This is a genomic window from Nitrospirae bacterium YQR-1 (genome assembly GCA_039908095.1).
Classification (GTDB): domain Bacteria; phylum Nitrospirota; class Thermodesulfovibrionia; order Thermodesulfovibrionales; family Magnetobacteriaceae; genus Magnetomonas.
This window is the reverse complement of record JAMOBJ010000027.1, coordinates 1-50,279: the sequence shown is the minus strand read 5'-3', so window position 1 is coordinate 50,279 and position 50,279 is coordinate 1. Positions and strand designations below refer to the sequence as shown.

General features: G+C 41.9%; 42 protein-coding genes, 1 tRNA gene and 1 pseudogene. 25 read left to right on the top strand and 19 right to left on the bottom strand.

The window, feature by feature from the left end; genetic code table 11:
- Nucleotides 1-253 precede the first annotated feature (253 nt).
- Nucleotides 254-3,097, top strand: coding sequence for a PAS domain S-box protein (locus H7844_12190; GenBank protein ID MEO5358041.1), 2,844 nt, complete (start codon nt 254-256; stop codon nt 3,095-3,097).
- Nucleotides 3,098-3,260: 163 nt separating this feature from the next.
- Here H7844_12190 and H7844_12185 read toward each other — a convergent pair whose 3' ends face one another.
- Nucleotides 3,261-3,440 (bottom strand): zinc ribbon-containing protein, encoded by a 180-nt coding sequence (locus H7844_12185; protein MEO5358040.1) that lies wholly within the window; start codon nt 3,438-3,440, stop codon nt 3,261-3,263.
- A gap of 162 nt (nt 3,441-3,602) precedes the next feature.
- Nucleotides 3,603-4,202 carry a zinc-ribbon domain-containing protein gene (locus H7844_12180; protein ID MEO5358039.1) on the bottom strand — a complete coding sequence of 200 codons (600 nt, stop codon included), beginning with the start codon at nt 4,200-4,202 and terminating at the stop codon, nt 3,603-3,605.
- A gap of 222 nt (nt 4,203-4,424) precedes the next feature.
- On the opposite strand from H7844_12180, the gene rpmH reads away from it, so the two are divergent.
- The 6 genes and pseudogenes from rpmH (at nt 4,425) to H7844_12150 (ending at nt 10,199) form a co-directional block, all read left to right on the top strand.
- Nucleotides 4,425-4,568: a 50S ribosomal protein L34 gene (rpmH, locus tag H7844_12175; GenBank protein ID MEO5358038.1), complete on the top strand. Its 144-nt coding sequence runs from the start codon at nt 4,425-4,427 to the stop codon at nt 4,566-4,568.
- A 41-nt stretch (nt 4,569-4,609) separates the two neighbouring features.
- Nucleotides 4,610-4,882 (top strand): annotated as a pseudogene (gene rnpA / locus H7844_12170) (ribonuclease P protein component).
- Nucleotides 4,879-5,088: a membrane protein insertion efficiency factor YidD gene (gene yidD / locus H7844_12165; GenBank protein ID MEO5358037.1), complete on the top strand. Its 210-nt coding sequence runs from the start codon at nt 4,879-4,881 to the stop codon at nt 5,086-5,088. Before rnpA ends, yidD begins: the two are co-directional and overlap by 4 nt.
- Nucleotides 5,089-5,122: 34 nt before the next feature.
- Entirely contained in the window at nt 5,123-6,718 is a 1,596-nt protein-coding gene (gene yidC, locus H7844_12160; protein ID MEO5358036.1) for a membrane protein insertase YidC, read from the top strand.
- 7 nt (nt 6,719-6,725) lie between these two features.
- Nucleotides 6,726-9,353 carry a CBS domain-containing protein gene (locus H7844_12155; protein ID MEO5358035.1) on the top strand — a complete coding sequence of 876 codons (2,628 nt, stop codon included), beginning with the start codon at nt 6,726-6,728 and terminating at the stop codon, nt 9,351-9,353.
- A gap of 369 nt (nt 9,354-9,722) precedes the next feature.
- Nucleotides 9,723-10,199, top strand: coding sequence for a nucleoside 2-deoxyribosyltransferase (locus tag H7844_12150; protein ID MEO5358034.1), 477 nt, complete (start codon nt 9,723-9,725; stop codon nt 10,197-10,199).
- Nucleotides 10,200-10,238: 39 nt separating this feature from the next.
- On the opposite strand, the gene H7844_12145 is transcribed toward H7844_12150, so the two are convergent.
- The gene (locus H7844_12145) at nt 10,239-11,489 is read right to left on the bottom strand and encodes a hypothetical protein (GenBank protein ID MEO5358033.1); all 1,251 of its coding nucleotides are present in this window, start codon (nt 11,487-11,489) and stop codon (nt 10,239-10,241) included.
- A gap of 77 nt (nt 11,490-11,566) precedes the next feature.
- Nucleotides 11,567-13,948 (bottom strand): endonuclease MutS2, encoded by a 2,382-nt coding sequence (locus H7844_12140; GenBank protein ID MEO5358032.1) that lies wholly within the window; start codon nt 13,946-13,948, stop codon nt 11,567-11,569.
- A gap of 134 nt (nt 13,949-14,082) precedes the next feature.
- Between H7844_12140 and H7844_12135 the strand changes: the two genes are divergently transcribed.
- The 12 genes from H7844_12135 (at nt 14,083) to H7844_12080 (ending at nt 24,138) form a co-directional block, all read left to right on the top strand.
- Complete coding sequence (locus H7844_12135) at nt 14,083-14,841, top strand: glycosyltransferase family 2 protein (protein ID MEO5358031.1); 759 nt, start codon at nt 14,083-14,085, stop codon at nt 14,839-14,841.
- Between the two features lie 88 nt (nt 14,842-14,929).
- A complete protein-coding gene (locus tag H7844_12130) occupies nt 14,930-15,373 on the top strand; it encodes a hypothetical protein (GenBank protein ID MEO5358030.1) in 444 nt (147 codons plus the stop codon).
- Between the two features lie 4 nt (nt 15,374-15,377).
- Nucleotides 15,378-16,793 carry a VWA domain-containing protein gene (locus H7844_12125; GenBank protein MEO5358029.1) on the top strand — a complete coding sequence of 472 codons (1,416 nt, stop codon included), beginning with the start codon at nt 15,378-15,380 and terminating at the stop codon, nt 16,791-16,793.
- On the top strand, nt 16,786-17,637 hold the full coding sequence (locus H7844_12120; GenBank protein MEO5358028.1) for a hypothetical protein: 852 nt from the start codon (nt 16,786-16,788) through the stop codon (nt 17,635-17,637). Before H7844_12125 ends, H7844_12120 begins: the two co-directional genes overlap by 8 nt.
- Nucleotides 17,638-17,713: 76 nt before the next feature.
- Nucleotides 17,714-18,721: a peptidylprolyl isomerase gene (locus H7844_12115; GenBank protein MEO5358027.1), complete on the top strand. Its 1,008-nt coding sequence runs from the start codon at nt 17,714-17,716 to the stop codon at nt 18,719-18,721.
- A 57-nt stretch (nt 18,722-18,778) separates the two neighbouring features.
- Entirely contained in the window at nt 18,779-19,051 is a 273-nt protein-coding gene (locus H7844_12110) for an integration host factor subunit alpha (protein MEO5358026.1), read from the top strand.
- A gap of 1 nt (nt 19,052) precedes the next feature.
- Nucleotides 19,053-19,472 carry a MerR family transcriptional regulator gene (locus H7844_12105; protein ID MEO5358025.1) on the top strand — a complete coding sequence of 140 codons (420 nt, stop codon included), beginning with the start codon at nt 19,053-19,055 and terminating at the stop codon, nt 19,470-19,472.
- Nucleotides 19,463-19,540: transfer RNA gene (locus H7844_12100), tRNA-Pro, on the top strand. Before H7844_12105 ends, H7844_12100 begins: the two co-directional genes overlap by 10 nt.
- A gap of 294 nt (nt 19,541-19,834) precedes the next feature.
- Nucleotides 19,835-20,209 carry a hypothetical protein gene (locus H7844_12095; GenBank protein MEO5358024.1) on the top strand — a complete coding sequence of 125 codons (375 nt, stop codon included), beginning with the start codon at nt 19,835-19,837 and terminating at the stop codon, nt 20,207-20,209.
- A 449-nt stretch (nt 20,210-20,658) separates the two neighbouring features.
- Nucleotides 20,659-21,537 (top strand): sulfite exporter TauE/SafE family protein, encoded by an 879-nt coding sequence (locus tag H7844_12090; GenBank protein ID MEO5358023.1) that lies wholly within the window; start codon nt 20,659-20,661, stop codon nt 21,535-21,537.
- 454 nt (nt 21,538-21,991) lie between these two features.
- Nucleotides 21,992-23,632 carry a methyl-accepting chemotaxis protein gene (locus H7844_12085; GenBank protein ID MEO5358022.1) on the top strand — a complete coding sequence of 547 codons (1,641 nt, stop codon included), beginning with the start codon at nt 21,992-21,994 and terminating at the stop codon, nt 23,630-23,632.
- A gap of 194 nt (nt 23,633-23,826) precedes the next feature.
- On the top strand, nt 23,827-24,138 hold the full coding sequence (locus H7844_12080; protein ID MEO5358021.1) for a hypothetical protein: 312 nt from the start codon (nt 23,827-23,829) through the stop codon (nt 24,136-24,138).
- A 65-nt stretch (nt 24,139-24,203) separates the two neighbouring features.
- On the opposite strand, the gene H7844_12075 is transcribed toward H7844_12080, so the two are convergent.
- The 8 genes from H7844_12075 to H7844_12040 form a co-directional block, all read right to left on the bottom strand.
- The gene (locus tag H7844_12075) at nt 24,204-24,599 is read right to left on the bottom strand and encodes an Hsp20/alpha crystallin family protein (protein MEO5358020.1); all 396 of its coding nucleotides are present in this window, start codon (nt 24,597-24,599) and stop codon (nt 24,204-24,206) included.
- Between the two features lie 23 nt (nt 24,600-24,622).
- The gene (locus H7844_12070; GenBank protein MEO5358019.1) at nt 24,623-25,123 is read right to left on the bottom strand and encodes an Hsp20/alpha crystallin family protein; all 501 of its coding nucleotides are present in this window, start codon (nt 25,121-25,123) and stop codon (nt 24,623-24,625) included.
- A 404-nt stretch (nt 25,124-25,527) separates the two neighbouring features.
- A complete protein-coding gene (locus tag H7844_12065; protein MEO5358018.1) occupies nt 25,528-26,934 on the bottom strand; it encodes a sigma-54 dependent transcriptional regulator in 1,407 nt (468 codons plus the stop codon).
- Nucleotides 26,935-27,008: 74 nt separating this feature from the next.
- Entirely contained in the window at nt 27,009-27,773 is a 765-nt protein-coding gene (locus tag H7844_12060; GenBank protein ID MEO5358017.1) for a slipin family protein, read from the bottom strand.
- 20 nt (nt 27,774-27,793) lie between these two features.
- Nucleotides 27,794-29,092 carry a nodulation protein NfeD gene (locus H7844_12055; GenBank protein MEO5358016.1) on the bottom strand — a complete coding sequence of 433 codons (1,299 nt, stop codon included), beginning with the start codon at nt 29,090-29,092 and terminating at the stop codon, nt 27,794-27,796.
- 163 nt (nt 29,093-29,255) lie between these two features.
- Nucleotides 29,256-32,969 (bottom strand): protein kinase, encoded by a 3,714-nt coding sequence (locus H7844_12050; GenBank protein MEO5358015.1) that lies wholly within the window; start codon nt 32,967-32,969, stop codon nt 29,256-29,258.
- A 96-nt stretch (nt 32,970-33,065) separates the two neighbouring features.
- A complete protein-coding gene (locus H7844_12045) occupies nt 33,066-34,820 on the bottom strand; it encodes a Stp1/IreP family PP2C-type Ser/Thr phosphatase (GenBank protein MEO5358014.1) in 1,755 nt (584 codons plus the stop codon).
- A complete protein-coding gene (locus H7844_12040) occupies nt 34,817-36,334 on the bottom strand; it encodes a serine/threonine-protein kinase (protein MEO5358013.1) in 1,518 nt (505 codons plus the stop codon). Before H7844_12040 ends, H7844_12045 begins: the two co-directional genes overlap by 4 nt.
- Nucleotides 36,335-36,643: 309 nt before the next feature.
- On the opposite strand from H7844_12040, the gene fbp reads away from it, so the two are divergent.
- Nucleotides 36,644-37,609, top strand: a complete 966-nt coding sequence (gene fbp, locus H7844_12035; protein MEO5358012.1) for a class 1 fructose-bisphosphatase — start codon at nt 36,644-36,646, stop codon at nt 37,607-37,609.
- A gap of 180 nt (nt 37,610-37,789) precedes the next feature.
- On the top strand, nt 37,790-38,629 hold the full coding sequence (locus H7844_12030) for an MBL fold metallo-hydrolase (protein MEO5358011.1): 840 nt from the start codon (nt 37,790-37,792) through the stop codon (nt 38,627-38,629).
- A 31-nt stretch (nt 38,630-38,660) separates the two neighbouring features.
- Here the strand turns inward: H7844_12030 and H7844_12025 are convergent, their stop codons facing one another.
- From H7844_12025 to H7844_11995, 7 genes are all read right to left on the bottom strand, one after another.
- On the bottom strand, nt 38,661-40,505 hold the full coding sequence (locus H7844_12025) for a M14/M99 family metallopeptidase (GenBank protein ID MEO5358010.1): 1,845 nt from the start codon (nt 40,503-40,505) through the stop codon (nt 38,661-38,663).
- A 20-nt stretch (nt 40,506-40,525) separates the two neighbouring features.
- Nucleotides 40,526-41,233, bottom strand: a complete 708-nt coding sequence (locus H7844_12020; protein ID MEO5358009.1) for a hypothetical protein — start codon at nt 41,231-41,233, stop codon at nt 40,526-40,528.
- A 39-nt stretch (nt 41,234-41,272) separates the two neighbouring features.
- Nucleotides 41,273-41,650 (bottom strand): polymer-forming cytoskeletal protein, encoded by a 378-nt coding sequence (locus tag H7844_12015; protein ID MEO5358008.1) that lies wholly within the window; start codon nt 41,648-41,650, stop codon nt 41,273-41,275.
- Nucleotides 41,647-42,033: a polymer-forming cytoskeletal protein gene (locus tag H7844_12010; GenBank protein ID MEO5358007.1), complete on the bottom strand. Its 387-nt coding sequence runs from the start codon at nt 42,031-42,033 to the stop codon at nt 41,647-41,649. Before H7844_12010 ends, H7844_12015 begins: the two co-directional genes overlap by 4 nt.
- A 19-nt stretch (nt 42,034-42,052) precedes the next feature.
- On the bottom strand, nt 42,053-42,895 hold the full coding sequence (locus H7844_12005; GenBank protein ID MEO5358006.1) for a M23 family metallopeptidase: 843 nt from the start codon (nt 42,893-42,895) through the stop codon (nt 42,053-42,055).
- Between the two features lie 163 nt (nt 42,896-43,058).
- Nucleotides 43,059-43,454 carry a cyclic nucleotide-binding domain-containing protein gene (locus H7844_12000; protein ID MEO5358005.1) on the bottom strand — a complete coding sequence of 132 codons (396 nt, stop codon included), beginning with the start codon at nt 43,452-43,454 and terminating at the stop codon, nt 43,059-43,061.
- 60 nt (nt 43,455-43,514) lie between these two features.
- Nucleotides 43,515-45,434, bottom strand: a complete 1,920-nt coding sequence (locus H7844_11995) for a cytochrome c3 family protein (GenBank protein ID MEO5358004.1) — start codon at nt 45,432-45,434, stop codon at nt 43,515-43,517.
- Between the two features lie 287 nt (nt 45,435-45,721).
- Here H7844_11995 and H7844_11990 point away from each other — a divergent pair, with 287 nt between their 5' ends.
- From H7844_11990 to H7844_11975, 4 genes are all read left to right on the top strand, one after another.
- On the top strand, nt 45,722-47,167 hold the full coding sequence (locus H7844_11990; protein MEO5358003.1) for an ASKHA domain-containing protein: 1,446 nt from the start codon (nt 45,722-45,724) through the stop codon (nt 47,165-47,167).
- A 116-nt stretch (nt 47,168-47,283) separates the two neighbouring features.
- Nucleotides 47,284-48,261 carry a 4-hydroxythreonine-4-phosphate dehydrogenase PdxA gene (pdxA, locus tag H7844_11985; protein MEO5358002.1) on the top strand — a complete coding sequence of 326 codons (978 nt, stop codon included), beginning with the start codon at nt 47,284-47,286 and terminating at the stop codon, nt 48,259-48,261.
- A gap of 7 nt (nt 48,262-48,268) precedes the next feature.
- A complete protein-coding gene (locus tag H7844_11980) occupies nt 48,269-48,718 on the top strand; it encodes a GtrA family protein (protein ID MEO5358001.1) in 450 nt (149 codons plus the stop codon).
- 205 nt (nt 48,719-48,923) lie between these two features.
- Nucleotides 48,924-50,048 (top strand): GGDEF domain-containing protein, encoded by a 1,125-nt coding sequence (locus H7844_11975; GenBank protein MEO5358000.1) that lies wholly within the window; start codon nt 48,924-48,926, stop codon nt 50,046-50,048.
- Nucleotides 50,049-50,279: the final 231 nt, after the last annotated feature.

Genomic DNA, 50,279 nt, shown 5'->3' with positions numbered 1-50,279 from the left:
GGCGTACTATGCTCGTACGTCAAGGAGCTTTCGACGAAGCCAACAAAGTTAATCGAATGAATGCAACTTGGTATAAGCGCTCTCTGCTGCCTCAACAGAGCTGACATTTACAAGAGGTTTGGCAGGGAGATGCTCATACTTGGTAAATTTATAAATTGCAGAAAACAAAAGAATATGCTATAATCATCTAAAGTTGTACAGATAGTTAGGGGGGACAGCTATAGCAGCAATAAAATAGCGAATTGGGGGGCTTGTGGAAGCAGTAGAGCAATTTTTCAGAGACAATATGCACTATGTGTTTTTTGTCTATGGATTAGCTTTTGTTTTCATGGGCATCTCGTTATCCTTACAGCCAAAAATTAACGAACATTTTAAGCCGGTAAAAGTTATCTGGTTATTATCTTTATTTGCCCTGCTTCATGGTGTTAATGAATGGCTTGACATGTTGTTATTTCTACATCCATCGAATGATATACTAAAAACAATAAGCTTCATTTTTCTGGTTTCGTCATTTTGTTTTCTACTTGAGTTTGGCAGACAAACACTGAGAATATGTGAAAGTATCACGGTAAGATATCTTTCCCAATATTTGAAATGGTGGTTAGTGCCTGTGCTTTTAACAGTTATTGTAATTGTCTCTTATAATTCACAGGCAACACTTCAGAGCGGACAAATATTATCAAGATATTTTTTAGCATTTCCGGGTGCTGTTTTTTCTGCCATTGGCTTGAGATTGCACTGTAAGGCGACATATATATCACAGAAGATGAAACTTGAAAAATACTTTCTGATAACAACAATATTTTTTATAGTATACGGGATATTAGCAGGGTTGGTTGTTCCGGAAGGTGATTTCTTCCCCTCTAATATTCTTAATACAAATAACTTCTTAGCTTTTGTTAAAATTCCCGTACAAGTATTCAGAGCTGCAGCGGCAGTAATTATCGCTTTCTCTATGGTTGGGGTTATTAGACTGTTTAATTACGAGGCAAAGAATATGTTACAGGAAACAATAGATGAATTATACCGGAAAAGAGAAAATATTGTTCAGAATGCAAAACTTCAGGAAGTTGTAAATTCAATACTCAAGGTCTCTCTACTGTCTGTTTCTCTGAAAAGGCAACTGGAGAAAATCCTGGAGATTTTAATATCGATACCGTGGTTAGCCTCACATAAAAAAGGATGCATATTTCTTTTAGATGAAAGGTACAACCGGCTCAGAATTGCAGCATCTCATAATTTTAGTTATAATCAGTTGTCAACATGTTCATCGCTAATCCTGGGGCAATGTCTCTGCGGCTTGGCAGCCTCCTCGGGGGACATAGTATTCTCATCTGATTCTACAGATGAGCGGCACACTATAATGTACAACAATATAGAACTTCACGGGCATTATTGTGTCCCTGTTATTTTAGAAGACAGACTTCTGGGGGTACTGACTGTGGATTTAAATGCAGGGCATACCAGAAACAGCAATGAAGAGGTTTTCTTAAAAACAGTTGCAAACACCATAGCGGGAATAATTGTAAGGAAGGAATCTGAAGAGAGGATAGCTGATAGTGCTTTAGCACAAGGTGTTATGAATCTTATATTAAATGTATCGCTTGAGCTGATTCCATTAAAGGAAAAGCTGCAAAAAATTCTTGACATTCTCAGTAATGTACCATGGATTTCTGAGTCATCATCAATGGGATGTATTTTTTTGATTGAAGACAACCCTGATATGCTTGTAATGAAAGCCCACAGACGAGTACCTTTGAAATTATTTGAAACCTGCACCAACATCCCGCTTGGCAAATGTTTATGTGGAACTGCTGCACAAACCGGAAAGACGATATTTAAGTCCTCGGTGGATAATGAGCATGAAATTCAATATGATGCTTTATATAATCACGGACACTATTGTGTTCCCATTAAGTCAAAAAAGGTAGTGTTGGGAGTTATAAGTATTTATGTTAAAGAGGGACACACGTATGACAAGTCGGAGGAGACCTTTTTGTTGTCGGTTGCAGATGTATTGGCAGGGGTTGTTGAGCGTAAGGCTGTTGAGGACAGGATAGAACGGATGGAGATTCTTGAGCAGTCACTTCAGGAAAGTGAGAAAAAATACCGTCAGCTTGTTGAGCTTGCCCATGAGGGTATCTGGGTGACTGATAAAAACTTCAATACAACTTTTGTAAATAAGGCAATGGCTGATATGCTGGGGTTTACAATTGGGGAGATACTTTCAAGGCGGATGTTTGCTTTTATGGATATCCCTGATATTGAGACAGCTAAAAAATACATAGAAGGCAGCAGACAAGGCTTGACAAACCACCATGACTTTGCATTTATACGTAAAGACGGCACTAAAATCTATACGATGGTTTCCGCCGCCGCCGTGATGGATGAAAAAGGAAATTATGACGGAACAATTGCTTTTTTAACAGATATTACTAAACGGAAAGAAGCTGAGAAAACGCTAAAAAGCTCTGTTTTAGAAAGAGATGTTCTGCTCAGGGAGTTACATCACAGGGTAAAAAACAATCTGCAACTGGTTTCCGGGCTTATCGGCCTTCAACTTAATTATGTTAAGGATAAAACTTACAGAGATATGTTTATAGAAAGCCGCAACAGAATACAATCAATTTCTTTGATACATGAAAAACTCTATCACAAAGAGGGGTTATCGGAAATTGATTTCAAGAAATATATAACGAGTCTTTCGCAGGATATTTTTATCTTTTTAGGTGCCGGGAAAAATAAGCTCACCTTCAAAACAGACATAGAGAATGTATATATTGGTTTAGACATTGCAATTCCCTGCGGATTAATAATAAACGAGCTTTTTACAAACATTTTGAAACATGCCTTTAAAGACGACAGAGATGGTGAGATCAAGTTGGTAGTTCACACGGTAAATAACGATGAAATAGAATTGATTATAAGTGATAACGGTGTGGGGCTGCCACCGGAGACAGACTTTAGTCAACCAAAAACTTTAGGGATGCAAATAGTTTCCGTGCTGGTTAAGCAAATTGACGGAACAATTGAGCTGGACAGAACAAACGGAACAACGTTCAGCTTAAGGTTTAAAAAGCATTACAATCAGCCGTAGTTTATAGTGTTGAAATGTAGTTCATGGAATCATAAAGCAAAACTTACATTCTACTGTTTTAGCGGACCCAGTTGGTGTTCCCCTATGGCGCTAAACAGAACTGATGGCGCAATTCCAGGTCTTTTGTCAAGCCGGTGCTCTCTGCCAGGTGAGAAGTCAAGAGTCATCCAAAAAACAAAGGGGGTTGAGCAGGCATTACTTTTGACATAAGGAAAAATACAAACGGTGTTTTCTTGCAACCCGGACAGGGAATACTCTTGCTGTGGAGGCGTTCCACCATCTGGGGTGTAACCTCAAGCTCATAGCCGCAATTTTGGCATTTAACGGAATTGCCGTCGTTCACAGACATACCTCTGACATTTATGTGTCTCCTTTGAGTTTATTGTATATATCTCATGCTTGCTTATTTCCAAGTCTTCAGGCGTTCTGTGAGTCGGATATTGCCTGCTCCTGATTGCCGGTTTTAAAATAACAGCTGCCACGTTCATACAAGGCCCATGCGTTTTCAGGTTTCCGCCGCCGGTTTTTTCTCTTTATTTGGTTTCTCTTTTTTTGTAGGAGTAAGGTCTTTTTTAACAATATCCACTCTTTTGTTATTAGTATCCATAAAATATGCACTTGTAACGTCCCACTGTCCATTTTGTCTCTTCATACGGATATGTACTCTGACCGAGCCGGTTTCACTCTTAGCGGTAAGAGTGTATGTGGCACTACCGGTGTTTCCACTGGTTTTTATTTCAGCGTCAGGGAAAAAACTTATTTCCACATTGCCACCGACAGCCGATATAACTTCATCACTGGTTGTAACCAGCTCCGCCGCCATCTTGTATGAGGCTGAGTTTTTAATTAAATGAATTGCTCCCAAAAAAACGGCTGCAATAGCGATAGTAACTACAACTATTATTATAACAGCAATTCGTACATAGAATTTTTTGAGGGCTTTATTTTTCAGCTGTGAGGATGCGGGAAAGTTACCCCCCCTGTCCTCAACAAAGACGTGGTTAGCCCTGCAACGGGGACATACCGACTGTAGCAGAAAGCCCCTGAAGTCCGCCTCATTAACAGCATTTTGCGTGTTACACAAAGGACACCTAATTGTCATCATGTACCTCAGACAATATACTAAGCTAATTCTGACACATATTTACCGATTTTGTAAACTTGGTTGTGATAACTTAAGATAACATAAACGGAGTGATTATGTCATTACGAGCGAAGGCCGGAATTCAGTCTTTTATTTTTTTATTAACTTGAAGTTGACAATATTAAAAAATAGTAATATAATAAGACTTTAAGAAAATCTAAATTAAATGAGGAAGATACAGCAATGGGCGGAGCATATACAACATTTCATCCACACAAGATCAAGAGAAAAAGGAAGCATGGTTTTAGAAAGCGTATGTCAACTGCGGCAGGACGTAAAATCATAAAAAGAAGAAGGGCAAAGGGACGAAAAGAGCTGAGCGCTTAAGGAAAAGCTACGAGTTTCAAGAGGTTTTAAAAAAAGGCCGTAGATTTACCTTGAGTATGTTGAAAGTTTACGTTTTACCGACTTCCGGCACATTGGTGAGATTAGGCCTTGTTGTCAGCAAAAAAACAGGAAATGCAGTAGTCAGGAACAGGGTTAAAAGATTTTTCAGAGAAGCGGTCAGATTGATTTTAATGGACGAAAAGGCTAAGATGACACCGTCGGATGTTGTTGTAATTGCAAAACCTTTGGTATCTACTGTTGGGTTTAATAGTGTGTTTGCAGAACTTAAGACCTTGTTTGATAAGTTAAAATGAGAGCTGTTCTTATCCTGATTATCAGGTTTTATAAAGCAATACTGTCACCGCTTTTTCCGTCTTCTTGCAGGTTTTATCCAAGCTGCTCGGATTATTGCGCAGAGGCAATTGAAAGAAATGGGAGTTTTAAGGGGTTATTAATGTCGGTAAAGAGAATTTTAAGATGTAATCCGTTTAATAGCGGCGGCTATGATCCGGTTAGATGAAAACAAAAAATAAGGAGAGGATCTAAAATATACTATGGAAAAAAACGCTCTTGTTGCGATAGTGTTGTCAGTTGCCGTACTGTTTTTATTTCAGTTTTTATACGTCAAGCCGCTTGCGGAAAAACAAAAGACTACACCTCAGACAGCGCCTCAAGCTAAAGCTCCGGCAACCGGCGCCTCAGATAATGCGACCACAGTTTCACAGCAGGCTAAGGAAATGCCGGCTGTTGCCACATCCGCTCCGGCTGTTGAAAAACCGGTTACTCCGGAGGAGGTTAAACATATAACGGTTGATACCCCCCACTACAGTGCAATCGTTGGTTCTCTGGGTGGGGCTATTGAATCGTTTAAACTCAAAGAATATAAAGACGACAGCAAAAAAGACGTCAATTTAATTGACAAATCGGCCAAATATGGTGCTTTTGTAATCGGTGCAACCACTGATTTTGAGCTTTCTCAGGCTGTGTTTGCTACAGACTCTAAAAATATCACAATAAGCGGAAGTGACACAGGCAGAGTGGTTCTGGTTTATGAAGCAAACGGTAAGAAAGTCAAAAGGACATATACTTTCTACGCTGACAGTTTCAAGGTTGGCCTTAAGGATGAAACTACCGGAATGGATTCTTACTACATAACAGTCGGCAGTGGTTTTACCAGAGACGGAGGGGATGGATACGGTGCGCACTTCGGACCGGTTATCTTAAACGGTATGGACAGGGTTGAGTTCGATGAAGATAAAAAAATGGATGACGTTAAAAAATATACTGAAAGTGTAAAATGGATAGCTGAAGAGAACAAGTATTTCTGTGCAGCTTTGGCTCCACAGAGCCCAATGGCTGAAACAACGGTGTGGCAGCTTGCGGCTACCCCTGCCGGTGTAAAACAAAAGTCTATGGTGGCTTTTAAAAGCACTGCCTCAGTCAATGAATTTCTAATTTATGCGGGTCCTAAGAAATACAATGTGTTAAAAGCTCTGAATGTCTCTCTTGAGCATATCGTTGACTTCGGTTATTTTTCAATAATTGCAAGGCCGCTTTTCTGGTTTTTATTGTTTCTCAATAAATACCTTGGAAACTTCGGGCTTGCCATTATTGCCTTGACAATTATTGTGAGGGTACCGTTTATTCCACTTATAAACAAAGGGCAGAGTTCAATGAAGAAACTTCAGAAGATTCAGCCGCTTATGACTGAAATCCGTGAAAAGTACAAGAAGGACCCTCAGAGGATGCAAAAGGAAATGATGGGGCTCTACAAAGTCCATAAGGTTAACCCTATGGGAGGATGTCTTCCGATAGTGATTCAGATACCTGTATTTTTTGCCCTTTATAAAGCACTTCTGGTGTCGGTTGAGTTAAGAGGAGCACCATTTTACTTTTGGGTAACAGACCTCTCAGCAAAGGACCCCATATATGTGCTTCCTATTATTATGGGTGCTACAATGTTCATACAGCAGAAGATGACCCCTACGACTATGGACCCCACTCAGGCTAAAATAATGATGATTATGCCGGTAGTGTTTACATTCATGTTCTTAAGTTTCCCATCAGGACTGGTTCTGTATTGGCTAGTTAGTAATATCTTAAGTATAGTGCAGCAGATGTATGTAAACCGTAAAGCTGAGACAGCCTAAACCATCTGTGGATGTCATTACTTGCCACCTCAATGCCGATTTTGACTGTTTGGCTTCAATGGTGGGAGCAAAGAGGTTGTTTCCTGAGGCGAGACTTGTGTTTCCCGGATCTTTGGAAAAACCTGTCAGGGATTTTCTTAAAACCTATCCGGTTGAGTTTTCAAAGATAAAAGATATTCCTTTGGGAAGCATCAGGCGTTTAGTCATTGTGGACACTCAGAGCGCTTTAAGGATAGGGCGGTTTGCAGATATTGCCGGTAAAAGCGGTGTTATTACATTTATATATGACCACCATACTAAAAAACAAGAAGACATCCGTGCCACCGTAGAAACTATCGAGGAAACGGGGGCAACTGCAACAATAATAACTGAGCTGTTAAGGAAAGACAATATAATTATCTCAGCTTTGGAGGCAACCATACTGTGTCTTGGGATTTATGAAGAGACCGGCTCGATGAGGTTTGCCTCTACAACGGAGCGGGATTTAAGTGCAGCGGCATATCTGCTTAGGCGTGGGGCAAACCTTAACATTGTCTCGGCATTTCTAAGGCCATTATTAAGTAAAGAGGATTTTGAACTTTTAAATGAGCTGGTTTCATCTCTGACAGATGTGTTTATCTCCGGCGTAAGGATAAAAATCGGGGTAGCCGTTAGGGACAGTTATTTTGGTGATGTTGCCTATATGGCCCATTATATAATGGATATGGAGGAGACGGATGCTGTGGTTTTGGTGTTTTCAATGGAGGGAAAAACTTTGCTTGTAGGACGATGCCGGGTGCCGGAGCTTAACATAGCGGAGCTGATGGCAATGTACGGCGGCGGCGGTCACTCGATGGCAGCCTCGGCTACTATTAAAGACAGCATTCCTGAGATTATTGTAGAGGAGATAACGAGTACCCTTAGGAAGTTAATCAAACCTGTTAAGACGGCAAAAGACATAATGACAAGCCCGGTTATTACCATCAAACTGAACTCCACAATAAAAGAGGCCGCCATGCTGCTTACGAAATATGAAATAAATGTATTACCGGTTATCAAGGAAGACGCATACGTGGGTGTAATTTCCCGCGAAGTGGTAGAGAAGGCTATATTTCATGGTTTTCAAAAAAGCTCCATTGATGATTTTATAACAACAGATGCAGTGACCGCCGGTACCGGGACATCTCTGAGTGAAATTGAAGAGACGATGGTAGAAAAGAATCAGCGCTTTCTACCTGTACTTAAGGGTGAGACTATAGTTGGAGCCATAACGAGAACCGATCTGCTCAGAAACCTATATGAGGATTATGTAAGACAGAACAGAGTGGCGATTGACAATGATTTTAAGACATCAACAAGAAGAAACGTCTCATCTCTACTTAAGGAAAGGATACCTGTCTCAATTTTCAATATATTAAAAGAGGCCGGAGATGTTGCCGACACACTTGGAATGAATTCATACCTTGTTGGGGGCTCGGTACGGGATCTTCTGAGGTCGGAGCAGAATCTTGATATAGATATAGTTGTAGAGGGAGACGGTATAGCTCTTGCGTGGGAACTTTCAAAGCGTCTCGGCGGGCGGGTAAAAACCCACGAAAGGTTTCAGACAGCTAAGATATTTGGGTTAAAACCGGAAAAAAGCGGCATTAAGGATTTTGTTATAGATATTGCAACGGCACGCACTGAGTACTATGAAGAGCCTGGGGCGCTCCCTCAGGTTGTCACCTCATCTATAAAAAAAGACCTCTACAGACGGGATTTCACGATAAACACGCTTGCCGTGTGTCTGAACAAGCGGGATTTCGGTAAACTTATAGATTTCTTTGGAGCTCAAAGAGACCTCAAGGAGCGCACAATCCGTGTGCTTCACAATCTGAGTTTTATAGAGGACCCCACAAGGGCTTTCAGAGCTGTGCGTTTTTCGGAGAGGTTTGATTTTAAAATAAGCAAGCACACGGAAAAACTGATAAAAACCGCCGTGAAGTTTGATCTTTTTGGAAAGGTATCCGGCACGCGGTTATACGATGAAATGTTATCTGTGTTTAAAGAGTTAGACCCGTCCAAAGCGTTGAAGAGGCTCTCAGGCTATGGCCTCTTAAGCGCCATTCACCCGGACTTTGCATTTACTAAGGAGCTAAGCAACATCTTAAAGAGTATCCATGACGCTATATCGTGGTACAGACTGACGTTTTTTTCAAGTGAACCGGATATCGGGCGGATTTATCTGATGGGGATAATGTCAACTCTGCCGGCGTTGTCACGCCTGGATGCTCTAAAGAGGCTGACAACACCTCCAAATATAATTGACAACATAATTAATTCGCTGAGACATTCGATTGAGCTTTATAATTTGCCTGATTCCAACGACCCTGCAACACTATATCATTTCCTCAAAACTTTGAGTATAGAAACCGTACTTTTTTTGATGGCTCAAAACAAAGGCAGGCAGCAGGCCATATCAAGATATCTATCAGAGCACAGGCATATTAAACCTCTCCTGACCGGCATGGAACTTAAGGAAATGGGTCTGACTCCAGGAATAATCTACAGAGATGTGTTTAACGGCATAATCAACTCAAGAATCTCAGGCGCAATCAAAGATAAAAACGATGAGATTGCCTTTGTAATGAAAGTAGTGGGTGAAAAGGAAGGGTAGATAAAGATAAATGAGGTTACCATTTGGTATCTTCATAATAAGGTGATAATAGTTATTTCATGATAAATAGTGTTTTTTTCATTTCCACTACTACAGCGAAAACCATAATTCCGTTCATTATTTTTAGTGGTTGAGATTGCCACGTCGCTATCGCTCCTCGCAATGACGAATAAAAAAACACAGTAAGAACAGCTACATGCCGTCATTGCGAACCCCAGCAGGGGGTGTGGCAATCTCTTCTTTAATAAATTCAATAAAAACATACTTTTGCTTTTTGCTATAATCATCATTGATGGTAGAGATAAAGTTTTTTGCATGTATAGCCGATTATGAAGTTAAGACTTATAACGAAAAGAGGGACAAGAGAACTTGAAAACCATATATTTGGCCGGCCCGTTGTTTTCTAAAGCTGAAAGAAGATGGGTAAATTTAATAAAGGGATATATTAAAAGGCTTGCTGAGGATAAGGGATTGGACGTCAAAATAATTAATCCTCAGGAGTTGATATTGACTAAGGAGATAGCGGCCTTAGGTGAAAATGCCAAGTATGAAATCTTCAATCGCTGCCGCAGACATCTTGACGATGTCGATATTTTGGTAGCGATTTTGGACGGAAGCCAGGTGGATGACGGTACAGCATGGGAGGTTGGTTATTTTAGTAAAAGCAAGGGGCAAAGACAAAAAATAATAGGCATCAGGACTGACGTCAGAAACGCAGGGGAAGGCGTCTCATCTACCGTCAATGCCATGATTGAGTGCTCTTGCGATAAAATTGTTGATTCCATTGAAAAACTGTTGAAAACTCTTTATATATGGCTCTATATTGATAACAAAAACGGACAATAATTTCGGCTGACTTTGTTGGCTTCATCAACAAGATACGTTTCATTTTTTTGATCCGGCATAAAGCTTAACAGCCCTTATAGTATTGCTTAAAGATAAATGATTTCTTATTGAGTTTGGAATCGTCCGTGCAATTGCATAACTATAGTAAAAAACTAAATACCATGATAAAATCTCTTTGATGAAAGTCAGTAATACCAGATTAACAAACATTCTTATCAACCAAAGTTCGTTGTAAACATTCACTATAATGCCTGCTAATGCTAAGATTGAAAGACTCTTTAAGGCTTTGCTGCTTTTACACCATATAAGTATTTGAGGCACTGTAAATAAAATAAAACATAATCTGTAAACCCAATTATTACCTATAAGAAAGGTGCCTAGATAAAGCCCTGCTCCAAGTCTGAGCCCGTCAATGTGCTCAGTGTCCTCACCGGCTGTCCCTGCACTCAGGCCCTTTGACACGCCTGTTGAAATTATAAGTAATGTTGCCAAAAATGCAAGTATATGGAACTGGCCTGCTGTGAAAGGGACATAACTTGAGATTCCCCACCTGCCCAGATAAGGATAAATCGTATCAATGAACACAAGCGCACCATAAGAGTATTCAACGCCGCGTCCTGTACTGGTATAGATTGCAGCAAACTCATCTCTGATTAAAAATAAATAACAGGCAAAAAACAATATCATGATTACAAACATTTTCCCGTTATGTTTTATTCCTTTCTTTAAAAAAACTGAAAATGAAAATATTGGATATAATTTTATAAATGAGAAAAACAATATTATTAAATATGATATGATTGCTTTATTTTTTCTTAGAAAAAAAAGTGATGCGTATAATGCAATAAATATCAACATATCGATATTAACACGTTCAACCAGTAACATCAGGGCGGGTGAATAAAGCAGCAAGCAATAAACAACAAGGCCAAAGGAGTCAATATCTCCAATGAACCTGAAAATTATAAAGAAATACACAGCAATGAGAACAACGCTTATGACATTTGTGTGGCTTGTGTTAATTCCGGTATAAACTAATATTGTCGAAAACTTTGTATAGTTGAAGTACCCGCCGCAAAGGTCATGTACTGTTTTACTACTGAGGTCCATCCCTTTTCTGAGACATTCCATACTGCACGCTATAATATTTAAATCACCAAATACCGGTTTTGATGCATACATTCCAAAAACACTACAGGCGGTTGTAAAATCATTATAATGAATAAGCACTGCACTAAAGAGTACAAAGTACAAAACCAAAAAACACAAAAGTATTACACGTCTATTCAACGATCACTCCCTGAAGAACCCGAAATTGTGCTGCCTGACATTTTGACATTTAACGGGGCATTTTTTCTGCATTGTCTCTACAGTGTTGCAATTGTAACAGCGTCTCCACCATCCTCCGTCTCCCCTTTTTTAAAAGATTTTACAAGCGGATGTGCGCAGAGATACTGCCTGATTGCCTTTGAAAGAGTCCCTGTTCCAAGGCCGTGGACTATCTTTACAGTTTTTAAATTACACAAAACAGCGTCGTTTAGGTATCGTTCAAGCTCTGAAAGTGTTGGGTCAACACGTTTTCCAATAAAGTTGATTTCCATAGGAACTTCCCGATTTATAGCATCATCTGTGTTTCTATAGTATCTGCCGGTTTGCTCTGCTGATTTTTCATCCATTTCAGTAATTGCGGTGATTGAGATTTCTATCTCACGGCCGTTTGCCAAAACACAACAACGCCCTTTGGCCTCATTTACCGTGACCACCTCGCCATAGACTTTAAGTCCCTTTAAAAACACCTTTTTCCCGGGTATTACTGTAACTTTCGGTGCAGCAGGCTCAGTTGTGAATGATTCATTTTTATCTCTTATTTCCTTTAACTTATTTCCTAATTCTTTAACCAATTTTTTAGCTTTCTCAGCTTCCGAAGTTTTAATCTGCTCAAGGATTTCATTAGCCTGCGTTTTTGCTGCGGACAATATACTTTCCGCCTTATCCAGGGCTCTTTTAATGGCCTGTTTTTTTGAGGTCCTGACAGAGGTTATTTCCCCCATCAGTGTGCTCTTAAGTGCTCTGAGTTCCTCTCTCAGTGCGTCCACCTCTTTGGTTTTCTCTTTATAGAGTTCAAGCTCTGTGTTAAGGTTGGAAAGCAGAGTTTCCATCACAGTATCCGAACCGCTGAGAATTGCCCTTGCATCTGTGATTATCTCATCAGATATTCCGAAATTGGAGGCGATGTCAAAGGCATGGGATTGGCCGAATTGGCCTAAGGCAAGTCTGTAGGCTGGTCTGAATATCTTTTTGCCTCTTTCATCAACAAATGTTTCCACTTCCATAGAGCCCACTACAACGTTGTCGTTGGAGTATGCAAATAATTTCAGGGCTCTTAAGTGAGTGGTAACGGCCACAAGTGAGCCTTTTTTCATAAGTGCCGTTAATATAGCGGAGGCCAGGGAGCCGCCCTCATCCGGGTCGGTGCCGGTGCCAAGTTCATCTAAAAGCACAAGGGTACTGTTGTCGCTCTCCGAAAGTATTTTAGATATCCGGCTAAGGTGTCCGGAAAATGTGGAGAGGTTATCTTCTATTGACTGTTCATCTCCGATGTCAACAAAAATCCTCTTCAAAAACGGGATACTTGTACCCGATTTGGCCGCAATGTGCATTCCTGAGAGAGCCATAAGATGAATTACCCCGATGGTTTTAAGTGCTACGGTTTTCCCCCCGGCATTAGAGCCGGTTATCACAACAGCCCTTACTGAGTTACCCATTGTAATGTCAAGGGGTACGAGTTGTGCAGTTTTATTTTGCTTCAAAAGAGTATGCTCTAATATGGGGTGCCGGCCCCCTATTATATTAATATATCCGCTGCCGGTAATTTCAGGGGCGGACATAGCACCGGCCTCCGAGTAGCGGCTAAGAGCCGATACGCTGTCAATTTTTATCGCTATCAGATAGTCTTTTTCAATATCAGGCAAATGTTCCCTGACAATTGTGCAGAGGTGCTTTATGATTCTGAACTCCTCAATTTTCTCATCCCCCTTAAGGGATTCAATCTCATTGCCCAGATTCTGTGCCACATAAGGTTCGACAAAGATGGTCTCGCCGGTTTTGGATATATCGTGAATTACCCCGGGAATCTGCCCCCTGGAATCCTTTTTGACCGGAATGACAGCCCTGTTGTTACGAATAGTTATAAAGAAATCCTGAAGGTGCGGGGCATAGTCTTTTCTTTGCAAAATCCCATCGAGAAGCTTTTTAAGCCTGATATCCAGTGATTTCAGCCTGCGCCTTATTTCATAGAGCTCTGTGGAGGCGGTATCAACAATGCCGCCGTCTTTATCTATGGAGTTTTCAATGGTTTTCTTTATAAACGGATGCGTTGTAAGATTGGATACAAGCTCTGAGGTTAATGGGTATTGGTGCTGCTTTGCAAATCTCTTAAGGTTATAAGAGGAATCAAAAAGCGCAACAAATTCTCTTAGCTCAACAGGCTGAATTATAGAGTTTTCCGGTTTCAACGCATTAAAAAACGCAGATAAGTCAGAAACCGGCTCTATTCCGGTTTGGTTGTTTTCAGCAAAAAGATTTCGCCACTCCGTTATGAAATCTATTTCGTGTCTGACTTCATCAGGAGTTGAAAGCGGCCTCAGGTTTAAAATACTCTCCCTGCCTGCAAAAGTAACTGCATATGAGGCGGCAATCTCAAGTATCTTACTAAACTCTAACGCCGCTACAGTGTTGTCATCTATCATCTGGACGTATATCGTAACATATTTCAGGTATTTTACGCTTGAACTCAGACGCAGGCCTGTTTGACAAAATCACTATTATAGTGTTTTACTCTTCATAATATAGCAGTAATCTTATAGAAATTGTTGGTGTGATAATGGCTGATTTAACTGAAAAAGAATACGACCTTGCCGTGGTTATTCCTGTTTATAACGAACAGCAATGCATTAAGGAGGTTGTTGGTTCATGGAAAGATACCATTTCAAAAACCGATATAAACGGGAAATACCTGATAATAGTCTTAAATGACGGCTCTACTGATAAAACTTCAGAGGCTTTGTCTGCTTTTAACAAAGATAAAAATGTCAGGATAATTGATAAAAAAAACGAGGGCCACGGCCCCACCATTTTAACTGGGTACAGAGAGGCCGTCAAAGTCTCCGCCTGGGTGTTTCAGTGTGACGGTGACAATGAGCTGAAATCCTGTGATTTTCCCCATCTGTGGAACAACCGTTTATCTTATGATGCACTTTTTGGCAAAAGAACCGGCAGGGTTCAAAGTTTAAACCGTAAGTTTATTTCCAAAATTTCAGCCCTTGTGGTCAACAAACTCTTTGGCGGCGTTATCGCTGACGTCAATATTCCTTACAGACTCATTCGCTCCGGTATTGTTGAAAAAATCATTAAACATATACCTCAAAAAACATTTGCTCCTAATGTGCTGATCTCCGGTGTTTTATCGAAATCCAGACTAAAAATATATGAACACCCGGTTTCCTATGAGCCCCGTAAAACCGGTACTGTTTCCCTTGTTAAGTTTAAACTCTGGAAATCCGCTTTTAAAGCATTTTTTCAAACCGTAGTGTTTTTTTTTAAAAGCGGTAGCTTAATCAGGGAAATTAACTCTATCCGCTAAATAGTTATAGCTGTTGTAATTAAGCAGTATTTATTAAAGGAGTTTATTAAAGAAAAATAATAAAATGCTCGATAAATAAACATAATTTATGATGGATAGTGTATTTTACCATGTACATTTCGGCCAGTTTCTGGTTTCAAGGGGGTTTCTTACCTCAGATATGCTTGAGGGAATACTCAGACTTCAGACCGAAATTAACGTTGCCTTTGATCTGAGCGTTTTACAGCATGAAGTTTTAGGCTCAGAAAAAATTAAATTAGCCGTGGATTATCAAAAAACAAACGGAGTATCTCTGCATGAGGCCCTTATTGCCCTTAACCTGCTGGATAAAGATACCATTGCTGAGATAGAAGAAAGACTACAGGAAAATGACGTTAAATTTGGCGAGTTACTTGTAAAAAAGGGTATAATAAATGAGGGCGAAATCAAGGTGTTGCTGGAGGAGTATGAAACCGGTATTAAGCATAAGAGATTTTTAAACGAGGTGAACCTTGCCCTTTTCAGGAAAGACGTTCATAGTCAGAGGCGTTAAAACTATGAGAATGAGCCTTTTGATGGTTTTATTTACAGCTTTCGTGTTTTTAGTGCCGCCGCCGGATAAATTAGAAGCTGATGATGTGTTTGTGCTTTTTGATACCACAGGGTTTGAAAAACACATTGAAGACGCCGCTGCCGGCGCTAAAATATTTATCAGTCTGCTGTGGGCCGACGACAGGGTTGGACTTGCAGTGCTGGGTGACAATTACACTGTTTTAGCCCCTCTCAGTAAGCCTGCCGACACTATCGGTATTATGGGGGCTTTAGATAACCTTGCGCCATCAGGAAGCTGCTCAAAAAAGTTAACCGGTGCTATCAATGACACCGTCAATTATTTAAGCTCAAAAAACCTCTTAGATAACGGGTTGTCAATCGTATTGTTTGTTGGACAGTCCTGTAAAGAAAAACCTGATGAAAAAGATATTGAAACTCTGTTTGAAACTCTGCAGAATAAGCAAATAAAGATATACGGCATGGGCAAGGTTAAGAACAATCCCGTGGTTGAGGTTATTGCGGAATCAGGCGGGTTATTCATCCCTGTTTCTGAAAATGAAAGCTATGCATCAAACGGGTTAATTCTTTATGAGGCGTTTAAATCCCCTGATTTAATCCCTTTTGAACGTGGTAAGTTTTTTGTTGACGAATCAATTTATGATATAACTCTTGTTAGTGAAAAGCAGAGTAAAGACAATATGTTTTTCATAATCCCGCCTAATTCAAAAAAATATACTAAAAAAGAACATCCTGAAAATGTAACATGGTATTCCTACAACAGATACGAGATCATAAAAATAGCTAATCCACAATATGGTATGTGGAACCTCCAACTCAGCACCACAAAGGAAAACAGGGCATATGTTAACTCAAGCCTGAAAATAATGTCTTCTTTTGATAGCCGCTATGTGCCGGTAAAAAAGAACATACCTTTTAAGGCATGGCTTAAGATGGATGATTTATATATTAAAAACCCTGGTATTCTTAAAAGTATGGAATTTAAAATATTAGCAGCTAAAAAGGATGAAATGGAAACGGAGACAAATCTTCACAGAGGAAAAAACGGCTTTTTGGAAGGAGTTTTTCTTCCTTCCGGGGAGGGTCTCTACAGGATTATATTAAGCGCTGCCGGTAATTCTTTAGTAAGGGGGAAAGCCTTTATTGTGCAGGCTGAGAAGGAATTACACGGCATGTACCCAGGTGCTAAGAGAAAAAATAAAAAAGAAATGACTTTTGTTGATGCTGTAATGGTTTTTCTGTTCATTAACCTTATTTTTTTGGTTGCGGCCTGGGCATACATGAGAAAAGAGACTATTGAGGATTTCATATATCAGATTTCACACAGTGATGAAATAGTAAATATGATTGGTTTTATTCATTCACTTTTAGACAAAAGGAAACAGGTACATAAACATGGTTAGGGTAAATTATTTATTATTCTTATTTTTAATAGAGTTCTGTGTTTTGTTTTTTGGACTTAGTATCCTCTTGTTTATCAGGGGAAGAAGAGAGACGATAAAAATAAAAACAACCGGCGGTAGTTTCAGCGTAGAGGAATTCAGAGATATTCTGAATTCTGAGCTGGAAAAAATGACTGACAATACAGATGCGTTTTCAGAGACGATGGGTGAGGAAGATGTTCAAAAAATAATACAACACCATGTTAGTGAGGCAAAGAAGAACTTTGTCAACTCTGCCATTAAATCATTGGATGAGGGCAAAGGTGATTACCAAAACCTGTGGCACAATCTATATGGATTGTATGAGGAGGTGCTGGAAGCGGTATTTACAAAACTTCAGGCGGTAAGCGGAGAGGCCGGCGGTGTACATGACGAAGATGAGGTTGACCACAGTACTAAGGGGCAGCCCTCAGCCGGTCAGCTTCGGGCGGTATTAGCGGCACAGAAAAGGCTGATGATTGATATTTTAGGCTATAAAGAGGTATTTACAGAGTTAGTGGATGAGTTTGAAAAAATCAAGGCATCCAATGTTAAGATCATGGAGTCGTTTGAGGAGCAGGCGGCCAGTTCCGAAGAACTTCAGATAGTGGCAATGGACCTTGAAAAGGCAAATAAGTACATAGACAAATGCAGTAAGGCGCTGCGTAAAAATATTGAAAATATAAGTAAGAAAATAGAAGATTCAGAGCAGGAACCTTCACTGTTGAAATCACAGGGAAGGGAGCCACGTGGTGATTATACGCAAACCTCTTTAATGGATAACGAAAGTAAGGGGGTACTTGTTGAAGAAGAGATGCAGATATAAATTGCAATAATTTTTCTTTATTTTTATATGTGCTGTTTTTTTATTTTATATACATATTGATTTTACAGGCAAGTTTATGTCAAAATCTTGTACTTTACTTAAGCGACTTCATAAAAGGAGGCTGGACATTATTCTAAGAACGGGTATAATCGCAATTTTTTTAGTTTTAATACTGTCAACCGCTGTAAGTGCGGCGCCGGTAGTGCTTGACCGTGTGGTAGCGGTGATTGATAAGGATGTGATAACGTGGAGTGAGTTGTATAAAATGATGGAATTTGAAATGTCAGACAAGTTAAAGGGCTTAAAACAGAAGGAAAAGCTGGAGATTTTAAAGAGAAATGAACAGCCTGCATTGGAGAAATTTATAGAGATGAGGCTTATAGTGTCTGAGGCAAAGAGAAGGGGAATTGTGGTTTTGCCGAAGGAGCTGGATGCAGCGGTTGATGAGATAAGCAGCAAGTATAAGCTTACAAAAAATGAATTTGTTGCATTATTAAGACAAGAGGGCTTCACACTGGAAGAATACAAAAAAAGTTTGGCTGATCAGATAATGATTCAGAAGGTAACGGCAGCCGAGGTTTTTGGCAAGTTAATGGTAACAGATGAGGAGATCAAAGAACGTACAAAGGGGCTGAATGTCGGCTCTGATGCCGGAAGATACAGAATAAGGGTGATATTACGTTTATATAAAAAAGATGCACAGGAAAACATGAAAGCAGAACAGTTGATGGCGGATATTTATGCTAAATTAGTAAAAGGGGCCGATTTTGGGAACCTTGCAGCACAGTATTCAGAGGGCCCGAATGTTTTAAACGGAGGGGACCTTGGATTTGTAAACAAAGATGAAATGGAAAAAGACCTTGCAGATATAGTAGTCACCATGAAAGAAGGAGAGTTTAGCAAGGTTATACATTCGAGGGCTGACTTTAAAATTGTACAACTGGTAGAAAAACAATTGGCGGAAACACCGGAGAAATATAAGGAAAGCGTTAGAAATGAGATTTTAGATGAAAAAACGAAAAAAGCTTTTAAAGATTTAATAAAATCATTAAAAGACAAGAGAGTTATAAAGATTTTATTGTAAAGTACTCTTAATTATTTTTTATCAAGGAGGGGAGTTTTTGTAGTATTCGAAAAGCCTATGACAAAAGCAGATTTGATAAATATACTATTTGATAATATTGGGCTGCCCAAAAAGGACTCTGAGGAACTCATAGAGATTATCCTGGGGACAATGAAAGAGACTTTTGCCGGTGGAGAGTCAATAAAGATATCTGGATTTGGAACATTCAATGTCAGAAAGAAAAGGTCAAGACGGGGTAGAAACCCTAAGACCGGTGAGGATATAGAGATAACGCCGCGGGTAGTTGTATCATTTCGTCCCAGTAACTATTTAAAGAACAAAGTAGAGTAGTATGTTAAAAGTAAACCAGACAGTTAAACCCTCAGCAGCAAGCAGCACAGATACGTTGGATATACCGCAAAAGCTATTTTATAAGATTGGCGAGGTTAGTCAAATAACAGGTCTTGAACCATATGTTTTGAGGTATTGGGAAACGGAGTTTGTTTTTTTGATGCCCCGTAAAGGGAAGTCCGGACAGCGAATGTACCAGAAAAAAGATATCGAATTGTTGTTAGACATAAAACGTTTATTATATGATGAGCGGTTTACGATAGAAGGGGTGAGAAAGAAGCTTGCCGGCAGACTTGTGGATGAGGAGGCGGAGCAATCCGACACATGCACAAGAGATGTTAAGGATGCAAGAGCAACAATAGAGTTAGTCAAAAGCCGGCTGAGGGATGTACTTAAGAAGTTAAAGAAAATCGGGGCGTAGCGCAGCCTGGATAGCGCACTCGCTTGGGGTGCGAGTGGTCGCCCGTTCAAATCGGGTCGCCCCGACCATTTGCTTTAAAATGGAAATGTATGCTTTATACCAAGCTGCATTCAGAAGTAAACGCAGGCGGCAGGGAGAAAGCGACACCTCCCCTTACAGGGGATTCCCCTTTAGGAGAGACGTTAAGGAGCTTGTGACAATGCCAACAAAGTTAATCGAATGAATACAACTTGGTATTAGCCGATTGAAGGTTACTTGGTATTAGTATCTAAATTCGTGTGGATAATTCTTATTAAACAGGTTATATTTGTAGTACGAGTATTTGTTTAGTTGTCAACCCCTAAAGACAAGAGGGCGGTCATATGGAACTCAATATAAAGCCTCAGAGGAAAGACAGGCGGAAACGCAGGGACATTATTGAAAAACTGGTGTTAGTTGTTTCAGTAATGTGTTGGATTTTGTTTTTGCTTACACTTGCCTATATTAACAATGCAATGCCGGAGCAGCCTACAATCTTTGACCCAAAAGGCGTCTATCGTACTGCCCGTACATACTGGGACCCTGATATGATTTTAAATGCCTTCATTTCTCTCAACACCACACTGGTCTTTTCTTTAATTGGCCTTGCCCTGAATGCTCTGAGAATAAAAAGATCTTCAGACCGTGTTAATCCATCACTTATAATGATGGTTATTCTTTCCCTAATCGGCGTCTTAATTATATACTTCAAATTCTAAGTTTTTTTATTGCTGTTTTTATCGTAATACCAGGTTGCAGTCAAAAGAGTAACAAGGCGGTAAGGAGAAAGCGACGCCTCCCCTCATAGGGGAATCCCCTTTAGGGGAGACGTTGAGGAGCTTTTGACGAAGCCAACGAAGTTAATCGAATGAATGCAACTTGGTATAATAACACATTTCCTTTGCCTGCACTATTTGATAAGAGTTTAAAAAACTTGTAAAGGTGAAGAATTTCTTGATTATATTAAAAAAAACGTTTATAATAATACCGGGTTGTAGTCAGAAATAAACACAGGCGGCTGGGAGAAAGCGGCGCCTTGTTACTCTTTTGACTGCTACTTGGTATTAGACGATGACTGCAACTTGGTATAACTTTTTGTTGGCGTTTCTATACCGGCTTTAATATTAACCCTTAATTACAGTAGTGAGGTTTATTGGATTTCCTCTCAATAATGTTTCCTGTTGCAGGGGTTAAGGTCTCAGTTGTGATCCCTCCGCTTTTTGCCTTTGTACTGTCGTTTTTTACCTCGATGGGAGGGGTCTCAGGTGCAGTTTTGATTTTACCTTTTCAGGTGAGCATTCTGGGTTATACGTTGCCATCGGTAAATTCCACCAATCTGCTTTACAATATTATCGGCATACCGGGCGGCATGTTAAAGTATATACGGGACCGTAAAATGGTCTGGCCTCTTGCGTGGGTAATAACAATAGGAACCATCCCGGGTGTCTTTATCGGTTATTACCTCAGAGTTAAATATATGTCCGATGCCGGAACGTTTAAACTTTTTATCGGCATCGTGCTTGCCTATGTTGGTATAAGGCTTCTAACCGGTGCTCTTACCTCCGCCCATAACACCTCCGGAGGCGCTAAAGCAGGCGCATTCATTGTTACAAACTCCCGCTTCAGCCTCAAAAATGTGGAGTATGAGTTTGTGGGGGAAAAGGTGTCTTTTAGTACGCCGGGCATGTTTACACTGGCCTTTATTGTCGGCATAATAGGGGGAGCTTACGGAATAGGAGGGGGCGCTGTCATTGCCCCTTTTTGCGTTACCATGTTTAAACTTCCGGTTTATACCGTATCGGGACCTGCTCTTATGGGAACTTTTATAACCTCTGTTTTTGGAATACTTTTTTACAGTCTCGTACCGGTATCAGGAGTGACTGCTGGACCGGATTGGCTCCTAGGGTTTCTCTTTGGTATCGGTGGTTTTGCCGGCATGTATCTGGGTGCTAAAACACAAAAACATATGCCCGAAAAATGGATTAAATTTATCCTTTCAATTATTTTTATCTTTATCGCCCTCCAGTATATTTATAAGTTTTTTTAAACTACGTATTCTTTTTGCAGCTAAAGCTTTTTACATTGACATTTTCTATTTATTTTGATATTCTCTACTCATAAAAATAATACTTGTTTTATGCAGAGGTTCTCTGTTGATACAGGGAAAATTATGAATACCTGTTTGGAGGCGGTAATGAAGCAGCGGTTGTTATTTCGGGTGTTAGGTACCATGGGTGGCCGGACATTATTTTAGGAAAAAACAATTGATATGAAACAGACTCCGTATTGTCTCCATTGAAAAACAGACTCCATATTTTTTAAAGAAGACTTCAAAAGGCTGGATTTTTGATGAGAGCCGGAAATGACAGAGAAAAAAGGATTAGAAGATAAATACAAGGGGAGAGTTGCTTAGGAATGAAAGCAGCTTGGGATTAGTTCTTTTTTAGTGGAGTCAATTATAAAGGCAACATAAATTATATTTTTTAATGGAGGCTCTATCAATGAAAACACGGGTACCCCTGTCACTCAAGCTCTATGGTATTGTTGGATTATTATCTGTATCGCTAATGGTTATAGGTGTTTTAGCTTATTTTAGTATTGAGTATATAGAGGGGAGTTTCAAAAAAAGTACAGAAGAAGAGGGTGTTCAAATGGAGGCCGGAATGCAGGCTCAGGTAGAGCTTGGGAATGCTGTTCATAGTTTTAAAAACTATTTACTAAGAAAAAATACTAAATATGTGGATTCATTTCATCAAGCCTTATCTGATTTAAAGAAACAAGTAGAAGTATTTGAGAAAATCTCCAATGATGAAAAAGAAAAAGTTCTTATCAATGAGATTAAGGACCATCTTATTAAATATAATCAAACAATGGATAAACTGATTACCGCCCGTGAGACCAGTGATGATATTGCAGCCATAGATAAGCAGGTAAAAGGAGCTGACAGACAAATAGAGGAAGCTTTGAAAAAACTTGATAGTTTTGCAATGAAATCTTTTGAAGAAAACGTAAAAAAAACTAAGACACTTATCATCAAACTTAAGACACTTATTATGGGGACAACAATTTTAGCATTAATATCGGGAGCTTTATTAACAACAATATTAATACGCAAAATAATGAAAGCAATTTTGTGTTTAAAAGAAACGACCGAAATGGCATCAAATGGCAGCTTAACAACAGACGTCTCGATAGTCAGCAATGACGAAATCGGGGATCTTGCCTTTGCCTTTAATACTATGTTGGGGAGTTTAAGAGGTATCATAAGTAAGATTTTTACGGGAATCAATTTGCTTTCAGAAAGCACGGAAGAACTAACCTCAACATTGAAAATGATATTGCGGATGGTTGATGAGCAAACAAACAAAACCGGGCAAATTTCGACATCATCTGCAGAAATGTCACAAACAGTCGTAGATATAGCAAGAAACGCCTCAGAGATGGCACTGTCGGCAACAAACACGTTGAAAGTTGCCGATGATGGCTCATCAATTGTAACAAAGACAGGAAACGAGGTTCAGGAAATATCCAGGACGGTTATGTCGTTATATGATGTGATAAACTCATTAGGAGAGCGTTCAAAGCAGATTGGTGAAATAATAAATGTTATAAAAGATATAGCTGACCAGACGAACTTGCTTGCCCTCAACGCCGCTATAGAGGCGGCAAGGGCAGGGGAGCAGGGCAGGGGGTTTGCTGTTGTTGCGGATGAAGTTAGAAAGCTAGCTGAAAGAACAGCCAAATCAACAACAGAAATAAGCAGTATGATTAGCTCGATTCAGGATGAAACAGGGAAGGCTATAAAATCAGTACAGGATGGTACAAAAAGAGTGGAAGCAGGGGTTGAGCTTGCTGAACAGGCTAAAATGTCTTTGAATAAAATTGTGGAAACAGTAGGAAATCTCCAGTCAATGGTGCAGCAGATAGCTACCTCAACTGAGGAAATGTCAACTGTCTCCGGCACAATATCTGAAGACATCGAGACCGTGGCCGCTATTTCTAATGAAACTTCCAGCAGCTCACAAAACATACTGGAGTCTGTAAATAAACTCAGGAGCCTATCATCCGACCTCCAAAATATCGCAGGGCAGTTTAACATCGGACAGCATGGTAAAACACTTCATGGGAAATTATTAAATTAAATCCTGTATTTAATGTTATCTTTAATATGTCTTGCTTCTGTGTGAATTGGGCAGAACCGATTTACATTTAATTCCAATTCTAAACTTGGGATAATCCCATCTGAAGTAATACCAATCCCAATAATTAAAGTTGACAGATTCTATAAGAATTTCTTAGAGTATTAACAACACTATCTGAAAAAGGAGGTAATAATATGAAGAGATTTTTACTGTTGTTTTTTTGTGTGTTGTATGTGACGTTATTTTTTTCAACTGCAGTCTCAGCAAGCGTTGGCACTTCCTTACAGGACAGAGGTATGGTAAGCAGTATTTACGGTGATTTCATTGTAGTGGAGCAGCCTTATGTTTTATTAAAAGATGTCCTTACAGGCAGTGTTAATGGCACTGATTTGCTTGCCGCTGCAAAACCGCCTAGAAGAAATCCAAATGCTATGAGGCCAAAGGTTAACCCAAAACCTCAACCCCCTAAAGGTGCTAAGGCGCGTCCACTGCCGCCCAGACGATAAACCTTACGTAGATATTCCCGGGGGGGTATTCTCCCCCCCGGCTGATATTGTTCTGTTGTATTGCCTCAGGCGGCTGTTTTAATCTCTATCTTTCTTGACTTTACCTCTTCCACCTTGGGAAGCACCAGCTTTAAAACTCCATTTTGAAGTTTGGCTTCTATCCTGTCCTTCTGTATCTGATCAGACAGTGTAAAGCTCCTTTCATAATCCCCCACTTTGTACTCGCTATATGACAGTGTGTAGCCCTCCGGCACCACAGGCTCTACAGCCCCGTAAATGGTCAGCACGTTGTCTTTAAGCGTCACATCCACCGTTGCCTCATCCACTCCAGGCATATCCGCCGTAAGCACTATCTCGCCTGCCTTTTCCACTATATCCACAGCCGGTGTATAAACTTTAGATGCCCGCGTCCTCTCAGGTTTTTCCACTGCTGCTGTTTCTTTTAACTCTTGTGTTGCCATTGATGTAAACCTCCTTTTCTTAATTAATTAGCTTTGATTTCGATTTTTCTGGGCTTTTCCGCCTCTGCCATCGGCAGTGTCACTGAAAGTGTGCCTTTTGAAAAATTAGCATCCACCTTAGTTGCGTCAATGTCAAAAGGCAGCGACAGTGTTCTTACAAAATTACCGTGCCATCTCTCTGCTCTGTGATAGGACAGTTGCTCCTCATCCGGCTGTCCTTTGCGGCAACCCTTAAGTGTTAGTGTCTTACCGGTAACGGTTATTTCCATATCCTCAGGTGTGACCCCGGGAATCTCGCAAGTTAAATATGCCCCGTCCTCTTTGCTCCACACATTTACCTGAGGAAATTGCCCGGCAGAGGGCCTCTCAAGGTTTGAAAAGACTCTGTTGATTTCCTTTTGTGCCTCAGCCATTCTTTCCGCTATCCTGCTTTGTACCTTACCAACACTGTCCTCAAAGGCTCCAAACCCACCCCATGGGTCTAACCCTGATAAATTTCTCCCCAATAGACTTCTTCCAAACATAATTCTCTACCTCCTTATCTTTTTTCGGGCTGTTATACTGATACCAAGTAGCCTTCAATGTCCAACTTTGCCGGCATCGTCACAAGCTCCTTAACGTCTCCCCTAAAAAGGGAAATCCCCTGTAAGGGGAGGTGTCGCTTTCTCCTTGCCGCCTCCGTTTACTTTTGACTGCAACTTAGTGTAACAGCTCAGTTTTACTTAATATATCAATTTCCGTGCCAATTGTTTAACTATTTGATAATTAAGGATTTTTTATGTTTGAGGGTATGTTTTATCTGAGGATAATCTTACAAGTAAGGCCAAAATGGCCTATTTAAATAGTGAAATATTGTTAAGTGTTTGAAATTAAAGATTTTTTGGAAAGCATTATTGGAAGGCCAGTTTGGCCTATAGGCAAAGTTGGCCTATTGTGGAGTTTCCCCCTGGTTTAACCGCCGTCTTAACGTGCGGAGTCCGATTTTTAACAGTTGAGCTGTTTTTGTGCGGTTACCGCCCGTGTGTCTTAGTGTTTCAGCTATTATCATATCTGTGGCTTCATTCATCGGTGTACCGATGGGGATAAGTATGCCGTCTCCGGATGGCTCCGGGGTCAGGGATGGTGCAGTTGAGGTAATGTTATCCTCAAGGTGAGGGATTATATGGATTGGCAGCACTTGGGTAGTATCAGGGGGCAGGAGAGTTGCCACGCGTGTCATGACGTTTCTGAGTTCTCTGACGTTACCGCGCCACGGGTATTTTTCCATGAGATCAATTGTGGCCGGGGAGAGGTTAGGGTAGGGGGGGAAGACGCCCTGTTCGTTAAATGCCCGGCTGAGAAAGTAGATCGAAAGGTATGGGATGTCCTCGGTACGCTGCCTCAGAGGAGGCAAATGTATTGGCAAGATGTTGAGTCTGTAGTAGAGGTCATCTCTGAAGAGGCCGTTTTGCACGGATAGCTTCAACTCTCTGCTGGTTGCCGCTATAATCCGTGCATTTATGGAGACAGGGGTTTCTGCTCCCACTCTGTAGATTTGCCCCTCTTCCAAAACCCTGAGCAGTCTTACCTGCAGGGCTAAAGGCATATCACCTATTTCATCAAGAAACAGTGTGCCGTTTGTTGCAGCCTCAAACTTACCCTTACGTGTGCGAATTGCACCGGTAAAAGCGCCTTTTTCGTGGCCGAAGAGTTCGCCCTCTATCAGGGTCTCCGGTATAGCTCCGCAGTTAACAGCTACAAAGGGGCCTGAGGACCTTCTGCTTAAGACGTGTATAGAGCGTGCCACGATTTCCTTTCCTGTGCCGGTCTCTCCGGAAATCAGAACGTTTTGGCCGGAATATGCCATAGCCGGCAGGTTGGCAAGAGCGCGGCGCATAGCCTCCGAGTGAAACTGAAAATATGGTCTTAAGCGTGACACCAAAGGGTCCATTACAGTTAATCCGGTGCTTTCTAGTGGCTCTCTGTTAAATTTCATCTCTGTCATCTGAGCAAATCTGAGGCCGGTTATGTGGCTGTGCAGATAGTCCTCAATCCCGGGAGGAACTATAGAGGCGGCGGCATCACGCATGTTATCCACTGCAAGATAAATCAGCGCTGCAGGATTTGTGGATTTACACTTTTCTATAAAGTTTGCAACTCCATCGCCAATTGTTTTTGAATCTGCAAGAACAATGTCGATACGCTCCTTCATTGACGTATAGAGAGCCGTTTCCACATCTGTAGTAACAAATGTTCTGCCACCGAACTGCTCAAACCTCTCCCCTATATCGTTATAAGTGCGGTTGCTGACAATCAACAGGGAAAGTCCCCTAAGGTCAGGTTTAGCTTGAGTCATGGCCACTCGCTAATATCTGTGTTGTCTCTCTACTGAAGGGTTTTTCCCTCACCTGAGACAACACATCAGCCCTGCTAAGTTTGTTTACTTTTAAAGTGTTCAAGGAATGGCGTTAAAAGTTCAATTGGCAGAGGGAAAATTATTGTCGAATTTTTCTCCGCTGAAATTTCGGTAAGAGTCTGTAAGTATCTTAACTGCAGTGTGCCGGACTCCGATGAAATTACCTTAGCGGCTTCAGCAAGTTTATAGGATGCCTGAAGCTCTCCCTCTGCGTGTATAATCTTAGCGCGCCGTTCTCTTTCCGCTTCAGCCTGTTTGGCTATTGCCCGCTGCATTTCAACAGGTAAATCAACGTTTTTGGTTTCAACTGCCGTCACTTTTATTCCCCACGGTTCAGTCTGCTGATCTATTATCTGCTGAAGGTGGCTGTTAATCTCCTCACGTTTGGAGAGCAGGTCATCCAATTGGCTCTGCCCCAAAGCGCTTCTCAGGGTCGTTTGTGCTATCTGGCTTGTACCGAAATAAAAATCCTCTATTTCAGTTATGGCCTTTATCGGCTCTATTACACGGAAGTACACCACGGCATTGACTTTGACGGTTACGTTGTCTCTGGTAATTACGTCCTGAGAAGGAACATCCATAGTTACAGTTCTCAGGCTGACTCTGACAAGTTTGTCAATTATGGGCAGGATTATGACAAGCCCGGGGCCCTTTACAGGTATCACTCTACCAAGCCTGAACACTACGCCTCTTTCATATTCATTTAAGATTTTAATAGCGCTCCAGAGAAAAAACAATACGGACATCATTATCAACATACCGGTGGAAACATTAAACATGTGGGCCTCCTATTATGAAATTAAAGGGTTTCTGATATTTTCCGTACTTTAAGCTTTAGTCCGGAGACTTCTGTCACTTCCACATCATCACCTTTTTCTATCAGCGTATCACTGCAAGCGCTCCAGAGCTCTCCTCGAACCGACACCATGCCCTCTTTGCCGATAGCTGTCTTGGCAATGGCTTTTGAACCTATAAGGCCATCAATTCCTGTAATGGGTTTTCGTTTGTAAGCTTTATAGGCAAGCCCTATGATTATCGAGAAAAAACCCGCTGTCATTAACACAGTAACAGCTATAAGATAAAGTGAGAGTTTGTAGTACTCAGAGGCATTCTGAAAGAGCATAACCGAGCCTATCGTCATAGAAATAATTCCACCAATCGTAAGCGCTCCGTGAGAGACAAATTTCAGTTCCAGGATAAAAAGCACAAGTGAAAGAACTATCAAAAGCACACCGGCGTAATTAACCGGAAGCGTTTGGAATGAGTAAAAGGCCAGAATCAGGGATATTGCACCGATAATACCTGGAAAAAACGTGCCTGGATTAGTTAGTTCAAAAAACAGTCCCCAAATACCAAGCATCATAAGGATGTAGGCGACGTTAGGGTCTGTGATGATTCCTAAAACAGTGAGTCTGGTGCCCATCTCCTCGTTTGTAATTTTTACGTCTGAGGTGTGAAGGGTTACTGTTTTGTTGTCAATTGTAACGGTTCTGCCGTTGAGCTGTTTAAGCAAATTGTCCCTGTTGTGTGCAACAAGGTCAATTACGTTTAGTTTAAGAGCCTCGGCGTTGGTGATGGAGACGCTTTTTCTTACAGCTTCCTCCGCCCATTTGGCATTGCGTTTTCTTGAGTCACTGATTGATTTTATGTAGGCTACAAAATCGTTTGTTATTTTTTCAGACATGGTATCATCAAGCTCACCGTGCATGGAGACCGGGTGGGCGGCTCCAATATTTGTGCCCGGTGCCATGGCGGCAACATGAGCGGCCATAGTTATAAAAGTGCCGGCTGAGGCTGCCCTTGCCCCCGATGGTGACACATAGACGACAATTGGTACCTTGCTGCGGTTCATTTCCTTTATAATAGCCCTCATAGAGGTATCAAGCCCACCTGGGGTATCCAGCTCTATTATCAGGGCTGTATCATTGGCGTCATTGCTTTTTTCGATAGCGCCGATTATGAACTCACTCATCACGGGACCTACCGCTCCGTTTGCCTTAAGCATTCGAACAGTACCTTTATCCTGACCGTTTAAACCGGAGACGGCCAAAAAGAGTAATATCACACAAAGGCTTAAATGTTTTATTGTTTTGCTCAAGAAGGTCTCCTTCTTCATGATTAATTATACACTAAATTGTGTTTATAAATGAATATCTCTTTATATGGGATTATACCAAGTTGCATTCATTCGATTAACTTTGTTGGCTTTGTCGAAAGCTCCCAGCCACCTCGTTACTCCTTTGACTGCTGCTTGGTATAACCTACTTTGAAAACTTTTTGCTCTCAAGTAATTTTAACTCTTTTTTGATTTCGCTATGGGAAATCCAGCCGTACCCAACACATCCGAGTTTATGGTACAATTCCTCCAAATCACTGTCATTCCACACAGGTTTACCTCTTCGTGCAAGGCTTCCTGAGACGTAAGGAACAGAAGATGCAAGAAAAAGCTCAAGGTAAACGGCAGCGGAGTCATCCCATCTTCCCTCTTTGGCGTCATCTATTTCCCAGTCAAGTGTCCAGAGCTTTATCTCACCGTCATCACCGGCAGAAAACGCCTGCCTGCCATGACGGCTTATTAAGACGGAGTTTATACCTAACTGATGCCCCTTAAACACACGCACACAGGTCTCCGTCCTGATATCCCAAAGCCTTACGGAGTTGTCGTTACTGCCGGAGAGCACAAAGTTGTTGTCGGCACTTATGCTCACCGTGTTGACCCCTGCAGTGTGGCCCTCCAGTATATGTATGCACCTTTCCGCACTCAGGTCCCAAACCCTTATGGTCATATCCTCGCTGCCGGTTACAGCCAGTTTTCCGTTTAAACTTAAAGCAATCGTGTTTATTACATCCGTATGCCCGTCATATGTTGCAAGTATATCCAGAAAATTAGCCGTAGTCATTTGCCAAAGTTTGAGTTTTCTGTCTGCACAACCGGTTATGAAAAATCGGTTATCGGCACTTAGGGAAACAGCCATAACGGGGTCGGGATGGCCGTCATAGGTTCTGATAAGCCGCCCTGAGGCTACATCCCAAACCTTTACGGTTCTGTCATCACCTGAGGATAAGGCAAGGTGGCAGTCATTGCTTAGATACACGCTGCGTACTACTCCCTCATGGGCTTTAAGGGCTCTTATCTGTTTGCCCTTTTTAACATCCCAGAAGCTGATGGTTCTATCCATGGTGCCTGCCATAGCGTAAAGACCGTTTTCACTGAGGTGTACGCTGGTTATGCCGTTTAAAAACCCTTTAAAAGTATTGATTAAATCACCGGTTTCTATATCCCATAGTTTAATTGTTTTATCTACACTGCCTGAGAGCAGGAGCTTGCTGTGGCTGTCAACCGAAATGGAGGTTACAGCTCCGCTGTGGCCTTTAAAGGTTATGCCCTCCCAACCGCCGACAAACGTATGGCGTGGAAAACGCATATACAGTTGCATCCACAGAGACAGTGCCTCGCTGTCGCGGCTATAGCCTCGCTGTGAGCGGGCTTTTCTTAAATGTGCAGCCGCTTTTTTAAAATCATTTTCAATAAAGCACACCTTTGCTTCTTGTATCTGTTCTGTGTAGGCAGCCATAGCTGAAAAAGCCGTCTCACTCTTTAGCACCTGAGAGAGCATCATGGGTGCACGGAAGGATTCCCGGTTGCTGGATACCTCCCAGAATTTCACCAGTTTATCATTACCCCCTGTAACGGCAAATCTGCCATCTTCCGAAAGGGCTACTGCATTTATCGCCTCCAAGTGTCCATCAAAGGTGCGAATACATCTGCCTGTTTCAACCTCCCATTGAATCATTGTCTTGTCATGGCTTACCGATACCAGTGTTTTACCTGTGAAATCTACAAAAACACCGGAGACTGTCTCTCCGTGGCCATGCATGGTTTTAGTGCTGATACGTGAGGTCAAGTCCCATAACCGCACTGTCTTGTCAGCCCCAGCTGAGGCCATTGTACGCCCGTTTTTGCTTACCGACACTGAGTTGACTGCATTAGTGTGCCCTCTGAAGGTATGGAGACATCTCAGGGAGGAAACTTCCCACAGCCGTATTGTGCCGTCTTTACTCGATGAAATCACGTGCTTTCCGTCCTTTGTGAGATAGACTGAGGTTATATCTCCTTTGTGGCCGACAAAAGTCCTCAGATAAGTGCCTGAGTTTGAGTCCCAAAGTTTTATTGTTTCGTCTGAGCTGCCGGATAATGGGTTGCGGCCGCCTTGTTCAATACTTACTGAGGTAACCCCCTCTATGTGGCCCTTAAATGTATGGACGCAGTAGCCGCTTTTAACATCCCATATCCGCACTGTTTTGTCCGCACTGCCGGAGATAATCAGAGTTGCATCGGGCAGCATGGAAGCAGAAAGAATGCCGCCTGTGTGTCCGTGAAAAACTCTCAGGCATGTGCCTGACCCTGTATCCCAAAGACGCAGCGTCATGTCAAGACTTCCCGATACGGCAAACCTGCCGTCTGCACTTAAACCCACTGCCGTAACAGGTTCCTCATGGCCGATAAAGGCTTTAAGGAAGCCCTTTGAGCTGCCCTTTTGTGATTGCGCATACACTATTGCATATCTTATGTCCTCAAGATGTGTTATCGTTTCATCTATTTCCATGAAATATTTTAAGGCAAGCGTGCAGTCATCTCTCTCCAGATGAACAAGCCCTGTTAAGTACTTTACTATGGGATTTTCCTGATGGGAGCGTTGAACTTCCTCAAGTGACCTTACAAGTGCGTTATCGGTAATGTTTGCTCCCCGCCACTGTGTCAGCCCCAGGTTATAGCTGGATTCAGGATGATGGGGTTGAATTCGGAGAGCCTCAGTCCAAAGCCTCTCCGCCTCCTCGTCACGTCCAAGGTCAAGAAGGGACACCGCTCTGTTATTAAGGCTGTCGGCTGTAGCCATACTGACCTCAGGAGCCTTGCGGGCATATTTTTTACCGGTTATCCTTTCGTATGTAATTATAAGCTCCTGTGCTATTTCATTCATGCTCTCAGGACGCTCTACCGGGTTTTCCTTAAAACATCTGCTTAGAAGTTCCGAAATATCATTTGGCATCTCCGGCAGGTTCTTATTGCTAAAGCCATCTCTTATACTCTCCATGTACCAGTTCAGGGCTTCCCCTGCCACAGTGCCCGAGGGCCATGTGACCTCCCCGGTAAACATAACTAAAACAGAAACAGCCCACGACCAAATGTCTGTCTTAAGAGAGAGTTTTTCCTGATTTGCCTGCTCAGGAGAACAGAAAGCCGGTGTCATTCCACCAGGAGTTACTAACTTACTCAAGCCATAGTCCTCAAAGAAACTATCCTGGCCATAGAGCATTCCCACAGCTTTGGCAAGCCCGAAGTCAGTCACCTTGGCTATGCCCTCTGAGGTCATCATGACGTTAGCAGGTTTAACATCCTGGTGAATTAGTCCTTTCTCATGAGCATAGTTAAGGCCCCAGGCAAATTGTATTGAAGCATCAATTACACCCTCCAGTGTGGTTAACTTGCCATCATGAATCCAATCGTTGAGGCTGCCGCCATCCACGTACTCGGCAAAAACCATCGGCACGCCCTCTACCTCACGCACGTAGTAGCAGCTGACTATATGTGGATGAAGGCCCAGGTTGACCCATGTTTCAGCTTCCCGCTCAAAACTCTCAGCCCCCCCGGCCTTTGCCAGCTCTGCTGACTTTGGGCACTTCACTGCAAGGTCAACATTCCACCCCTTGTGCTTTACCTTATACACTTTACCCATGCCACCCTCGCCCAAAAGTCCTGAAACCTCATAAAGGTCTAAAATGACGTCACCAACATTCCACGAACAGCCGGAACCTTTTTCCATCGTCTGAATGGAGGCGCTGGGAAGGCCGCCGCGGAACTTCTCTATTTTAAATGTGCTGCCACACTTTTTACACTTGGCATTTTTACCTGTTAGTGATGTGGAAACACTATATTTGGCACCACAAGTCGGACAAGCCGCTACAATAGACATTGCACCACCTTTATTGTTTTTCCTCTTTCAGTAATAATGTCTGCTCTCATATGACAATGTTTCCAATGATTAGATTCTGCTGTGTATGGGTAACACTCACTGGGTTTTCCAATAGTAAATCCGCTCTTCTTTATCTAACCCCTTTAGGTTATATGAGCCGATGGGAAGCGCTTTAAGTTGTGAGGCAGGGTTTAGGGTACTCCAGAAGGAGCCGGTCATGAGTATAAATTCCTTATGATGTGCAGTGAGCCGTTCATTAACCTTGGGCTCTCTGTGTCTTAAGTCCTCAAGGGAAAACACTGCATGGGCATTTCTACCCGTGCGCTCTCCCTCTTGTGTCAGCCGTACCGAGCCCCAGTGCAGCGCTATGGATATCTGAATCGGTATTTTAATGTGGCGCAGGATGCCCGGTGAGAGCTTCAGAGCGGCACTAAGGGCTGTATCGGCAGAGCCGAAGGTGGCAAAAAAACCGTCCCCTGTGCACTTAAGAAAGGCGTGCTTTTCATTCTGAAGTGATTTCTCAAGCAATTGGCCAAGGGCTGATATGACTTTTACAAGGTGCGTTTCACCAAGTTTAACTATTCTGGTTGAGCCCACTATATCGACAACTAAAAGAGCCTCTGTGCGCTCTTCAAAAAACTCACTCGGAGGAATCAGAATACTTCCCTCTGAGCTGTATGCCTCATCCAGCAGGTCATCGGCCTGGGCCTCTGTACCCGGTGGAATTATTCCTATTCTGGTTCTCCCCACAGCAAACCATGATGGCAAAGGCAGCGAGACAGCTCCTTTTATTCGTTTACCGTTGAGGTATGTACCGTTTCGGCTTGCAAGGTCCTCAAGAATCAACTCCCCACGTTCAAGTTTTACTACACAGTGGTTTCTCGATATTGTTTTGTCGGCTTTCAGTGACAGGTTGTTGTTTGAGGCCCTTCCTATTGTAAAAGCAGGAGGGGTTACAGGTAAACTGAACTGTGGCGGTGTTTTATCAAGGTTTACAATTAAAGCGATAAAGTCGGTGGTCTCAGATGTTTCCTTAACAGATGCATTGTACTGCTCGGTATCTGAAATGGTTACAGGAGTAGCATCATCGTCATCAAGGGCAACATCAGAGGTGTAGTCAACAACAAGCACAGTGATGTTGTCAATACCGCCTGCCTCGATAGCCGCTTTAATCAGAGATGCACAGGTTTTCTCTGAGTCCCGTTTATTCATAAGTATTTTCTTTATATCAGTGTCACTAACCATTCCGGTAAGGCCGTCGCTGCAAAGCAAGAACCTGTCGCCGGGTCGGGGCACGAAAAACCTAGTTTCAGGTAAGGCATCCCCTGACATGCCGATGCAACGAGTGATTTTTCCTCTGGCGGGATGGCTGTGAATATCATTCTGGGTAATCTCTCCCGAGTTTATCAGAACCTGTATGACGGAGTGGTCCATGGTAAGTTGAGTGAGTGAGCCCTGTCTGAGCATGTAAGCCCTGCTGTCTCCCATATGGGCGACAATGGCTTCTTTATTTCTTAATATCATTAAAACGACTGTGGCTCCCATGCCGGAGAGGCCGGGTTTTGACCTGCTAATAACACGGACGTGTTCATTGAGCTCACTTAAGGCGGATGAGATAGTTTCCACAGCTTCGGGGCTATTGAGGCTGTTGATATTTTTCATATATTTAAGTAAAAGTTTGGGCAGATTTTCAACAACTTCCTTACTTGCAAGGTCCCCGGCAGCGTGTCCTCCCATACCATCTGATACAATGAATATACCATTGTCAGGGTCCTGTGAGAAGTTGTCCTCATTCCTTTGGCGTACCAGCCCCTTGTCGGTTAAGCCGGCATAGGTTATTGCTTTATTCATAATGCCCCCTCCAGCGCTCGCTTAAAATCCAGAGCGGTTTTAAATTTAATTTCAGGCTGGTCTATAAGCGCCTCATCAATCACCTCAGCCAGCTTTTTAGGAATGTTGGGATTTCTCTTCAGTATAGATACAGGTTTGCTCTGAAGCACTATGTACCACGGGTCCTTGCCTTTAGGAAAATCCCTCGGAAAACGTCCTGTAAGCATGTAATAAAAACTGGCGGCCATAGCCCATACGTCAGCCTCTGGTTTTGAGTACTTAAAATTAATTACCTGCTGTCTGGACATAAAAACGGGAGTGCCGGCAGATGCCCCGGTGCGTGTGTAGCCGCTTAACCCGGCTGCATCGAATGCTTTGCCCAATCCGAAATCTGCTATTTTTGATATTCTTACTCCGCCGGTTTCAGTTAAAAATATATTTGTTGGTTTGATATCTCTGTGGATTAATCCTTTAAGCGTTACGATACTGGAGTCGGCTAATTTAACGTTGGGGATTTCAAGGGTATGGGCATAGTGCAAACCGTCAAGAGATTGTAGTACCAAAGTGGTAGCTTCATCAACATCCAGCTTCCCCCCCCGGGCCAGCATCAGTTTGTCTATGCTGCCCCCCTCACAGTACTCCAAGGTGAAGTAAAAGGTGCCGCGTGAGTTGCCGTAATCAAGCAGTTGCACAACATTTTGGTGTTTTAAGTGTTTGGTGTTTTCCACCTCTCTTAAAAACATCTCCCTTGAGCGCTCATTGACTGCTACCTCTGAGAGCATCACCTTCAGGGCAACCTCTCTACCGGTCTCTATATGTTTGGCCAGATACACTGCTCCCATTCCGCCCTTACCTATTTCACTTATTATCTTATATCCGTGGATTTCAAAGGCATCTTTTGAGTCCTTTTCATCTCCCAGCACATAGGACTTTGCCACCTTAACTGGGTCCTCACGGCACACAGTACAGAGCCCCGATGATTGGTCAATGCTTCCCTTACCAGGGGACTTGCCGCAGCTTGTACATGTGGTTAATAGGGCAAAACCGTTGTCTTTCTTATCTTTATCCTTATTTTCAGAGCAACGCCGGCAGATGTAACGTCCGTCCGGCATTCTTAGTGCATCAGGATTATCAGCCGGTAATTCAACACCACAGTCGGAACATATTGGGGATTCATACGTTCTGACTTTAAAGACAGTAGTGCCGAGCTTTATTTCATCCCCTTTTTTAAGATCATACTCAGGGAATTCCATTTGAGAAATTTCGTTAATATTTTGAGTTTTGAGGCGCTGGCCTATCTTATGGCCGTTAACATAAGTGCCGTTTAAGCTGCCGAAGTCTCTTATTCGTATCCCAGGCGGGTTTATGTCCAGCAGACAGTGGTGGCGTGAAATCGTGCGGTGCTCATCATCATCAGGCAGGCGCGGATTACAATCCACCCCCCTGCCAAGGATGCATGTAGTTCGTTCTAAGAATTTATACTTTTTACCTTTGAGTTTACCCTCCGTAACCTCAAGGACGACTTTTGCCGGCAAAACGCCCTCCATTTTAATACTTATTTTAAAAATATGCCGACTTTAAATCGCTTACAATCCCCTACTGCTTTTTCTTATCCGACATGTCCCTCTATTATCCCTTATAGTGTAACAAAGCCGTTTGTACTATGTCAACATGGCTCCCGAAATCCGGTTGGTATAAGAATCATTTTATAGGAGTTCAACTTAGCTGTATGATTGATTTGGACAATAATTAATATTTTAAAGAGTAGTGTTGACACGATATAGTTAATCAGAATATGGTATTATTAAAAGTTGAGTATTTACTAAAAGACAGGGGAGGTTTAAATGCCGGAAATTGGAATGGATTTAAACAGGTTTATACTTGAGGAAGAGAGGAAGTTCCCATCCGCTACAGGTTCACTTTCTATTGCTCTCACATCTTTGGAGACTTCCGTTAAAATTATTGCCTCTCACGTGAGGATGGCCGGGCTTGCTGAGATATTCGGTAAGGCTCAAAAGACCAACATTCAAGGCGAGGAGGTTCAAAAACTTGATGAATTTTCTAACAATGTTCTTGTCAGAGTACTTTCAGACAGTGGGCAATTCTATGCCATAGCCTCAGAGGAACTCGATGATGTGATCTACCCTGAGAAAGGTAAAGACGGTAAGTATATAATTGCATTTGACCCCCTTGACGGCTCAACCAATATTGAGGTAAACATATCAATAGGTACAATCTTTTCCATTTATAAGAGAGACAAGGGGTCTGAGGCTGATTTTCTCTGTGGCGGGAGCCTTCAGATAGCCTCAGGATACGCTATGTATGGCTCATCATCTGTTTTTGTCTATACTACAGGGATGGGACTTAACGGCTTTACCCTTGATCCATCATCAGGGCTTTTTCTTTTGTCTCATCCCGGAATGAGAATTCCCGAAAGTGGTAAAACATACTCTTTTAATGAGTCCAACTCTCAGGGCTGGGATGATAAAATGAGGAGCTATCTTGAAACTCTGAAATCCTCCGGTTACACCCAGAGATTTATCGGAACGATGGTGGCCGATGTTCACAGGACGCTTCTAAAGGGTGGTATATTTGCTTATCCGGCAGATAAAAAAAGCACCAAAGGGAAGCTCCGGGTCTTATACGAGGTCTTTCCCATGTGCATGATGGTGGAGGAGGCCGGAGGGCTTGCCGTTGACGCTGCCGGCAAAAGGATTCTTGACATTGTGCCCACTGAAATACACCAAAGGACGCCTGTTTTTCTAGGCAGCAGAAAAGAAATAGAAATTTTTTTAAATACAACAGGATAGATATTAAAGTCAGAATCTGTATATGCAATTTAAAATATTGAATATTTGAGGTAATAAATAACCCCTAAAAAAAATATTGAAATTTTTTTAATAAAATATTTTATAATGCTAAGATATGTTTTTTGTGTTCCTTTGTAAGTTAAGGGAATTAGGTTAAAAAACAAGAATGAGGGAATATTGATGCTGATAAAATGCTGGGGCTCAAGGGGGTCGATACCGGTTTCAGGCAGGGAGTACCTAAAATATGGAGGGGATACGACCTGTATAGAAATTGTAACGGATAGCGGCGAGAGATTAATAATTGATACAGGGTCAGGAATAAGGGAATTAGGTAAAAAAATGCTTGATGAAAGCCAAACAAGGATGCATATTTTTTTCACACATTTCCACTGGGACCACATAATGGGTTTCCCTTTTTTCAGACCTATCTATAAACAGGGAACACAGATTGACTTCTATGGTTGTGTATTTAGCAAAGGAACTATAGCTGAGATGATTTCCAAAACGATGGTGTCACCGAATTTCCCGGTTAATTTTAACGAGGTGAAAGCTGAATTTAAATATAATGATCTGTGTAAAGGCAATTTTAAAATAAACTCAATGACTATAACCCCTATTTATCTCAGCCATCCAAACGGGGGGCTCGGTTATAAATTCCAGGAAAATGGTAAGACTTTTGTATTTATAACAGACAATGAGCTGACATATAAGCATCCGGGCGGGCTGGATTATAAGGACTACATGGAATTTGCAAAAGGAGCTGACTTGCTTTATCACGACTCTGAATACATAGAGGAAGAGTACTCTGATAAGATAACATGGGGGCATTCCATATATTTGGATTCACTGAGACTTGCCATGGAGGCTGATGTAAAGTCTTTTGGCCTGTTCCACCATAATCAGAATAGAACAGACGATGAAATAGACGCAATGGTTGAAAACTGCAGGGCAATCATAAAGCAAAATGGTAACTCCCAGACTTGCTTTGCCGTAGAAAAAGGCAACGAAATAGTTTTGTAGTTGCCCATGAGATTGCCATCCCATAAATGGATTATTGATGTTTTGCAGAGGCTACAGCCTCGTCAATTTTCACAGGAGTTTTACCCAATACAATTCCATCTCTTGTAACTACGATGTTGTAATTAGCCCCTTTTTTTGCAGTTAACTTGCTCAGAGGAAAAGAATCTCCAGGCAGTAAGTTTTTAACGGCACGGTCGCTGTGCTCTGACGATGATTTTTCAAAACTGTAGGTTATTCCGTCATTTTTATTAACATTAGTTTTAACGTCAACAATTTCAACAGTATCGTTTGGATTAACAGTAATTACGTCTCCGTTTGTGTACCAGCGTTTATTCCCGCCGTTTTGCTTTAAAACAATATAATCCATTTTAGGCTCTTCAATATCAACGTAAACTGCTCCGATTAAAGATTTTCCTATGCTTATTTCAACTGTATATGATTTTCCGGCTTTATCGAAGGAATAACTCTTCCAAAGATCCTTGGCTGTGTGAATAGTATATCCCCTGTCCTCTCCGGTGTTATGCACTTTATCGCCGACAAAACCCATGAAATTAACGGTAAGGGCGGAGGGACTGATTCCATCAACAACCACATCAAGAAGTATCAGCTTGTCTCCCCTGATTAATGTAAGGTGCTCATTATCATTTAATACATGCTTTAAGCCGTTAAGTTGTACTACAAGATACTTAAACTTTGCATCCTTAACGCTGACAGGTTTTTTAGAGACAGCAGCTTTAAGGGCGGCAGGTTGATTCTCAGCCAAATCAAAACTCACCTCTCCAAAACGTACACCGTCCTTTTTTATATGAGCCTTTACTGAGGATTGCACTGTGAACTCTCTTTTAAACGCATTAGCTGCACCAATGCCGCTGACATCCACGCTCAATCCTCTTCTGTAATTTGATGATATATCGGTTATGATAATCCGGTCGCCCTTGTTTACCCGCAAGGAGTTGTTATTGTGCACTATGCGTTCATCACCGTTTACAGAGACTACGACGTAGTTAAGCTTTGGAGAGTCGAGCACTATGTGAGGATTGTCCGGGATTATTCCGAATTTTTCTAAAAATGTATTTATAACCAGTGTCTGGTAACGGACTTTTTTCTCGAGGTCATTTATTTCCTTTGATGCCTCTATTCCAAACGCCGGAATACTATGTGTTGAGAGTGCATAGAAGGTTGCGGATTTACGTTGTTCTGGATGTGAGGTGTTTTTTTCAAAAGTGCGGTGGTTGTTAAATCTGAAATAGTGAGACTCTTCTTTTATATTCAAATTTACCTCATCTGCGACCTCACGGGCTATTCTGCCCAGATACAGCACCTTTCCATCATCTGTTTTATATATATCCGTGTCGGCTATTATAGACTGTCCAAAGCGATTTGGGTTTCTGAGATCGCTTATCCTCGTATCTGAGTAGAAGCCGGAGCCCTCGTGGAGATTTAATAAATAATCGCTTTGACTTATGAGTTCTTTTAGGATTTCCACTATTTTATCCTCATAATACTCACGGTTTTTTTCGTTGAATCTCCTGTTCATGTCGTTATTTATTTCTCTCTTATGTTTTATAATCGAAAGGAAATTAGCTCTGGGCACGACAATCAGGTTGCCTTTTTTCAGTGTCATATCGGCATAAAGGTCTGCTGTGGTGTATCCTCCGGGTTCATCTCCTTGGATACCTCCTATGATTATCAGAGTTTTACCCTTATCAGTGCCATGGATGCGGTAAACGTGTAATTCGTAATCGGTATTTTCAAAATAGACTGTATGGTCCGTTTTGGCAAAACACGGGCTCTGCAGGACGGCAGCCAGCAGAACCAGTGATATAATAAGATATTTAACACCGCAGAGCATTAATTTATTGTAACATTTTTTCAAAAAAATATTTCAAATTACATTTATCTGTTTGATTCAAGAGCTTTCCTTGTAATATCCTCTTTTAAAACAATATTTCCGTCAGAGCCAAAAACCACAACAGTAAGTGATTGTATATCGGATTCATTGGATGTAATCTTCCATGAAATCGGTTTTCTGTACCTTATATCAAAAGTATCACCTTCTTTATAGTCAACCGGTATCCCGTTTTTTATTTCCTCGGACTCTGGGAAGCTTTTATACTTGCCGGATGCTTTCCAAACTATATAGACATATCCTGATAGCTTTGCATTAGAAACTTGCAGTTTTACTAAATCAAGAAAAAGCAAAAAGCCATCGCCGCGGTTGGAGCGCTTTGTTCGAATATTCTCCATAGTAATTACTCCGGTATTTATAGCCGGCTCTTCAGACGGAGCACTTTGACTGGGGGTTTCCACTATGGCAACAGGTTTCTTTATTTGTTCGTTAAAAACAGTTTTCTTTGTTTCCATTTCTTTTACAGCTGCCTTCATATTTCTGTTTTCTTTTTCAGTGGCGTCCAATTCAGCAAGAATGTCGTTATTTTCTTTTTTTTCCTTGTAGCTGAAATAAACGGCAAATAGTGATATTCCGAAAAAGCACAGTGCAGAGACAACAATAAGCTTAAACAACCAGGAGCGCAGCTTAAAGGTTAGAGCCTTACCGCTTTTATCTTTAAAATATATTAATGTTATAGTTTGTTTGATCTTCATTTAAATAAAAATAAACAGCAAAATGCCTGACGTACTCTGTTACCCTTCTATCTCTATAGCGACCTGATTAGAGGGAGATTGCCTAAATTTTGACATTTCACAGCAGCCCTCAAAAAAAGCCCCTGAGTAAACAACAAGAAGGGGGGTCTTAATATCCCCATAGACTCTGCACTGTGAAAGGAGCTCAACTTTAGTTTTAGCCTCAACCACACCTCTTACCTCACCTGAGATCAATGCAGTATCCACATTTATGTTCATGGAGTCGATAAAAGCACTCTCGCCGACAATGAGGGTTCCTGATGAGTCAATTTCACCCTGGAACTTACCGTCAATTCTAAGTGTGCCGTCAAAAACCAACCTGCCGCTTAAAATCACGCCTGTGGCGATAAATCCGTCTATTTGTGTAGCACCTTTCACTGCTCTATCTGATTTCTTATTTCCACGGATAGCTTTTTATCCGTATTACTTACAGAGTGCATTTTGGAGTGGCCTTCAAAAAGCCCTCCCTCTAAAATAGCAAGTTTTTGGGTAAGCACATCCCCCAGTACTCTGCCCTTTGCCAGTATCTCTATGTACTCGCCGGCCTTTATGTTTCCTTCCACAAGGCCGCCCACTATAACCCCCCCGGCATCTATATCACCTTTGATATGGCCTTTCTCTCCAACAATTACCCAGTCGGCTTTTACATTGCCCTCAAAGAAGCCATCCACACGAAGGGTCCCCTTTAGGTTTATTGTGCCCTTTATCTCTGAGCTTACTCCTATCAGAGTTTCTATTCTATCGTGTTTTTTATTAAACATTGTTTTTAAAAATTTGTTTTCAGGAATCTTTCAGTAAGAAAGGCTGGGGGTCTATTGGTACATTGTCTTTCCATATCTCGTAGTGGACATGCGGGCCGGTGGAATTACCTGTTGAGCCGGAATAACCGATTGTATCGCCTCTTTTTACCTGTTGTCCTACTTTAACAGCTATTTCACTGTTATGGGCGTAACAAGTGGTAAATCCAAAGCCGTGTTCTATTACAATGAGACGTCCGTTGCCGGCACTCCAGTCGGCAAACACGACAATGCCGTTAGCTGTTGCCTTTACAGGTGAACCTGAGGGCAAGGGCAGGTCAACGCCGGTATGATACTCTGAACGCCTGCTGCGTGGATGTGTTCTCCAGCCAAACTCCGAGCTGATTCTACCTACCCCTGAGGGCAACCCTGAGGGGGTTGAGTAAAAAATATCTTTTTGTTGTTTAAGGTAATCTTTCAACTCTGCCACTGTGTTGACTGATTCTTCTATCTGCTGCCTTATTAACTCGATATTTACAGAGCCGGAATCAGTCTGGTCTATATTATTAAACAAATCCTCTTTGCCCTTATTGCGGCTCAACATTGTCTTTAACTGGGTTTCAGCTTTCTTAATAGAACTTATAGTTGACCTTACCTCTACAAACTGAGTGTAATAATAATCAGCTTTGTCTTTTAAATCGTTATATTTTTTTGTTGTTACACCTACATTGACCGTATAAGCGGTAAAGGAAAACCAGAAACCGCAAAGAATCAGGATACCGATGGAAGGCATCTTAAAACGATATGTCTTTTCTGCGTCATGAGGTACAATCATTATCGTTATTGGACTGAATAATCGGCGTAAGTATTTTTTTATTCCGGTCATAGTCATAACCCCTCCTGTGTTGACATGATTGCAGCCACTTTGGCAATACAACCCCTAGTTATGGGGCGGCTTAGCATTTGCAATTGGAACACATATTAACATACTGACAATTAAAAGTGCAAGAAAAAATTTAAATTATATTTCTAAAAAAATAAACTCTGCATTATTCAGTCTTACCTGTTAGTTTGTAGTATTTAGCTGTCAAACTAACCATTTTTGATGTTGTTTCCCTCAGTCTTTCAGTTAATGCCTTGACAATCATTCTGAAATCTTCCGATGTTTTATTTATCTCGTTTTCAAGGTAATCCATATCAAAAATTCCTACTTTTGTCCGGCCGACTGATCTTGCTGTTGCTGAACGGGGCTGTCTGTCTATAAAGCTCATATGGCCGAATATGTCACCTTTGTTTAAAGTCGCCACTACTATATCAACGTCGTCTACCTTCATTTTTATAGCTACAGAACCTTCAAGTATCACATATGTTCCCTCGCCATGTGTTCCTTCTTTTATTATCACCTGCCCATCCTCGTATGTTTCTGTTACGGCTATCCTTTTCATTAAAAAACCTCCAAAGTTGTCAAGCGGTAATTAAATAATTTAACTATTACAGCTGTTAAATTATTTCTTGAAAAAAACATCGAGTGCCGCCGATTCATCAAGGTTATGCAGTGCAACACCGATTTTTAATTTTATATGTTTTCGTGTAATATTATCAAGCCTTCCGGAGGCGTCTTTTAAATTTTTTACCTTCCTGTCAGTCTCATCCGAGATTTTCAGATATTTTGCATAACTTTCAGCCTCAGCTTTAATAGAAAAATCCCCCGGCATTTGCCACTTGTCTTTAAGATACAGCCATGATGCAAAGTCCTCGGGTTTAGCTCCTTCCATAAGCTCTATGGCTGAGGTGTTTTGTATCTGTTCAATTCTGAGTCCGGTTTCATCAGCCCTGATTGTGTGTGAACCGGTAAAAGGATATGCTCCGTAGTTGTCAAAAAACTCCCATGTAGAGCCGGATAATTGAGCTTTAGCATGGCAGGAGTTGCAGCCTCGTGCTCTGCCGAATGGATGAGCGGCCTGATCAAACTGTATCCATAACAGGTGCTTATTATTAGCCTTAAGGCCGTCAAAAGTACCGTTTATAAAGTATGCGTCGTGGGTTTGTCCGTCGGGCCAGCGGTACATGATTGACTTAGACGGAGGGACGTTGTTTTTTATATTTCCGACACTATGCGGCCACACCTTATATGGCCGCCACGTGCCTTTTTCGTCCTTCAGTATTATAGGAGGGCTTTGTATGCCGTAGTAGAGTGAATATTTTTTAAAAGGGTTTTCCTTTCCGGCAATTTTACCCGGCCCCCAGATAGTTATCTGATAGCCGCCAAGCTCACTGATATGACAGGTGCTGCAGTCTAGATTTCTGTGGATACTGCGTGCGTGAGCGCTTTCAATATCTATATGGCAGTCCTGACAGGTAGCTCTTCGTTCCATGTCTCCCATGCCTTTTTCCCCTGTGGGATGGCAACTGATGCAGTGGATTCCGAGTTTATAATGCACGTCCGGCTGCATCCCTGTAGGGATGGAGTAATCACCGCCGATATAAGTCTCTCCGCGGCGTGACTGCATAGCTCCGGGGTGGCAGATACTTGTGCCCCTGCCGCCGCCGGCACATGTCTCAGACCTTGGCATTTTACTAAATGAGTGGACCCCCTCCTTAGAGCTTGGGCTGTAGTGGCAGTCAAGGCATCCGGCGTGGCAGACGTTACAGAACTTCTGTTTATCCTCGGCATGGTGTTTGGTGAAGGGCATGTTTAGGTTTTCAGCTATCTCCTTAGTGTTAGTGTCGTCAAACCCGGCGTCTTTTAGCACCTCAACCGGCGGGGTGTCGGCAAAAGACGGACCGCAGTTGTGTGGCCCGTACGGTTTAAGCCATGTTTTCATAAATCGCTGCCGGTAGTTTCTGCCCATTATGGAGTGTTTAAACTGTTTAAGCTCCTCAGGGTGGCAAGCCGGAGCACCACAGGTCTGCTTAGCAATGTCAGGGTCAAAGTTAAAGGTTTCCGGGTTTCTGTCATGCCAAAGAACATTTCTCAACTCAAAAGGAACCACGGAATCTTTTCCTGTATCCACCTTGGGAAGAAGCTCATAAATTTTATTTTCACCCTGAGGCAGCAGCGGGCCCTTAAATATGTTATCCCTGTTTATAAGGTTCCCGTCTTCCGATACAAAGAGAGCCTTTAGCATTCCTTTGTGTGCTGTGTCTTTATCTTTTGCACGGCCGTTGCCCATGTGACAATCTTTGCACTCCACGTTAGGATGTTTGCTCTCCCTCTGTGCTGTTTCATTTGTCACATAAAAAAATGGATAGCCGAGTTTTTCCATTTCAGCTTTGTTGCCGTGGCAGTTTAAGCACTCAACAGAAGTACTGTTCCATGATTTATAAATAAGCGGCAGCATCACAAGTGCCATAATTACAACAAAAACCAACACGGTTGCTTTGCTTATGTGAGACCCTATAAAACCAAATCTAAAATCAGCCATTACAATATACTGTAATTTTTTATCAGTGATGAGGTCAATATGTGATACCAGGTTGCATTCATTCGATTAACTTTGTTGGCATCGTCGAAAGCTCCTTGACGTCTCCCCTAAAAAGGGGAATCCCCTGTAAGGGGAGGTGTCGCTTTCTCCTTGCCGCCTCGTTACTCTTTTGACTGCAACCTGGTATGAGACTGTGTTTATAGTAGCAAAGTGAAAATGTCCGGATTTTTAGCAAAATGACACAATTACTCCGTTTATGTTATTTTAAGTCACCGTAATCAATAAAGATGAACCCTATTGTATTTAGAAAAACTATATCATTTGTAGAAGACGGCTACAGCGGTAACATGGCCGATGTTGAGAGGTTTGTTGAAGAGCTCGGGTTTGATTGTAATGTGGAAATTCCGCTAAGTGTCATGAGACGGCTGCCTGCCGCTTTAAGGGCGGAGCGCAGAGAAATCAGCGCTGTCATAGCCCATTTAGATAATAAAATTAAAATTTTGGACTTTAACACTAAAAACATTTACGGATTAGCCGTTGACCTTGGAAGCACAAACATATGGGGTAGAATTATTGATCTTGAAAACTCATCGGAAATTGCCGGGGCCGTAACAGCTAATCCTCAAAGAGCCTATGGCGCTGACATATTGTCACGCATATTCTATGCTATGGAACACGGCTCCGGTGAAATCCATAAAGCTACGCTTGATGGCATAAATAATTTAATTTCAAAACTCTGTGATATGGCTAAAATCAGCCAAAACGATATATATGCCGTCACAGTTGGTGCAAACACCACTATGATGCATTTTTTTCTTAACCTGCCGGTAGAAAACATACCCGTAGCTCCCTACACGCCGGTTGTGCACTCCACTGGGTTTTTTACGGCAATTGGCACCTGTTTAAATATTAATACTGAGGGTGTCGTCTATCTGTTTCCAAATGTGGGAAGCTATGTGGGTGGGGATATTATCTCAGGGATTTTGTTTAGCGGAATTTATAAAAACAAGGGTATCGGCATTTTAATAGATATGGGGACAAACGTGGAGATAGCAATAGGGTCGGAGGATTGGATTTTGGCCGGGGCCGGGGCTGGAGGACCGGCGCTTGACGAGGGTATTGCCGCTGCGGGAAAAACAGCCCATGACGGCGCTATCGTTGATGTCTCAATTGATGAAAACTCCCTTATCCCTTCAGTTGATACACTCTCCGGGGCCCCGGCTGTGAGCATTTGCGGCTCAGGGATGGTGAGTCTTATCTCGGAGCTTTATAAAAATGGAATTATTGACAGGATGGGAAAGCTGATTCCAGGTAAATTCGGCGTATTCAGGGCTGAGACGGAAAACGCCTATGCGTTAACGGAAAGTCTCAACATATATCAGCATGAAATCGAAAATTTTCTGCTTTCAAAAGGAGCAATGGCTACATTGCTTAAAACGCTGGTTGGCTCCATCGGCCTGGACTTCTCTGAAATTGAATCAATAATTCTGACCGGCGCTATTGGAAACAGTGTCAATCTTGGCCATGCGCTCTCTATCGGCTTTCTTCCCTGTTTAACCAATGAGAAGTTCCATCTGATTAGAAACGCATCTCTGAGCGGGGCGGCACTTCTGCTTAATGATATTACTCTTATAAAAGACATCAGTCATATCAGCTCTATAATAACCTATAAGGAAATGAATGAGGACAGGGACTTTATGAGAGAACTCCCAGGGGCTGTTTTTATGCCGTAAAGTTAACAGCATATTGTTTTCTGTCATCCACTTTAATGTGTTTGGACTTTGTACATAGATATGCAATTTAGACATATTTATATTTTTTCAACTGTTAATTATATTACAATATTAAGTTGTCAAAATTATTATTAATAACGCAGGGAGACCCCGGAGGGATAGGCCCTGAGGCGGCTCTGAGGGCATATATCACTTACAAACCTGAGGCGGCTGTTTTTGTCGGCGATTTGCAGGTTTTTAAGGAAACACTGAAGCTGATTAAAAGCGCTCTCCGGATACATACAGTTGAAAATCCACGAGATGGAATTTTTGATGGTTGTACCTTAAATATTGTAAATGTTACAGTTGCAGATGATTATCCAAAGTGCAGGGCAACTAAAGAGGGCGGCCTGTTAAGTGCCATGTGTGTAGAAAAAGCGGTGGCATTAATCTTAAACGGAAAGGCGGATGCACTTGTCACCGCTCCGATTTCAAAAGAAGCGCTGAAACTTGCCGGCATACCCTATCCCGGGCATACCGAAATGCTTGCCGCTTTGACTAACACCGCCAATTTTGCCATGATGCTTGTCGGAGGCCCCCTGAGAGTCATGCTTGTCACCATTCATGAGGCTCTGGCCAAAGTCCCTGAACTTATTACAAAAGACCGTGTATTGAAAACTCTTGTGCTTGCCAACTCCGCAGCCGGTATGCTTGGCATAGATAATCCCAAAATAGCAGTGGCAGGGCTTAACCCTCATGCCGGTGAGGCCGGGTTATTTGGCAGGCAGGAGACGGAGGAGATTGTTCCGGCTATTGAGGAAGCTCATCATATGGGTATTTCGGTAACCGGGCCGTTTCCTGCCGACACCTTGTTCCACAAAGCCTATAACGGACACTTTGATATTGTGGTTTCCATGTATCACGACCAGGGGCTCATTCCGCTAAAGATGATAGCTTTTGAAAGCGGTGTCAATATCACTGTCGGGCTGCCGATAGTAAGAACGTCCCCTGACCACGGCACTGCTTATGATATTGCGCACAAAGGGGTTATAAACCCTCAAAGTATGTGTGAGGCTATGAGGCTTGCAGAGACTCTGAAGCCGTATCCAAAATGAGTAGAATATGACGGAAATAACATCAAGACGTAAAACTCTAAAGCAGTTTATCAGGTTTGCTTCTATCGGGGCACTAAATACTCTTGTTGATATTGCAATCCTCAACGTTGAAACTCTCCTGAGCGGCCTTAAGACTGGTGCTCCTTTTGCAGTACAGAAAGCCCTGTCGTTTCTTATTGCCGTAATTTTCAGCTATTATCTTAATAAGAGATGGGCATTTGAGCATAAGAGCGACAGAGGCGGGAAGTTTTCTCATTTTGTAGCGGTAAGTTTAATCGGAATGGCTGTTAATGTCCTGTCGGCCTCGTTAGTTGTAAATGTTGTGAGGCCGTGGTTAAGTCTTGCGTGGTTTGGGGATCAAATTTGGGTCAATGTCGGCTCACTATGCGGGACGGCAGGCGGGTTACTTTGGAACTTTTTAGGCTATAAGTTTTTTGTTTTTAAGACAGTTGACTAAGCAGGGTGTACTTTGTTAACTTATACCAAGTTGCAGTCATTCGATTAACTTTGTTGGCTTCGTCTAAAGCTCCTTGACGTACGAGCATAGTACGCCTTTGTCGCTTTCTCCTTGCCGCCTCGTTACTCTTTTGACTGCTACTTGGTATTAGGCACTGTTGTATCTAAACAATTAACAAGGTGTAGAGTTTTTTGAGGAGGCATAAATGGGGTTGTTTTCTAAAAAGAAGACAGATGACGGTGAAATTACAATTGAAAGTCTCACGGGAAAAAACGAAGAGCTAACCGGGAAGTTAACATATTTTTCTGAACAGAAAGGATTTTTCCTTCAGGCGATTAAAACACTGATAGTTTTTCTGAAAGACTTTTCTTTTGATATTAAGGAAATAGATGCAGATAAGTTTAAAGACTCGATGGATGAGCTTTCAGAGGACATCTCCAGAGAGGAAAAGGTAAAACGTCTGCAGGGTGTTTTTGATAAAAGTAAAGAAACAATAATTTCCTTTATAGAAGATAAAAAAAGATACTTTAAAGAAAGAGAAACAGAATACAAAACAATCATAGATTTACTGTCAAAAGGAATATCGGCACTTGAGACCGGCAATATGAATTTCAACCAGAAGGTTTATGAACGGAGTGAGAAAATAGGGAAAATAACCCTGCTTGATGACATAAAAAAGATAAAGGAAGAGATAAGAAACGAGGTGGAACATCTGCAGGAAGCAATAAAACAAAAAGAGACGGCAGACTCGAAACAGTTGGAAGAGCTTACTAAAGAGGTTTCGATACTGAGAGAGGATTTAATGAAGGCTCGCTCCGACTCTCTTAAAGACGGCTTAACCGGCGTGTATAACCGGCTTGCATACGATAATTATTTGCGCAAACTAATGGATGCCAACACGGTAAACGGCATAGGGTTTGCAATGCTGATGATTGACATAGACAACTTTAAAAGCATAAACGACACATATGGACATCAAACCGGTGACAGGGCTTTGGTGGCAATGGTGCAGGTTTGCAAGGAGCACATCAGAAAAGGGGATTTTTTTGCCAGATACGGTGGAGAGGAGTTCTCTGTAATTCTTCCCGACACATCATTAAAAAACGCTCAGAAGAGAGCAGCGGCTATATGTAAGTCTGTGGAAAGCTCTAAATACAAACTCGACGGCAACTTTGAAGGCAAAGCACTGTCTTTTACGGTTAGCATTGGGGTCAGTGTTTTTCATGAAGGAGAAAAGACGGAGTCAACAACCGAAAGAGCTGACAAAGCTCTGTATGTAGCCAAAAAAACCGGTAAAAACCGTGTTGTTACTGAAAATGATTTAAAATAAGGTTCTGTACCAAATCGAGTGGGTCGAAAAAATAAAAAGTATCCCCTGTTGCCTTAAAACAGTAGCCTTCAGGCAGCTAAAAATATCAAAATTTCTTTCAGAAAATTGCTACACTCCGTTACGCCCCTACGGGTGACATTTTTAACCTTTCAGCTATAGCGAAAACCATAATTCCGTTCATTATTTTTAGTGGTTGAGATTGCCACGTCTCTATCGCTCCTCGCAATGACG

Bases quoted from the DNA above. Each gene is read 5' to 3' on its own strand.
- H7844_12095 (MEO5358024.1), top strand. From the start codon at position 19,835: ATGGAACTCAATATAAAGCCTCAGAGGAAAGACAGGCGGAAACGCAGG.
- H7844_12080 (MEO5358021.1), top strand. From the start codon at position 23,827: ATGAAGAGATTTTTACTGTTGTTTTTTTGTGTGTTGTATGTGACGTTA.
- H7844_12050 (MEO5358015.1), bottom strand. From the start codon at position 32,969: ATGTCTATTGTAGCGGCTTGTCCGACTTGTGGTGCCAAATATAGTGTT.
- H7844_12125 (MEO5358029.1), top strand. From the start codon at position 15,378: ATGAGAATGAGCCTTTTGATGGTTTTATTTACAGCTTTCGTGTTTTTA.
- H7844_12010 (MEO5358007.1), bottom strand. From the start codon at position 42,033: ATGTTTAATAAAAAACACGATAGAATAGAAACTCTGATAGGAGTAAGC.
- H7844_12020 (MEO5358009.1), bottom strand. From the start codon at position 41,233: ATGAAGATCAAACAAACTATAACATTAATATATTTTAAAGATAAAAGC.
- H7844_12005 (MEO5358006.1), bottom strand. From the start codon at position 42,895: ATGACCGGAATAAAAAAATACTTACGCCGATTATTCAGTCCAATAACG.
- H7844_12000 (MEO5358005.1), bottom strand. From the start codon at position 43,454: ATGAAAAGGATAGCCGTAACAGAAACATACGAGGATGGGCAGGTGATA.
- H7844_12105 (MEO5358025.1), top strand. From the start codon at position 19,053: ATGTTAAAAGTAAACCAGACAGTTAAACCCTCAGCAGCAAGCAGCACA.
- yidC (MEO5358036.1), top strand. From the start codon at position 5,123: ATGGAAAAAAACGCTCTTGTTGCGATAGTGTTGTCAGTTGCCGTACTG.
- rpmH (MEO5358038.1), top strand. From the start codon at position 4,425: ATGGGCGGAGCATATACAACATTTCATCCACACAAGATCAAGAGAAAA.
- H7844_11990 (MEO5358003.1), top strand. From the start codon at position 45,722: ATGAACCCTATTGTATTTAGAAAAACTATATCATTTGTAGAAGACGGC.
- yidD (MEO5358037.1), top strand. From the start codon at position 4,879: ATGAGAGCTGTTCTTATCCTGATTATCAGGTTTTATAAAGCAATACTG.
- H7844_11995 (MEO5358004.1), bottom strand. From the start codon at position 45,434: ATGGCTGATTTTAGATTTGGTTTTATAGGGTCTCACATAAGCAAAGCA.
- H7844_11980 (MEO5358001.1), top strand. From the start codon at position 48,269: ATGACGGAAATAACATCAAGACGTAAAACTCTAAAGCAGTTTATCAGG.
- H7844_12120 (MEO5358028.1), top strand. From the start codon at position 16,786: ATGGTTAGGGTAAATTATTTATTATTCTTATTTTTAATAGAGTTCTGT.
- H7844_12140 (MEO5358032.1), bottom strand. From the start codon at position 13,948: ATGATAGATGACAACACTGTAGCGGCGTTAGAGTTTAGTAAGATACTT.
- H7844_12130 (MEO5358030.1), top strand. From the start codon at position 14,930: ATGATGGATAGTGTATTTTACCATGTACATTTCGGCCAGTTTCTGGTT.
- H7844_12030 (MEO5358011.1), top strand. From the start codon at position 37,790: ATGCTGATAAAATGCTGGGGCTCAAGGGGGTCGATACCGGTTTCAGGC.
- H7844_12065 (MEO5358018.1), bottom strand. From the start codon at position 26,934: ATGACTCAAGCTAAACCTGACCTTAGGGGACTTTCCCTGTTGATTGTC.
- H7844_12110 (MEO5358026.1), top strand. From the start codon at position 18,779: ATGACAAAAGCAGATTTGATAAATATACTATTTGATAATATTGGGCTG.
- H7844_12045 (MEO5358014.1), bottom strand. From the start codon at position 34,820: ATGAATAAAGCAATAACCTATGCCGGCTTAACCGACAAGGGGCTGGTA.
- H7844_11975 (MEO5358000.1), top strand. From the start codon at position 48,924: ATGGGGTTGTTTTCTAAAAAGAAGACAGATGACGGTGAAATTACAATT.
- H7844_12085 (MEO5358022.1), top strand. From the start codon at position 21,992: ATGAAAACACGGGTACCCCTGTCACTCAAGCTCTATGGTATTGTTGGA.
- H7844_12135 (MEO5358031.1), top strand. From the start codon at position 14,083: ATGGCTGATTTAACTGAAAAAGAATACGACCTTGCCGTGGTTATTCCT.
- H7844_12070 (MEO5358019.1), bottom strand. From the start codon at position 25,123: ATGTTTGGAAGAAGTCTATTGGGGAGAAATTTATCAGGGTTAGACCCA.
- H7844_12075 (MEO5358020.1), bottom strand. From the start codon at position 24,599: ATGGCAACACAAGAGTTAAAAGAAACAGCAGCAGTGGAAAAACCTGAG.
- H7844_12180 (MEO5358039.1), bottom strand. From the start codon at position 4,202: ATGATGACAATTAGGTGTCCTTTGTGTAACACGCAAAATGCTGTTAAT.
- fbp (MEO5358012.1), top strand. From the start codon at position 36,644: ATGCCGGAAATTGGAATGGATTTAAACAGGTTTATACTTGAGGAAGAG.
- H7844_12060 (MEO5358017.1), bottom strand. From the start codon at position 27,773: ATGTTTAATGTTTCCACCGGTATGTTGATAATGATGTCCGTATTGTTT.
- H7844_12115 (MEO5358027.1), top strand. From the start codon at position 17,714: ATGTCAAAATCTTGTACTTTACTTAAGCGACTTCATAAAAGGAGGCTG.